The following is a 57671-nucleotide window of genomic DNA, read 5'->3' as shown; positions in this document are numbered from 1 at the left end:
CAATACTATCTAAACTTCTATCTGTTCTCATCGCTCAAGCTCTCCATCTGTGCAATATCTATCTTATTAATACTAACAAAATTATACCACCCATTTGGAAGTTGGTAAAATGTAGTGTTAGATATAGCAAATATAGATTTTAGCGGTGCTTCAAAGAGTAATTTAAAGTGATCTTTAGTAGGCGTTATACCCTTGATTTTCAAAGAGCCATCTTCTAAATATATGCTAGTTAAAGTAACACCATCTGGCACAAGATTAAATAAATTCATCAAACTCTGATTTAAAATCAAATTTTTATTATAAATATCTAAAGTCATATCTCTTTTTATCAAAGTGGTTTTAGTTTTATCCTCTATGTTTTTAATAGCTTGAAATGTCTCATTATACTTCTCTTGTAACTCTATAGAGTTAGAGTTTATAAGATAAATTTTCACACTAAGTAGCATAGCCCCAATAATAAATAAAAGCGTAAGAATAAGCATAGCCCAAAGCCAAATTTTGGTAAAAATAGATAGTAACGGCTTGATTTTTGGCTGTATAAAACTATAACTCATCGCAAATCTCTTTTATCATTATATTATTTAATATCTTATCAATATCGTATTTTACGACCTTACACTCTATCATCAAGTCATTTTCAGCCATCACTAAAAACTCATTATCCAAGCTAAGCCCATCAAATATCACTACCTCTTTGATAAAATCCCCACCATAAATTTCATTATGATAATACTCATTAATTGCAAGTTTGATATTACTAATAAGCGTAATCTCCTCGCCAATATCCCTTACACTATCTTCTAATTTCTTATCAATTCCACCTATATTCTCTTGGCGAATATCCTCAAAATCACTCTTATCTAAATCTCCATCATCAAAAGAATCAAATGAGCCAATATCGCCTAAATTATCAAGTTGGCTTAATCTATCTTCCTCCTCTTCGATTACATTATCTAAATCCGCACTCTCCTCTTTGGTTACAGCTTTATCATAATAGTCAAAAGTATCAATCTCTTTTCTATTATCAAAATAGGCACCAAATTTCATCTTATCCCCATCAAATATCATAATAGTATTGCTATCTTCCATATTTAATAGATATAGAATTTTACCATCACTTGGGGATTCTTTTATCAAAGAGTGTAAAATGGCAAATGGAGAATAAATTAAATCTGGCTTTACAGATAAAGAATTTTCAAAAAGCTCCAACTCATTATCTGGCACTACAATACTCCAGCCATCTAGCTTAACCTTATCAACCAAATTATACTCTATATTAAACTTCTCAAATTCACTAGCCCCTACCGCTGGTAAAGCCCACTGCTTAGGGCTATTTAGCATAGCGGCTAAATAGATGGTGTGATACTGCCTAGCTCTTTTTTTAAGATAATCTGTAAATTTAGAATCAACCACTCCATTATTTATATCAAATACAGCCTCGCCGCTATTTATAATCTTATCACCTTTAATAGCACGAGAAAAAAGATGGCATTTATTATCTTTTATGATAACACTAATGTATAAAGTAGTTAAAAATCCACGAATCCAAGAGATTAAACCAGACATATCAAACCTTAAATTTTAAAAATTTTAGCCAAATTAGCTTTAAATTTAGATTATACCATCCACCTCATCAAATTTTCTTGCTATCAAAGCTTTAGCCTCTTGCATATCTAATCCTTCAAGGTTAAATTCCCTACTTACATAATAGGTTATTTTGCTAAAAGGCTTTGGCAAAATCATCTTATCCCAGCTATTAAACTGCCAAAATCTAGTAGCTGTATAGCTTAAAATAACTATATTTGCCCCAGTTTTTTGTGATATTGTAACTGAACCATCGCTAATACTATGCCTTGGACCCCTTGGACCATCTGGAGTTATGGCTACATCTACTCCATTATCTATTGATTTTATAGCAGATAAAAATGCCTTTAAAGCACCCTTTGATGAACTTCCTCTAATAGAGCCAATGCCAAAATGAGAGATAATATCAGATATTATTTGACCATCTTTGTGATCTGATATTATCACATTTGCTTTTCTACCTTGCCAACACTTGCTAAATATAAATGGCATAAATGCAAGTTTTTCGTGCCAAAAAAGAATAATAACTGGCTTATTTGACAAGGTATTGTTAATAAATTCTTTCTTGCAAGTTAGATATATAAGCCTCATTAAAAAAACTAATAAATTCTCTATGATTTTAATAATAAATTTAGACTTAAACAATCTGCCCATTTAATACCATTCGTCTTGGCTGAGTGATCTGAACTTTAGCAAATTTGCCTAGTAGCTCCTCGCTACCTTTAATTTGGACTAAAAAGTTATTATCCGTGCGACCTGCTATCATTCCATCAGCTCTAAGCTCTTCAAAATATACCTCATAAATATCGCCCATCTTAGTAGCTACAATCTCATCTAAAATTTCATTATGTCTATTTTGTAATCTAGTAAGCCTAGCGCTAGCTATAGCATCATCAATCTGATTTGGCATAGAAGCAGCCGCAGTTAGTGGGCGAGCTGAATATTTAAATGAAAAAACTTGCTCAAATCTCACTTTCTCTAGCACATCCATCGTATCTTCAAAGTCAGCATCACTCTCTCCAGGAAATCCTACTATAATATCAGTAGATATACTAAGATTAGGACATAGGGATCTAAGCTTGTTTGCCCTATCTAAAAACCACTCTTTAGTATATCCACGCTTCATAGCTTTTAAAATCGCACTACTTCCGCTTTGTAAAGGCATATGTATGGATTTACAAATTTTAGAATTTGAGCTAAATTCATTTAAAAATTTATCATCCATATGGAGTGGATGTGGGCTAGTAAAGCGAATTCTCTCCACCCCATCAATCTGGCTTATCATATTTAAAAGATCGCTAAAATCTATCTTTTCGCCATTAGAATTGCTAAATCTTTTGCCATAGTTATTGACATTTTGCCCAAGCAAAAATATCTCTTTAGCTCCATTATTAGCAGCTTTTTTAATCTCATTTAAAATTATATCTTTTGGGATACTAATCTCATCGCCCCTAGTGTGTGGGACAATGCAGTAGGTGCATTTCTTGTCGCACCCTATCATGATATTTACAAAGCTCTTATATGGACTGGTGCGAAACTCGCCAAATGCATACTGGCTCTCATCATGATTTATATCCACACTTACAAATTTAGGCGTTTTAACCGCGGTTTTAATCTTTGATACATTTCTAGCCCCAAGAACAAAATCCACATATGGAGCACGCTTAAATACATCTGATCCTAAATGACTAGCCGTACATCCACATACCCCAATTTTAGCCCCTGGCTTTTTGACCTTCTCAAATCCACCAACCTCGCTAAAAAGCTTATGGACTGGCTTTTCACGCACTGAGCAAGTATTTATAAGTATCAAATCCGCTTCATCAATTTTACTAGTAGCCTCATACTCATCACTAAGTTCAGCTATGATATGCTCGCTATCGCGGACATTCATAGCACATCCTAAAGTCTCTATAAAGAGCTTTTTTTTGTTAAATTCAGCACTCAAAGTATATGCACCTCATACATATAATCATTCTCATCTAAGCCATATTTAACGGTGCGATGATATACGCTCAAACCCTTATTTTCGAAATATTCAACTAAAGCAATAAGTTGCTTATGTGAGTTATCACGATCAAAGTAAAATATCTTTCCACCATCTTTTAATGCAGCGCTTTCGATCTTTTCTAAGCTAATTGTTTTTGGTTTTGCGTCCAATTCAGCCCTAGCTAGTTTTAACTCCATAATCTATCCTTTTTGAGTGATTTTAACCGATGAGTATATCAAATTTGCTATAAAATTTCGTTTAAATTACTAAATATAAATAAATTTAAAGATTATAAAAGCTAATATAAGATAAAATACCAACCTTGCAATTCAAATCCTAATATTATTTAATAAATAATCACAAGAAGGCAATTTTATGGAGAAAATATCAGATATAATCGAGTCAATCGCTCATGAGAAAAATTTAAGCATCGAAGATGTGAAAGCTAGAATTTTAAAGGCTTTCGAATCAGCTGCTAAGAAGCTATATGGCACCCAGTGTGAGTATGAAGCAACGATAAATCCAACTACTAAAAATATAGTTTTATACCAAAAAATTTTAGTTGTAGAAGATGATGATAAGCGTTTAGATGATGAGCATTTTATAAGTCTTACTAAGGCTTATGAGCTTGATAAGAGCCTTGAGATAGGAGATAGCTTAAATTATGAGATAAATATTGAGGATTTAGGTCGCAGTGCGGCTGGGGTATTGGGGCGTGAGATAGAGTATCACATTCAACGCCTTATAGAGGAGAAAATTTTTGAAAAATACAATGCCAAGGTCGGCTCACTTGTCTTTGGGTCTGTTACAAGGGTTGATAATGATGAAAATACCTTTATAGAGATTGATGAGATTAGGGCTGTGATGAGTATGAAAAATCGCATTAAAGATGAGAAATTTAAAGTAGGCGATGTGGTAAAATGCGTTATAAAAAGCGTAAAATTGGACAAAAAAGATGGCATTAAAGTCGAGCTATCTCGCACCTCACCTAAATTTCTTGAAGCACTATTAAAAGCTGAAGTCCCTGAGATAAAAGATGGCGGAGTAATCATTCAAAATAGTGCTAGAATTCCAGGCAAAAAAGCTAAAATCGCCCTATACTCAACCACTCCAAATATCGATGCAGTCGGTGCCACAGTAGGGGTAAAGGGCGTAAGGATTAATGCTGTTAGCAATGAGTTAAATGGCGAAAATATCGATGCAATTGAGTATAGCAATGAGCCAGCCATCTTCGTAGCTCGTGCATTAGCTCCAGCCATAGTAAGCTCTGTGAAAATAGATGGAGAAAAGGCCATTGTCTCTTTAGTGCCAGATCAAAAATCAAAAGCAATTGGTGCTAGCGGTATAAATATTAGACTAGCAAGCATGCTAACAAAATATGAGATTGAATTACAAGAGCTAAGTACTACAAGCCAATCAAATCAGATAAATAACGAAGAGGGATTAAAAAATCTAAAAGCCCTATTTGGAGATCTTTGATGAAGTTACAAGCCTTGAAATAAGGCTTGTAAAAATCTTAAAATTTAACTAAATTTCACTCCATACCAAACTCTAAAGCTAGAAATTTTCCTGTATGCGATCTGCTTTTTTTATAACCTTTAGCTAGTTCTACTGGGCTACCTTTGGCGACTACTTTTCCACCACCTGCTCCACCTTCTGGCCCCATATCTATGATATAATCGCAATTTTTAATCACATCTAAATTATGCTCTATTACCACGACTGAATTTCCTAGCTCCACCAGATGGTGCAATACGCCAGTTAGCCTATCTACATCGCTAAAATGCAATCCAGTTGTAGGCTCATCTAAGATATAAAGCGTAGAGCCCGTATCTGTGCGACTAAGCTCTTTGGCTAGTTTAATGCGTTGAGCTTCTCCACCACTTAGCGTAGTAGCTGGCTGCCCTAGCGTAAGATAGCCAAGACCAACTGAGCAAATAGTTTTAAGCTTAGAGTGAATTTTAGGCACCTTAGCAAAAAATTCCAAAGCATCATCAGCGCTCATCGATAATACTTCAGATATATTCTTGCCTTTATATCTTACCTCTAGAGTTTGAGAATTATAGCGAGTTCCCTTACACGCATCACAAACCACGCTAATATCAGGCAAAAAGTGCATTTCAACCTTTATCTCCCCTTCTCCGCTACACTTTTCGCATCTACCGCCTTTGACATTAAAGCTAAAGCGTCCGATTTTATACCCTCTTATTTGAGCCTCTTTAGTTGCGGCAAATAGAGCTCTTATCTCATCCATTACCCCTGTATAAGTAGCTGGATTTGAGCGTGGGGTTCTACCTATTGGGCTTTGATCTAGGTATATAACCTTATCTAACTGCTCTAATCCTTCTATCTTTGCCCCTTTTAGTGTTTGGAATTTTCTAGCTCTATTTAGCTCTATTTCAGCTGCTGGAAGTAGCGCTTTAAGCACTAATGAGCTTTTACCACTTCCACTTACACCAGTAACGCCTACAAGATTGCTAAGTGGGAATTTAACGCTTAAATTTGAGATATTATTTATTGTTATACCGCTTAAATTTAGCCATTTTTTTTGCTTTCTGCCTTGATAGTAGTTAATTTCTTTTTTACCATTTAGATATTGAGCTGTTTGGGTTTTGGAATTTAATAGCTCCTTATATGTGCCTTTAAATACCACTTCACCGCCATAAACCCCAGCCCCAGGACCAATATCTACTATATAATCAGCTGCTTCAATGGTCTTTTTATCATGCTCTACGACAATTACGGTATTGCCCTTTTCTTGTAAATTTCTTAAAGTTTTAATAAGCTTTAGAGTATCTCTTTCATGTAATCCAATGCTTGGCTCATCTAGCACATACATTACCCCGCTTAATCCGCTCCCTATCTGACTAGCAATCCTTATGCGTTGAGCTTCCCCGCCGCTAATAGTCCTAGCGTCCCTACCAAGGCTAATATATCCAAGCCCTACATCATATAAGAAAAATAATCTCTCATTAATCTCTTTTAAAATCGGCGTTGCGATTAAGGTTTGTTGGCTATTTAAATATGCAAATTTATCTTTATCGCTAAAGAATTTAGTAGCATCTTCTATACTCATATTAATAATATCACCAATTGATTTAGAGGCTACTCTAACTGCTAAGCTATCACTACACAATCTATCGCCCCCGCAACTCTCACAAACCTTCTCAATCATATACTCGCCAAAATCTTTATCATCTTTTAAAATTTCATATGCGACTTTTAAAACCCCTTCAAAATGCTTATTAATCCTATGTCGCTTCCATAAAAACTCAATCCCCTTAGCATTGCCATATAGTATAAGCCTTTTAGAATCATCATCAAGCTGTGAGTATGGAGTTTTGATATTAATACCATTTTGTTCGCAAAATGCGATTAAAAATTTATAATAATAACTCTTATTAAAGCCATACATAACCTTTATAGCTCCATCTTCAATGCTTAAGCTATCATCAATTATCTTATTTAAATCCAAGCTAAAGCGAATTCCAAGTCCATCGCAGCTAGGACAAGCACCCTTAGGGGAGTTAAAACTAAAGCTAAGTGGTTCAAGAGCATTAAAGCTAATTTTACAATTAAAACAAGCATTATGTTCGCTAAAGTGTATATGTGAATTATCTAAGCCTAGCTCATCAGCGTTAGATATCTCAATTTCAAGTTCGCCAAAACTCTCATAAAGTCCCTTTTGGACATCATCTGCGATTCTAGAGGCATTATCACTATTTACTATAACTCTATCGATTACGGCTTTTATAGTGTGTTTTTTGGTTTTTGATAGCTCTATTTCTTCATCTAAACGCACCATCACGCCATCTATCATCGCTCTTATAAAGCCCTTATTTGCTAGGCTCTCTAATGTATCAGCAAAGCTACCTTTTTTCTCTCTTACAATTGGGGATAAAATCGTGATTTTAGCACCTTGTGGGAGTTTTAAAATTTGCTCTATTATATCATTTGCACTCATTTTAGATACCACTTGATTACATTTTGGGCAATGCTGGATACCAATCCTAGCATATAATAGTCGCAAATAATCATAAATTTCAGTTATTGTCCCAACTGTAGAGCGTGGATTTTTGCTAGTGCTTTTTTGGTCAATTGCGATAGCTGGAGTAAGCCCATCGATATGATCTACATCAGGCTTTGCAACTCTATCAAGAAATTGCCTAGCATAGCTTGAGAGTGATTCTATATATCTTCTTTGCCCTTCGGCATATAAAGTATCAAAAGCCAAAGTACTCTTGCCACTACCGCTAAGACCTGTAAATACAACTAATTTATTTTTTGGAATATCTAAATTAATATTTTTTAGATTATGCTCTTTAGCACCTCGAATTTTAATAATCTCACTCATATCTAATCCATACTTTTAATAAAATCTTGGATTATATCTAAAATTTAATAATGAGATATAAGATTAATTGTAAAATCCAAATTTAACCCTATTTTCAACCCTAAGGCATGATGGCCAAAGAGCATAAAATCTAACCCCTTTATACTCTAATTCAACCTTATAAAATAACCCCATAAAGCTCTTATCGATCACATCTGCTTCAAACTCTCCACCCATATAAATTTCAGAATAGGCAAATATATTATTGCGAGATTTAATCCAATCAAAGAATTTATCCCCACTTGGTAAATTTGAATTAATATGATTTAGATTGCCTAGCATTTGAATGCTTTTTGGATTTTTTACGCTATAAAATAGCTCCTTAGGAGCCCCAATATCTAATATCTCGCCCCCATCAAACAGAGCAATTTTATCACTTAAATAATAGGCATCATCAATATCATGAGTTACCAAAATAGCTGATAAACCCTCCTTTAAAATCATATCTTTTAACTCCGCTCTTAAGCTTTCTTTTAATCCTTGATCTAAATTTGAAAATGGCTCATCTAAAAGCAAGAGTTTCGCACCAGCTGCAATAGCCCTAGCAAAAGCCACCCTTTGAGCCTGTCCGCCTGAGATTTGATCTGGCTTTTTATCCTTTAGCTCCTCTATGCCAAATTTAACCAAAAGCTCTTTTATCCTTAAATTCATCTCATTTTTATTTAATTTATTTAGAGCAAAAGCTATATTATCATATACACTAAGATGAGGAAAAAGAGCATAATTTTGAAACATAAATCCAATATTTAAATCGCAACTAAGCTCATCATATTGACTACTTTCTAAACCAGCGATACAACGCAAAAGTGTGCTTTTACCACTACCACTACTACCTAAAATAGATAGAATTTCATTATCTTTAAGCGTTAAATCAATCCCTTTTAAAATCTCATTTTGACCAAATTTTTTACGCAAATTTTTAATCTTTAGCATTTTTTGCCTTTATAAATATATGGGTAAAAATCAATACAAATAGCGATAATATCACAATCATCAAAGATGGCAACGCACTATCATAAATTCTCTCATCAGTAGCATACCAAAACGCCTTTACGCTTAAGGTCTCAAAGCTAAATGGCGATAGCATTCTAGTAAGCGGCAACTCCTTTATAGTATCTATAAAAACTACTAAAAATGAAAGCAAGAAAAACTGCTTTAAAAGTGGCATATATAGCTTAATCATCAATATAAAATAGCTTGGTCTTAGCATATATCCAACCTCATCAATTGATGAGTGAATTTTAGCAAATCCCCCATCAATTGAGTATATAGCAGTAGCTAAAAATCTAACTACATAAGCAAATATCAATACGCTAAATGATACCCCCAAAATAGCCACACCAAATATATTACCGATAAACGCCGCTGCTATCATCAAGCTCACCCCAATAGCAGCCCCAGGAATAGCATATCCAATAGAGCTAGCCTTAAGTATCCAAAAGCTAAATTTACTATCCTTACTAACCCTAGCTACAAAGCATAAAACAAATGCCAAAATAGTTGTGATAACCCCAGTAACCCCAGCTAAAATAAGCGAATTTAAACTAAGCATATAAAACTCAATCTCAAAAAGCTTATAATCCCTTAAGCCCCAATATCCAAGCCATAAAAGTGGCAATATAAAGCCAACAAATAAGATTATAAGGCAATAAAGCGTAGCCATTGTAGATTTAAATTTACTCAAATCCCTTTTTTTGATAAAATCGCTAATATCTTGATTGAAGCTAAATTTACTCTTTTGACGCTCCCTATACTCTACATACATAAGTCCAAAAACACAAAACATCAAAATCGCAGATAACGCACTTGATGAGTATGGATCTCCAAGGTCATACCAAGTCTTAAAAATTCCAGCACTAAAAGTATCAACACCAAGATACGCACTAGCTCCATAGTCGCTTAAAACCTCCATTAAAACTAGCATAAGCCCAGCAATAATACTTGGCATAGCTATCTTAATGCTAACTTTAAAAAATATACTAAATTCGCTATAGCCGTGAATTTTACCAACCTCATAAATCGCCATAGATTCGCTCTTAAAGGCTGATTTGGCTAATAAATATACATATGGGTATAAAGATATGCTAAGCACAAAAATAACGCCATAAATATTAAAAATATCAATCCTAAAGCCAAAAATGCTTTGAAATTCTCCACCATAATCCATAATTCCTACATAAACAAAAGCTAAAATATAAGCTGGAATAGCAAGTGGCAATATAAGTAAATTTTCTAAAATTTTAGATAGATAAAAGTTATAATTACTAACCAAATAAGCCGTAGAAACACCCAAAATATAGCAAATCACAAGCACAAAAAATGCTACTATAAATGTATCTTTGACAAATCTTAAAAATAGAAAATCAAAAAAGTGATTTAAATTTTTAGAGACCTCTTCAAGCCTTGCTAGATCACTACCAGCAAAGGCTTGATATAGATATGTGCCAAATTCAATAAAAATACTAATAACAGGGATAATCACCAAAAAAGCTAGTAAAATCCCTAGGAATTTTATAGCTTTTGTGCGTTTTCTCATCTAAATCCTACTTCATCATATATAAGCACAGCGTCTTTGACATTATCAGCAATCTTCGATACGGCTATACTATCTTCTTTAAATTTGCCAAAATCCTTTACAATATCCGAAGGCTCTACATCTAGGCGAACTGGAAATTCATAATTGATATTTGTAAGCATTGTTTGCACCTCTTTGCTAAGCATAAACTCCATAAATTTCTTAGCTGCGTCTTGGTTTTTGCTAGATGCAGTCATAGCTATACCGCTTACATTTATATGAGCTCCACGACCATCTTGATTTGGGAATATCACTCCAATTGAGTTGCCTACCTCTACATCTTTTGGATTTTTAGAAGTTCTAAGAAGTCCTATATAATATGTATTCATAACAGCATACGGAGCCACTCCAGCTATCATCTGTCTTGCTTGATCTCTATCGCCACCTTTTGGAGCCATAGCTAGATTATCTAGCACCCCTTTTGCCCATTTTTTAGCCTCATCTTTGCCATCATTTGCAATTATTGAGGCTAGAAGTGTTTTAGAGTATGGTGCAGTCGCACTTCTCATTAATACCTTGCCCTTTAGCTCTGGCTTAGCTAAATCTTCATAATTTTTAACTAAATTTAAATCAACATTAGCATTTTTATTATAAGCTATAATCCTAGCCCTTTTAGTAATGGCAAACCACATATCATCTTTATCTCTTAAATTTGCTGGAATTATATCTTTTAAAACCTTAGAATTCACAGGGGCTAATACATTTGCATTTTTAGCTTCAGTTAAATTTGATACATCAGCAGTGATAAATATATCAGCTGGAGAGTTTTTGCCCTCTAGTTGAAGTCTTTTTATAAGCTCTGGAGCTTTTGCTGTTGTGTGGTTTATTTTGATACCAGTTTGAGCTTCGAATTTTTTATATATCTCAAAATCTGCATCATAGTGTCTAGCTGAATATATATTAAGCTCAGCACCTATCAAAGCCGATGCACTAAGCAGTGCAGTGATGATAACCTTTCTCATATTTTCTCCTAAATTTTATAATTTTGATTGCGAAATAATAGCGACATAAAGTAAATGATAAATAAATGATAATGGTTATTAATTTCTATTAATCTACTAAATTTACCATTTTTAAATAGATAAATTTAAATAAATTTAAAAAGAGAATTTTAAATTTAAATTATAATAATATGTTACATATTTACACATATTTATAAAAAATTTTACCAAATTTAAAATAAATTTTGTCAAATTCAAAAAATTACTGATATAATGTAATCTTAAATAATTCTACAATAAAGGTTAATAAATGGCAAATCCAAATATTCCTGTTGATAAACAGACAAATGCTGTTCAAATCATCGGTCTTTTTGGCGGTATTTTGGCAGCTATGCTTGTTTATTACATTATGCCAAGCAATGCTGGTGAGATAGCCACCGCAGCTGCAAATGGTAAAACTCTAAATGTTAATGCTCTTCCCATAGTAGCTGCTGTTGCGGTTCTTATGGGTATATGGTGGATGACTGAAGCAATAGCCCTACCAGCTACGGCTTTACTTCCTATGGTTTTATTCCCTATTCTTGGCGTGGATACATTTAAAAATGCCGCTACTCCATACGCTAGTGATACTATATATCTATTTATGGGTGGCTTCGTTCTAGCCCTTGCTATGCAAAAATGGAATCTCCACACTCGCATAGCCCTTGGGATTGTCCTTCTTGTAGGCACTAGTCCTAGAAGGCTTGTAGCTGGATTTATGATAGCTACTGGCTTTATGTCTATGTGGGTTAGCAATACCGCAACTGCGGTTATGATGCTACCAGTTGGCCTATCTGTGCTTCATCTAGTTAGCAAATTAACTGGCAAAGATAATGAGCTAAAGCAAGTCGATACAAATCATATGGATGAAATCAGCCGTCAAGGCACTCAAGGCGGATTTGCAAGTGCCGTTATCCATAAAGGCAAAGATGTAGTAAGCGAAATCAAAGATAAAACCAAAGCCTACACCTCAAATTTCGGCATCGCTCTAATGCTTGGTATCGCATATGCTGCTTCTGTAGGCTCTCTTGGGACTATCATTGGGACCCCGCCAAATGCACTTTTAGTAGCTCATATGAAAAATGAATTTGGTATTGAGATTGGATTTGGTGAGTGGATGTTAATGGGCGTTCCGCTATCGATTGTTATGCTAATTGCTTGTTGGGCACTTTTAGTTTATGTGCTATTTAAGCCTGAAATTAGTGAAATTCCAGGTGGCAAAGAGGTTATTCATAATGAGTATAAAAAGCTAGGTTCAATGAGTAGAGCTGAGTGGCTAGTGGGTGGCGTGTTTGTTTTAGCGGCACTTTGTTGGATATTCCTTGGATTTATCTTTAAACACTATGGAATCAAGGTCGCTAGCTTAGATTCAGTTATTGCGATGAGCGTTGCTGTGTTGTTATTTATAATTCCAGCAAATTCAAATGGCGAAAGACTAATTGATTGGGATACGGCTAAAAAACTCCCATGGGATATTCTAATCTTATTTGGTGGCGGTCTTGCACTTTCAGCTCAATTTAGCAAAACTGGCTTATCACTATGGATAGGACACCAAGTATCAGCACTTGGATTTATGCCAATTATACTTATTATATTGATTGTAACTGCTCTAGTAATATTCCTAACAGAGATCACATCAAATACAGCTACCGCAGCCGCATTCTTACCAGTTATAGCTGGGGTGGCAATTGGCTTAGGATATGAGGGTCAAAATATAATGATATTTACAATTCCTGTAGCTCTTGCGGCAACTTGTGCGTTTATGCTACCAGTTGCCACTCCGCCAAATGCTATTGCTTATGGCTCTGGATATGTAAAAATCAATAATATGATTAAAGCTGGTTTATGGCTAAATATCATTGGTATATTCTTAATCACGCTAACAGTCATATTCCTTACAACTGCAGTATTTAAAATAAGCTTATAAAACCTTAGCTAGGCAATTTCGCCTAGCTAATCCATTCGCAACTTACTATTTTAAAAATTAATAAATTTAGAAATTTAATAAAATTATTTTAATTTTAATATTAAATAAAAAGATAATATGGTATAATTAAACATTATATAAATAATATCAATTATAAGAAATAATATATAAAGAGATTTAGATATGAAGTTTTTGCTTTGTATTTTTTCATTTGTTTTGATGGTTTTTGCTAAGTGCCAACCAATGCTAAATTCAAATATAAATATAAATATTGCAGATTTTAGCCAAGATAAAATCTCATATAGCGATGGTAAAAACCTATATCTAATGGATAAAAATTATAAAATCACATCCACTATAGAGGCAAAATCAGATAAAATCAATATAATTAAATTTCATAATTCAAATCTCATAGCTGGATTAGATAGCGGATATGCTATACAAATCAACCCAAAAGGCGATAAGCAAATTTTATTAGATCCAGTAAAGACAAAAATCATAGATGGCATAACTTCTATAAATATCATAAAAGATAAGATAATATTTACTCTTAGCACCAAATATATAGTAATATACGATACGATAAATAGCATATATAAAAAATCAAATTTAAATCTAAATTCCAAAATCACAAATACACATATAATCAATAATATACTCTACATAACCACCTTTAATAGAAATCTTTATGAATTAAATCTAGATAACTTTAAATTAAATAAAATTTCACAAATGCCAAATATCCCAACTGCCATTAGCAGCATAGATGATGAGATAATAATTGGATTAATCGATGGCAAAATAATATACAAAAATCAAATTTATCAAATTTCAAACAACCAAATAAGCAAAATAAAAATATACAAAAATACTATTTATATTAGCGATTGGAGTTCAAATCTATATATTTATGATTTAAATCTAAATTTAAAAAATAGCATAAAAGTTGGCAATGATGCAATTTTGGATATGTTTATTGATAAAAATAGCCAAATAATTTTATGGAATTCTGCTATTTTTTCTTGTAATTTTGGTATTGAGTAATTGATACAAATTTTATAAAAGGAGAGTTTTATGTATAGTTTTATCAAAAAGCCACTACTCTTTAGTGCTGGCTTATGCTTAAGCCTATCTAGCCTTTTTGGTGCTAGCGAGCTTGAAACTATCATGAAAGAGCGTAACTTAAGCGAAAAAGATGTCTTAGCTGCGGCTAAAACCTATCAACCAAGCGGTCGTAAAGATGAGTATATCGTCTTTAGTTCTGGCGGTCAAAGCGGTCAAGTAATCGTCTATGGCGTTCCATCGATGAGAATTTACAAATACATAGGTGTATTTACTCCCGAGCCGTGGCAAGGCTATGGCTATGATAGTGAGAGTAAGGCGATATTAAAAAGCGGTGCTATAAGGGGTAAGGAGATAAGCTGGGGCGATACTCACCACCCAAATTTCACCGAAAAAAATGGCGAATATGTGGGGGATTATCTATTTATCAATGATAAAGCCAATCCAAGAACGGCTGTAATCAACCTTAGCGACTTTGAAACTACTCAAATTGTAGTAAATCCAATTATGAAAAGCGAACACGGCGGTAGCTTTGTAACCCCAAATACCGAGTATATCATCGAAGCTAGTCAATACGCAGCTCCGCTAGATAATAACTACCACCCAATTGAAGAGTATGAATCTGTCTATAGAGGGGCAATTACATTTTGGAAATTTGATTATCCAAAAGGCAAAATAGATGAGAAAGCCTCATTCTCATTAGAACTCCCTCCATATATGCAAGATCTAAGTGATGCTGGTAAAGGCGAGTCTATGGGTTGGGCATTTACAAATAGCTTTAACTCAGAGATGTATACTGGTGGGATAGAAAAGGGTCTTCCACCATTTGAAGCTGGTATGAGTAGAAATGATACTGATTATTTGCATATGTATAACTGGCAAATTTTAGAAAAATTAGCAAAAGATCCTAAAAACTACAAGATAATCAATAACCACAAAGTTATCCCTATTAGCGTAGCTGTGGCTAATAACGCTCTATTTTTGATCCCTGAGCCAAAATCCCCACACGGCGTAGACGTTAGCCCAGATGGTAGATATATCCTAGTAGGTGGTAAGCTAGATACCCACGCTAGTGTCTATGACTTTAAAAAGATAAAAGCATTAATAGATAAAAAGGAATTTGCAAGTAAAGATCCATTTGGAATTCCAATCCTAGATATGCAAAAATCCCTTCACGGACAAGTAGAGTTAGGTCTTGGGCCACTTCACAACGCTTTTGATGCTAAAGATGGAGTGGTTTATACCTCGCTATATGTAGATAGTCAAATCGTAAAATGGGATTACAAAAATTTAAAAACCCTAGATAGAGTAAATGTCCATTATAATATAGGCCACCTTGATACTATGGAGGGTAAATCAGCTAAACCTATTGGCAAATATGCCCTAGCACTTGATAAACTCTCAATTGATAGATTTAATCCTGTTGGCCCACTTCATCCACAAAATCATCAGCTTATAGATATAACTGGGGCAAAAATGGAGCTTATCTATGATATGCCTATACCTTTAGGTGAGCCTCACGATGTTGTCTCAATCAGTGCTAGTAAGTTAAAACCAGCCATGACATACAAAATGGGAACCAACTCAAGAACAGGCCAGCAATCAGTGGGTATGACTCTAGCTGGTCAAGAGAGGGTTGAGAGAAATGGCAAAAATGTAACCGTATATGCAACTTTAGTAAGAAGCCACATAAATCCAGAGCATATAGAGGTAAATAAAGATGATAATGTAACTATCTATCTAACCAACCTTGAAAGAGCCCAAGATGAGACTCACGGCTTTGCTATAGATCTATACAATGTCCATGCCTCAATTGAGCCTGGCAAGACTGCTAGTGTAAATTTCATAGCTGATATGGAGGGTGTATTCCCTTATTATTGTACTGAGTTTTGCTCTGCTTTACACCTTGAGATGATGGGGTATCTATATGTCAAAGATCCAAAGAAAAAGTATGAAGCCATCAAACAAGCTAAATTAAAAGAGCTTAGCCCAGCCCAGCTACAAGCTGAGTATAATAAGGTTATTGCTACAAACAAGGCTACAGATGATGTTATCCAAAGTGTTGTTAAATTTCTAAAAGAGAAACACTTTGAGAAGTATCCAAAAGTCAAACAACTTGTCAAAGATGCCCTAGATCAATATGGCAAAATCCCTGAAGTTAAAGCAAAAGCCGATGAAGCCTACAAAAAAGGCGATATAAATGGTGCTATCCTTTGGGAGTATCAAGTATGGCAATATATGGTTAAAACTGCCGATGTTGGCTTAAGAGCTAAAAATAATCTGACAAAAGCACTAGCTACGCCTATGACTGCCGTGCAAGCTCGCGGGGAAGAGGCGTATCTAAAAGGCGGATGTAATGGCTGCCATGTAATCGGTCAAGTAAGCTCAGGTCCAGATCTAACTGGAGTTTTACTAAGACATGAAAATGCCGAAAAATGGGTATTTGAATTCATTAAAGATCCAGCTAGTAAATATGAAGAGGATTATGTAAAAGCTATGATTAACTTCTTTAATCTAAGAATGCCAAATCAACATATGAGCGATCAAGAGATCAAAGATATTATAGAGTATCTAAAATGGATTGATGAGAACGCTGGGTTGTATTAAAATAAATGGGGCGGAGATTTCCGCCTCGCTGATTAAATTTAATATCCGCCCAAATGGACTGATATTAAATTTAATTAAAGGATAAAGATGAAAAAATACCAACTCTACACTTTACTGGCTTTGATTTTAATGACTATAGGATTTACTATTCCTGTTATTGCATATCATGGGGTAGCTAATAAGATTAAAAATAACGCACAAATCCCAAGCTATGTATATCCAATATACAATCTTTATACAAAAATTCAATACAAAAATCATCTAATGGCACCAGAAGTTAGAGATAATCTAGCTAAAATGATTGAGACAAGGGCTGAAATCGGAGTGCCAAGTCTGCCTGTTTGGTATGTCTCACTTGAGGCTCCAAACTACCCTAAAGAGGCCTTTCCAGATGGAATTCCAGTATATTTTCATGTAGATGGCTATAGTGGTGATGTCCATGAGATGAATACCATAAATCACTATATCGGAATGTATCCTATGGAGTATGGCGGCAATGTAGAAAGAGCCATCGCACCATACTATTTGCTTATTGCTACAATCTTTATGCTTTTATATCTTTATTATAACGGCAAGGGAAATTCACTTTTATTAATCCCTACGATTATAGCGCCTATTTTATTTATGAGTGCATTTGTAGGGTGGCTATACTGGTATGGACACAATATGCAAGAGTGGGGTGCATTTAAAATAAAGCCATTTATGCCAACAGCTCTAGGCGATGGTAAAGTGGCTCAATTTACCACCCATTCATATCCAGCCATAGGCTTTTGGGTGATGATTGCTATGAGTATTTTATCTATTTTGGCGATATTTTCTAAAAATAAACACCTTAAGGAAAATGCGTGAGAAAACTCTGCTTAATTGCCCTAATATCTAGCTATATTTTTGCCAATGAGCTTCAAAATGCTATAGATAGCGCAAATAGCGGTGATATAATAGAGCTTGGTAGTGGAATTTACAGTGGCAATATCACTATAAATAAGCCAATAACCATTGATGGCAAAGATAGAAGTGCCATTATAAAAGGCAATGGCACAGGCGATGTGATAAAGATAAATAGCTCTGGCGTAAGGCTTTTAAATTTAACCATCGAAAATAGCGGAAACTCTCATAATACCATTGATTCAGCCATAAGCTGCGATGGAGCAAGTAGAGTTGAAATCATCAATAACACTATTCAAAACTCACTTTTTGGGGTAAATTTCAAGCAATGTAATGACTCTAAGATAGTTAATAATTTTATCACTTCAAAGCCTGTTGATTTAGGTCTTAGGGGAGATGGAATTCGCCTATGGTATAGCCATGATAATATAGTAGAAAACAACCATCTACACAAGAGCCGAGATATGGTAGTATGGTACTCTAGTAATAACCAAATTCGCAAAAACTATGGAGAATATGGTAGATACTCACTTCACTTTATGTATGCTGGTAAAAATTTGGTCGAAGATAATATTTTTAAATACAACTCCGTTGGTATATTTTTTATGTTCTCTTCTGGGACAACTGCTAGGAGAAATCAAATTCTAAGCTCTACTGGAGCTTTTGGGGTAGGTATTGGTATGAAAGATACAAGTGATTTTATCATTGAAAATAACACTCTAGCCTACAACGCTAGGGGATTATACCTTGACCAATCCCCATTTCAGCCAGGCACCACAAATATATATGAAAATAATAAGATATTATATAACACAATTGGAGTTCAATTTCACGCTACCTTACACAAAAGCATATTTAATCGCAATAATTTCATAGGAAATATGGAAGTAGCCATTAATGATACCCCTGGGTCAAAAATAGATATAAATGATTGGAGCCAAAATTATTTTGATGACTATGCTGGATTTGATAGAGATAAAGATGGAATTGGCGATATAGAGTATAAGAATTTTACCTATCTTGACTCACTATGGCAATACTATCCAAATTTAAGACTATTTTATGGAAGTGCAATTATGAGTATATTAAATTTCATCTCTAAACTCGCCCCATTTTCTGAGCCACAACTCTTAATAACAGACCCAAACCCAAAAATGGAGCCATATCATGAATAGGAGAGAATTTAGCATTTTTAGCCTTATTACGCTTGGGGGTGCCATTGGTGGTGGGATAGTGATAAATAAATTTTATGAGCCAAAGCTCCATCTTAGACCGCCAGGAAGTGCTAAAAATTTCGAGTCTTTATGTATCAAATGCGGTCAATGCGTCCAAGTCTGCCCATATCATAGTATAAATTTACTTGGCTTTGATGATGGGATAAATCTAGCCACAGCCTACATAGACCCAAGCAAAAGAGGGTGCTATCTATGCGATTTCTTCCCTTGCGTTCTAGCCTGTCCTAGCGGGGCATTAGATCACAATATAAATTCAATCAAAGATGTCAAAATGGGAGTTGCCATCATCAAAGATATGCAAAAATGCTACGCAACCCTAGATAAAAGCGTAAGCAAAAGCGATGTTAGCACCTTGCTAGAGCGTAAAACCTACAATCAAAGAGAGAATGAAGCTAAAAAAATTATAGAAGATAATATCTCTAAAACCTGCCATCTATGCATCAGCTCATGCCCAGTTCAAGGTGCTATAAGCCTTGTAAAAATCAGCGATAAACCAGCTATAAAAATAGAGCCAAATTGCGTTGGATGTGGCGTTTGCCAAGAAGTCTGCTTTGCTAATGTAATAGAAATTTTACCAAATAAAAGCTATAAGGATATATATGGAGATTAAAATGCAAAAATCAATTATACTACTACTTAGTGCTATGATATTTTTAGGGTGTCAAAACGAGCAAAATCCTAAAAATCAACCACAAGAGCAAAGTACAACCTCAATCACAATCAAAAAAGGAGATAAAACTGCTCAAAACAGAGCTGATAATTGGGTAGTCTATGATATAGATGGGGCTAAAAATATCAAATTTGGAGTTGGTGAATCAAACCAAACTACCAAATCAATTGGTGCCATTGCTCTTACTAGAGCCCCGCTGCAAAGCATTAATAAAGCTCTATTAAAAGGGCAATTGAGTAAGAATTTTATCACCAAATGCTCAGCTTGTCATGATGATTATGCTAATGGAATTATCGGGCCATCTTTGCTAGATAAATCAAACGAGCAAATATATAATATGATAATTGCTTATCGCACCAAAACCAAGACAAATATCCTAATGAGCGACCTTGTAAAAGCCATGAGCGATAAAGAGATAAAGGATATTGCTAATGAGATTAGTGAATTTAATAAACAATTTAGGAGTCAAAAATGAATTTAGGCAAAATTTTAGCCCTATTATTAAGCTGTTTAATTGTAATTTTAATGCTTTTTATGGCTTTTAGCTCTGATAATTTACAAACACAAGAGATGGTAGCAACCACCTCAAAGCAAACGCAAAATATTTTTAGCTCAAAAAGTGAATTTCAAACAAACGATGAGTTAAATAAGATTAAAGAGCTCAAACAAAGCGTATCAATCAGCAGTGATGGCGTAAGCAAAATATACTTACAAAGCTGTGCTCCATGCCACGCTAAAGATGGCTCTGGAATTATCGCCCCATCAATAATCGGAAAGAGCAAGGCTGAAATTTTAGCTAGATTAAATGAGTATAAATCTGGAAATATACCAAATAGCTTGATGAAAGGACTTTTAGATAATGTCAGCGATGAAAATTTAACAATTTTAGCTGAAGAAATATCTAAATTTAAATAGCATTATGGATAAATATAAAAGCCGTCAAACCATCGCTAATGCTGGTTTTTTCTCTACCTTTATAACCATTACAAAAAGTGGTAAAAAGCGTCCTAGTATAAGATTTTATAGATATTGCTCTATGGTGCTAATCCATCTTTTATTTGTGCTATCATTTATAGCAGATATTCAGATAATTGAAGGCGATATTACTGGGTCTAGAATGGTAGGATTTCATCTAGCTGATCCATTTATCACCGCTCAAATCACGCTTAGTAGGGGCGAACTGCCGATAAATTTACTCATTGGTGCTTTTACAATTTTGGCATTTTATATATTTTTTGCTGGGCGTGCCTTTTGCTCTTGGGTCTGCCCGTATAACTTTTTTAGCGAATTTGCTGAGAGATTAAATGCTAAATTAATTAGCAAAAAGATAATTAAAAAAAGAGAATTTGATACAAAAATCAGATATATATTTTTGCTATTTTTTGCTATTTTAAGCCTTGTTAGTGGGTATTTGATATTTGAAATTTTCAATGTTGTAGGTATAGTATCAAGATTTATAATCTATGGCTATAGTGCTGCTATATGGTGGGTGATTTTAGTATTTTTGGCCGAAGTATTCTTTAGTAGGAGATTTTGGTGTAGATATATCTGCCCTATTGGAACTCTATACTCATTGCTATCTAGATTTAGAGCTATAAAAGTCAGCTGGGATAAAAATAGATGCGATCACTGTGCTGTATGCATGGATGTCTGTATCACTCCAAAAGTTCTAGAGATCACAAAAGCTAAAAATATAGATAAGCCAAATGATAAATTTAGCATAGTAAGTGGAGATTGCACCATGTGCGGTAGGTGCATTGATGTATGCCATCAAGATGCTTTAAGCTATGATAATATGCTAAAAAAACTTTTATAAGGATTTAATATTGATAAAAATAGAAAATATTACTAAAAAATTTGGCTCTCAAATCATATTAAATAATATAAATTTAAATATCCAAGATAGCCAAAAACTCCTAATAATGGGGCAAAATGGAGCTGGTAAATCTACCTTGATGAAGGTAATTTTAGGCGAAATAATCTGTGATAATGGCTCTATATCCATAGATGGCATTGACCCAATCAAAGATAGAAAAAACGCCCTAAAATATCTAAGCTTCGTCCCACAAACCCCGCCACCACTTAGACTTAGCGTAAGCGATTTGTGCCACTACTGCGTTAGCTCAACAAAAGCTAACTTAAATGATATAATATCATATTTAAAAGAGCTAGATTTAGAGTATAAAAAAGAGTATAAAAAGCCATTTTATAAGCTATCAGGCGGTATGAAACAAAAGGTATTAATAGCTCTAGCACTAGCAAGAGAGTCAAAAACTATAATGTTTGATGAGCCAACTGCTAATCTCGACCCTAAGGCTAGAGAAAAATTTATGGATATTTTAAATTCCAAATTTCAATCCCACACGCTAATTTTCATCTCTCACAGAGTAAGCGAGGTTAAGGGTATAGTAAATCGCATTGTAGAGATGGATTTAGGCAATATAATTAAAGATAATAAGGCAAATAATGAGTAATTTAATCTTAATAGCAAAAATTGATATAAAAGAGACCTTCGCTTCAAAATGGTTTTTATTTTATTTAATTACGTTTGCTGGGCTTATTGCGATATTTTTTGTTACAGGTGTTGTAGATAGTAGAGTTGCTGGATTTAGCGGTCTTACTAGAATGCTATTGCTATTTATACAAATTTGTATAATAATTTTACCAATATTCATTCTCATCACAACCGTGCGAAGTATAAATTCCAATAGAGAAGTTGGAGCATTAGAGTATCTGCTTAGCTTTCCAATTTCGCTTAAAGAATACTATTTTGGCAAGGCTTTGGGTAGGGCTTTTACTATATTTTTACCCATACTCTTAGCTCTTATATTATCACTTTTTATAGCGATATTTAAGGATACTGCCATACCTTGGGGGCTATTTTTTTACTATACTTTACTGCTTTTAGTATTATCTTTTGTATTTTTATCATTTGGATTTTTAATCTCAAGTATTATTAAAAATAGTGAGCTTGGGCTTGGATTTTCATTCTTATTTTGGCTATTTTTATTGGCATTTTTAGACCTAGCATTAATAGGCATAATGATGCAAAGCTTAGTAAATGAAAACATCATCTACGCCATATCACTAGCTAACCCCATACAGATATTTAGGATAGCGGCCATTAGCTTATTTGATCCAAATTTAGCCGTGATTGGGCCTGCTGCTTATTTTATTTTAGATGGTTTTGGTAGGGTTAATTTTTTGATATATTCAGCGGTGTATCCAACTTTACTTGGTATAATATGCCTAGTAGCTGGGTATATATCATTTTCTAGGAGAGATTTAGTATGAGAAGGCTAATATTTTTAGCTCTTTGTGTGTGCGTTGGCTTTAGCCAAAATCTAAAAAATAGCCAATTTTTTAAAGATGTAAATTCAACCTGCCCTATTAAATTTATAGATGTCTTTAAATATCCTGATTGGATAGCAGCAGTTGAATACAAAAATGGCAAAAAAGTGCTTTTTAGCTCGGCTAAACAGATGTTTTACTATATTTATACTAGTAAGCCAAAGGAGGTAGTCCCCCTTAAAAAGCTATATGTTACTGATTACAAAACCAAGGAGCTAATAGAGGCAACTGATGCGTTTTATGTATTTGGTAGTCGTATAGTAAGCTTTAGCGGTGATGACCTTATACCATTTAGAAGTTATGATGATGCTAAGGAATTTGCTGATAAAACTTCAGCTAGTAGGATTTTTGAATTTAGCAAAATTAATAAAAAATTGATTGATTACTTAAATTAAGGTCTAAAAATGAAAAAAATTTTATATATTTTAATTGCAATTATCGCTGGTGGCTTACTTGCTTTTTTAATGAATCTTCCAAGTGATAATACACAAAAAATATCAGACCAATCAAATATAACTTGTGATTTAAACACTCAAAACTGCTCCATAGAGCATAATGGAGATCAAATTAGCTTCTCATTTTATCCAAGACCACTTGAGGCTATGGTGCCACTTACGCTAAAAGTAGATGGATTAAAGCATAATTATAAAAATTTAAATGCTCGAATTTATGGGCTAAATATGGATATGGGAACGATAAAGGCAAATTTAGAAAATAGAGGTAGTCTCTACATAGGCTCAGTGGTGCTAAGCTCATGCGTAGTTGAAGTTATGAATTATAGATTGGAGTTATATGATGGGGATAAGCAACTTGGAATTTATATAGATTTTAATCTTAAAATCTGATTTTAACCTAATAGACCAAATAGCCATTTGGCTATTTGACTAAATTAATCAACCTTAAAAAATGTATCCAAATGTATATTTTCAAAAGCCGCTTGCAAACTCACAAATAGCTTTGGATTTTGCTTTTCAAGGGATGCTAAAAGCTCTTTAGTCTCAGCTCTAGCGTGTGGCATTTTGACATCAAATCTCATAGCCGGACAAGCCTCATCGCCAATTACTTTAAGCTCATTTCTAATAGCATTATCACGCAATTGACGCTCACGCACATTAATAAGCGGTCTTATAACCACTAAGCCATTTTTAGCCGTGTATTTTGGCGCTAAGGTTCTTAATGCTCCATTATATGTAAAATTCATAAAAAAGCTCTCAACCGCATCATCTAAATGATGACCAATAGCAAGCTTATTAAACCCATTAGCCAAAGCATAAGTATATAGATACCCACGCCTCATACGACTAAAAAAGCTACAAAAGCTTGAGTTTTTACGAATTTTATCCTTGCTAATTTCAAATATAGAGCTATCAATCACACTATGCTTAATCCCATGATCCTCGCAATGCCTAGTAAGATAGTCGTAATTCTCACCCATTCCATAGCTAAGGGTTACTGCTTGGAATTCAAATTTATCTGGTGTAACATTTTGAAAATGCTTAAGAATGTGAGCTAAGCTTAAACTATCTTTACCGCCGCTTAAACCTAGCAAAATTCTATCGCCCTTTTCAAACATTTTATACTTAGCATTAGTTTGACCGACTTGTCTAATTAGCTTTTTGCTTAATTCTATCATATATTTTTTACCATTTCTAAGACAAATTTAGCAGATTTATCAGCAGCTTCTATTAGAAATTTATCAAAGTCAATCTCCGCTTTGCCACCAGCTTCATCGCTAATAGCTCTAAGCATGCAAAATCCAACTCCAAGAGCAGCACAAACCTGAGCTACGCTAGCTCCTTCCATCTCTACTGCGTCAGCTTGAAAGGTTGATTTTATCCACTCTTTTTTATCATCATTACAGATAAATTGGTCCCCAGTAGCCACCACCCCACTAAGCAAATTCACACCCAAAGAGTCAGCTACCTTTTTAGCGACATCATTTAGCATATCATCGCTATTTTCAAAGATATTAATCCCAGGCACATACCCATGCGGATGACCAAAAGCCGTTATATCCAAATCATGCTGAGCGGTGCTAGTGGTATAGAGCATATCCCCTATTTTTAAATTCTCATTTAAAGCCCCAGCCACACCGGTAAATATCAGCTTCTCACAGCCAAATTTCTCTATCAAAATAGCAGCAGTTAAGGCCGCATTTACTTTGCCAATTTTAGAGTAGGCTATCACGAGATCATGACCAAAATAATTAACTTTATAAAATAGATTTTTAGCATAATCAATCTTATCATATTCGCCAACTGCTCCTAGCAAAAGCTCGATCTCCTCGCTCATCGCCCCAAGTATAGCAATCTTCATCTTAAAGCCTCTAAAGTTTCCTTAAGTGAGCTTAAATTTGTAATACTATATGTTGGTTTATCACAGATTTTTTTATTCATTCCCTTTAGCACACTCGCACCAAATTCAATAAAACAATCAACGCTATTAGCATAATTTTCAACGCTATTTTGATATAGCACTGGACTAACTAATTGTAGCTTTAATAGCTCTAAAGCCTCTTTTTTAGTAGAGTAGATCTTAGCAGTTACATTTGAAACCACCGGCGAAAACTCATCACTCAATAGACCCTCTAGCTCATTAGCAAGCTTAATGCTAGCATTTTGAAGAAGTGGGCAATGGCTTGCTACGCTCATATCAAGTAGCATAGCTCTCTTAGCCCCAGCAGATTTAAACTCACCCGCACTCAACTCAAGATCACTTCTAATACCAGCTACCACGATTTGACCATCGCAATTATAGTTTGCTGGCCAAATTTGTCTATTGCTATTTTTACAAATCTCTTCTACTTTTTCATTGCTAAGACCTAGCACGACCATCATTCCAGCACCAATGCCTAAACAATCTTGCGTCATAAATTTACCACGCAAATTTACCAATTTAATAACTTCAAGTGGCTTAATAGCACCACTTACGCTAAGAGCGCTAAACTCACCCAAAGAGTGACCAAAGCTAATTTGTGCTTGTAAATCCAAGCTATGTTTAAGTGCTTCAAAGCACATTAGCGAATTTAGCACGATAGCTGGTTGAGTAAATTCAGACTGACCTAGCTTATCATTTGCTTCAAATAACAAGGATTTAAAATCAATATCACAATACTCGCTAGCACTATCTAATAGCTCTTTAGCAGCCTTAAACTCGCCATATATCTCTTGCCCCATACCAACGCTTTGTGAGCCTTGACCTGGAAAAATAAACCCAACTCTCATATCAAACTCTTAGTGGTGTTTGCCGCAGCAGCCGCCACCATTTTCATTGTGGTGAGCACCATTACAACACTCATCGCTATCATCGTGATGATGGCTACCACAGCCACCACCATGACTACCGCAACCACCATGGCTATGGTGATGTCCATGTCCATGATCATGACCACCGCAACCACACACATGAGGCATAGCTACAACGCCTGTTAGCTCCTCATCAGCATCAGCGTCCCTATTTTCTGTAATTTGAACATTAAATTCCAAATCCCTACCAGCATATGGGTGGTTAAAATCCACAGTAACATCATTTTCGCCAATGGCTTTGACGCTTACTCTAACAGTGCTGCCATCTTCACCCTCGCCAAAAAGCTCCATACCGACTTTTAAATCAATACCAGCAAACTGCTCTTTAGGCAAGGTTTGAAGAGCGTTTTCATCATACTCGCCCACACCCTCACTAGCTAGGATTTTAATAGTAGCCTTCTGGCCTACGCTTAAATTTATAACTCCGCTTTCTAAAGCTTCTAAAACTTGGTTTTTACCACTTACAAAAGCGATCTCTTGACCGCCGATATTTGACTCTAAAATCTCGCCACTACTAGCATCTTTAAGCTCGTAAAACATCTTTATAACTTTTGACATAACTCTCTCCTAAATTTATTTTCTATCAGGTGCCGTCTTAGCTTCTTGGCTATCTGGGTATGCTTGTTTTAGTGCTTTATAAAATTTATTAGCACTTTTGGTATCCCCTATCTTATCAAAACTAATAGCCGTATGATATAAAAGCTTTGGCATATAATTGCCCTTTTGGCTTATCGCAACACTCTTTTCATAATATGGTATGGCAGATTTGTAATCTTTATTAAAATATGAAATCTCTCCAAGCATAAAATTTGAATAAGCTGGTTTATAGTTCTTTTTAATCAAATGCTCAAAGCACTCACTAGCCTTTAAATACTCTTTAGATTTATAGGCTTTATCTGCCATAGCAAGCACTTCAGCCCCAGGCATATCATCTAGTTTAAGACTATCTGATCTCTTTTCTTTAGTATCACTCTTTTTATCATTAGACTCTGAATTTGTAGATTTAGCATCTGTGGTTTCAACACTCTTACTACTAATAAGAGAAGTTAGCTCACTAAGTGCTGTTGTGATCTTTTTAATATCTTTATCTTGTTGGGCTTGATTTGCCTTAATCTGTGATTTTAAATTTGCAATATCTTTAGTGCTTGTAGTCTTTTGTAAATTTAGATTATTTTCTAACTCATTTACCCTAGTCTCTATAGCCAAAATTCTCTTATTTATACCATCTAAAAGACTCTTAACGCCCTCAATATTCTCTTGGACTAATGATACATCAGATTGCATAGAGCCGATATTTTGGTCTAGTCTATCTACTTTTTTTTTATTATTTAGCAAGACCTTTTCATTCTCAGTAAGACCATATGGATTCTCTTTATTTATATTACCTGCATCAAATACTGAAACTTCAGCAAACATAGAAGTTGCAGCCACAATGGCTGCAAAATAAAATATTTTTTTCATATATTGATTTTAAATTATGGAAGCAATCTAAATTCATCACGACGATTTTGAGCATCGCAATCTTTTGTTTTGTCAGTACATACAGGTTTGCTCTCGCCATTACTTGTGATTTCGATTCTATCAGCTGCTATACCTTGAGCTATTAGAGCATCTTTTCCAGCTTTTGCTCTTTTTACACCTAGAGCATAGTTATACTCATCGCTACCCCATTCATCGCAGTTGCCTTCTATCATGATTTTAAAATTACCAGCTTGATTAAATATAGAAGCGTTTTGATTAATTCTACTTTGCATATCTGGGCGGATATTAAATTTATCGAAATCAAAATATACATTTTGAACTTGAGCTTGTAGCGAGTTTAATCTCTCAGCATCGCTCATAGCGCCTTGTTGGCCAGCCTTATTTGCATCTGCACTCATATCTACCTCTGGAGATTTTGAGCTACAACCAGCCATAAATAGAGCCGCAGCAACAGTCGAAACTAAAATTAACTTTTTCATTTTATTCCTTTTATTGAAAATTTGGAATATATTATATCATAATTATTTGGAATTTAAGATATAAAATAATGGTTTTTACCAATCAATTGATTGAAGCTTTCCAATTCTTAATGGAAACTGAAAACTACGATTTTCATTAACTCTTATAATCCCAACTGCACTACTAACCCCTAGGCTTTTGATAAAAATAATACTCCCCCCATCGCTAGAAAATCTAGGATATGTATTTACTCCGCCAGCAGTAAGCTGTCTTACATAGTCACTTTTAGTAGAGATTAAATAGAGATTAAATGTTTTTTGAGCATACTCATTAATACTTTCTCGACTAGAATAGACTACATAGTTTTCAAAAGTGCTAATTGAGTTGTTATTCTTGCCATGAAATACCATCTGTTCAACCGCCCCACCATCTATACTAGTAGCAAATATGTTAGGATACCCCAATCTATCACTTACAAATACCACTTTTGTATCATTATCTACAAAATTACCATTGACATCAATTCCGCTAAATGTGGTAATTCTTTTTAAATTTTTGCTTATAATATCATATAGATATATGTCACTTTGGTCATTTGGAGCCATGGTTAGAAGGAGTTTAGTGCCATCTTGGCTAACATCGCTTGCTACTATCATTCCGCCACTTTGAAGAATTTTGCTCTTGTTGTTGCTTTTTAGATCAAATTTATATAAGGTTGGGACTGATTTGATATATGAAGTGTAGTAGAATGCACTTTGGTCTTTATTAGCCCATTTAGGAAATATATTTAATCCGCCGCTTACTACGACTTTTTGATATGTAAGCGTGTAATCAGCAACCACAATATTACTCTTTCCAGGGGCTGTGTATTGAGAGAATATTATGGATTTATCCATCCAATCTATAGGTGGTAAATTTAAATTTCTAGCCATATCAACCATACTCTTATGTGCTAAAAATACAAATTTATCAGCACTTTGGGTATATTCACTGCTAAAATGTTCCTTATTTGTCTTTGCATTAAGGACTTTAAGCTTTAAATTTACCCTATCTCCTAGCTGCGTCAAAGCATATCTATATATAAAATCAGCTCTCTCATCAGCACTTATTATCGCACTATCATCAAATTTGCTAGTATAATACCTATCAGATACCTCAAATGCCGATCCAACCTTTAAATCACCAACAACAAGCTTAAAAAATTTATCTTGCATTGCTCTATTAGCAAAATCAGTTGTAGCATCTTGGACTATAATCTTAGGTAGCACAAGCCCCTTATTTACTACATCTATGGTAGCATCTGCAGCGGATAATCCCAAGCAGATAATTAACAACAAAAATAGCTTTTTCACTCTAACTCCGTTTCTATTTGATCAATTAAATTTACATTTATCACTATGCTGTTTTTACTAGGCGGGATTGGAAATTCCAAATCCTTTAGGCGTTCTAAATACTCTCGCACCTTACTATTAAAAGCACTATTTAGTGAATACTCATCGATACTATAGCTTAATTTTCCAAATTCATCTATAATGATTTTTACTTTTGCTTGATTATTTGTATCGGCTTTGTATGCAATCCATCTGCTTTGGATAATCTCAACTATATCTCCCATATATTTATTATACACCCCTGTCATAGATGATTTTGGAGCTTTAGTATTTATATCTTTTTGTAAAGAAGCGATAATATCAGCTGCGGTTTTTAAATTTGTTTCTAAATCGCTTTTAGCATTACTTTGGATAGCTTGGGTTGTATTTGGTGTAATTTCTATAGGTGCAGCTTGGCTAAAAAGATCGCTGAAATTTAAATTTGGCTTATCTGGCTCTGGGGGTGGGAGATCTTTATTTGTTGTTTTTTGTGCTGTTTGTGTAGGAGATTGCATCTCATCTTCTACTTTTTTCTCATCTATTTTTTTATCTTTTTGCTCTGGCGATACTATATTTTGAGCTAAATTTGTATCAACTACATAAACATCCATAAAAGCATCTAAATCATTTGTATATTTTATACTCTCTTCATATCTACTAAGCTTGAAAAATATAAAAAATATAATAAAAAGATATAAAACTACTGAAAGCCAAAAAGCAGTTGTAGTATTATATGAGATACCAAATTTACTACTCATCAGCCATTTGTCTCTAAAGCAACCTTAGAAAAACCTGCATTTTTCATACTCTTTAAAACAAACATCACATCATCATAAATTAGTCTCTTATCAGCCTTGATATATACTGGAGAATTTTTATCATATTTTTTAGATATTAAGATTAGATTATCGCCTAACTCATTTAAAGACATTTTAGACTGATCTATATATACCTGTCTTTGGTGATCTATTCTAACTGTTAAGCTCTTAATCTCTTGAGATAGTGCTTTAGACTTTGAGCCATCTGGTAAAGTAATTTGCTCTTCATAGATAATAGCTGGAGTTGTAACCATCAAAATAGCTAACAAAACCAGCATAATATCAACCAAAGGGGTTATATTTAGCTCTGGATTTTCATCAAAATTTATCATCTATTTACTACTAAGCAATAAATTTGATTCTCTTTGAATAAGGCTTATTAGCTCATAAGCTTTACGCTTTATTAAGAGATTAAAACTATAAGCAGGAATCGCTACAAAAATTCCACAACCAGTAGCGACAAGAGCTTCAGAAATTGCTGGTGCAATCACAGATAAAGAGGCCGAGCCTCCACCTTGACCAAGTGCTGCAAATGTCTCTAGTATGCTAATAACCGTTCCAAACAAACCAATAAATGGCGAGGTAGATGCTATTATAGATAGAGTTGTTAAGCCGCTAGTAGAATTGGTTTGAGCTAATGAGATAAAAACCTCTAAACGCTCTTTACTTAAATTGTCTTGCGAACACTTGTTTAAAGATGAGTCAGTAGTCTCAAGCCTTTTGCCAAGCAAGATAGCTTCTAAAGCTTGTTTTTCTCTCTTAATCCAGTTATTAAGGCCACTATATCGTGAGAATAAAATTGTAAAACTAATAATAAAATATAGCGACAACCATGAAAGGACAATGATTGTCACTAAACTACTTTTAGATAGATAACTTATAAAAAGCTCTATAGATTCCACTTATCTAACCCTTGCAGAGTTCTCTATCTTAGCCAATGCAGTAGCTAAAATTCCATTACTATCATGCATTTTTCTAACAAGATTTTTAGCATTTTCTATAGATTTGGCAATATCGCTCTCACTATTACCGCTTACATACACAGCACCATCAACCAAAATAGTAATTTTATTCTTATCAATCTTAGCATAACCCCAATCAATAGCAACGGCATCATGACTTCCATCTAAATTCTCAATATCCACTACTCCAATTTGAAGTAGTGAAACTAAAGAAGCATGACCTGGCAAAACACCAAATTCACCATCGCTACCAGGAAGGACTACCATTTTAGCATCATTAGAAAATATTAGCCCTTCTGGGGTGACTATTTCTAAATGTATTATATTCATATAGCTTCCTTTTGGCTTACGCTTTCATTTTTTCAGCTTTAGCGATCGCCTCATCAATATTTCCTACCATATAGAACGCATTTTCTGGTAGGTGGTCATATTTACCCTCTAAAATACCTTTAAACCCTGCAATTGTCTCTTCAAGGCTTACATATTTACCAGGGCTACCTGTGAAAACTTCAGCTACGAAGAATGGTTGAGATAGGTATTTTTCTATCTTTCTAGCTCTATCAACTGTAAGTTTATCTTCTTCGCTAAGCTCATCCATACCAAGAATCGCAATAATATCTTGTAAATCTTTGTATTTTTGAAGCACAGCTTGAACACCACGAGCTATTCTATAATGCTCTTCACCTAGAATTTGCGGATCTAGCATTCTTGAAGTTGAATCTAGTGGATCAACCGCTGGATAGATACCTTTTTCAGCAATGGCACGATTAAGAACTGTTGTGGCATCAAGGTGAGCAAAAACAGTAGCCGGTGCTGGGTCAGTAAGGTCATCAGCTGGCACATATACAGCTTGAACAGATGTGATTGAGCCTTTTTTAGTCGATGTAATTCTCTCTTGAAGTTTTCCCATCTCACTAGCTAGCGTAGGCTGATAACCAACAGCACTAGGAATACGGCCAAGAAGTGCTGACATCTCTGAGCCTGATTGAGAAAATCTAAAGATATTATCAATAAACATAAGAACATCTAGCCCCATCTCATCACGGAAATACTCAGCCATTGTAAGACCAGTAAGTGCTATACGATTTCTTGCCCCTGGTGGCTCATTCATCTGTCCATAGCATAAGGCAACTTTATCTAAAACACCAGATTCTTTCATCTCATTATAAAGGTCATTACCCTCTCTTGTTCTTTCGCCAACACCGGCAAATACAGAGTAACCGCTATGTTTAAACGCTACATTATGGATAAGCTCCATTATAATAACCGTTTTGCCAACACCAGCACCACCAAATAGCCCTACTTTACCACCTTTTGCATATGGGGCTAAAAGATCAACTACTTTAATACCAGTTTCAAAAATTTCACTCTTTGTGCTTTGCTCTTCAAATGGTGGTGGATCTCTATGAATAGACCATTTTTTATCAAAATTTTCTTCAGCACCCTCATCTATTAAGTCGCCTACAACATTAAAAATTCTACCCAAAACCTTTTCGCCAACTGGAACACTAATAGGCGTACCAAGAGCTGTAGCTTCTAAACCGCGAGTAAGACCTTCGCTCATATCCATAGCAATTGTTCTTACTCTATTATCGCCAAGATGTGCAGCAGTCTCTAATACTAATCTATGTCTATTGCCTTCAACAGTAAAATTTACTTCAATAGCTTCGTTAATTTTAGGCAAGTAGTCTGTGAAATCAACATCAACTACAGGACCCATAACTTGGCTAATTACACCTTTCATCATCACTCCTTATAAATTTACTTCATACTCTCAACGCCACTTATAATCTCTATAAGCTCTGTTGTAATGCTTTCTTGTCTTGCCTTATTATAAGCAAGATTTAACTCTCTTACTCTCTCTTTTGCGTTATTTGTGGCATTATCCATAGCTTGCATTCTAGCACTATGTTCAGCAGCCAAAGAGTCTATAAGAGCATAATACATACTATACTCAAAATATTTTCTCATAAGCTCATCAAGTATTCTATCATCATGCTCTGGCTCAAAATCCATCAATGAGTCATTTTGATTATCATCTTGAATTTTTGGAGGTTCAACTGGCACTATGGTATTAACCCTAATCTCTTGAGAGATCATATTTTTATAACCATTATGAACTAATACAACCTTATCAGTTACACCAGATGTAAAATCATTAATAGCTGCTCTTATCACCTCTTGAGCTTTTTCATATGTAGGTGCTGAGCTAACACCGCGATAACTTTCTAAAATTTCAATACCTTGAAAATTGAAAAATTCAATACCTTTTTTACCCACAGCCCTTAAGCGAACTTTGATTTTTTTAGCCTTATACTCATCTATCATATTTCTTATTGTTTTGATAGTTGCGATATTAAAACCACCACAAAGACCCTTATCAGCAGTAACAAAAATTATATCAACTTTCTCTAGCTTGGCCTCTGTGTCAAAAAATTTATTTCCTTCACCAACGATCTTAAATTTATTAATTTCGTAAGCAATCTCGCTTAAGACCTCATTGATCTTTAGAGCATAAACACGCGAATGGCGAGCTGCCTCTTCTGCTTTTTTGAGTTTAGCAGTAGAGACTAGCTTCATCGCCTTTGTAGTCTTTTGCGTATTTTGAACGCTCTTAATCTTTCTTTTAATATCCTTTAAATTTGACATATTTTAGCCTTATTCAGCGCTAAATATTGCTTTAAATTCATTTAATGCTTTATCTAGTGCTTCTTCAATATCTTTATCAAGTGCTTTTTTGTTACGAATTTGCTCAAAAATATCTGGGTATTTAGCCTCAATATACGGATAGAGCTCAGCTTCAAATTTAGTAACTGCCGATACTGGAATATCATCTAAATATCCATTACTACCTGCAAATATAATAACAACTTGATTTTCAACTGGAAGTGGGCTATATGGTGGTTGTTTTAACACTTCAACCATTCTTTGACCTCTTTCAAGTTGCTTTCTACTGCTCTCATCAAGATCACTTGCAAATTGAGCAAATGCTTGAAGTTCCCTATATTGAGCTAGATCAAGTCTTAGCGTTCCAGAGACTTTTTTGATAGCTTTTATCTGTGCTGCACCGCCAACACGGGATACAGATAGACCAACATTGATAGCTGGGCGGATACCTGAGTTAAATAGATCGCTCTCAAGGAAAATTTGACCATCTGTAATGGAGATAACATTTGTTGGGATATAAGCCGAAACATCGCCTGCTTGAGTTTCGATAATAGGTAAAGCTGTTAAGCTTCCTGCTCCTAGCTTATCACTTAGCTTACTTGCTCTTTCAAGTAGTCTTGAGTGTAGATAAAATACATCTCCTGGATAAGCCTCACGACCTGGTGGGCGGCGAAGGATAAGCGACATCTCACGATAAGCCACAGCGTGTTTGCTTAAATCATCATAGATGATAAGAGCGTGGCGAGAGTTATCACGGAAATACTCTCCCATTGTTACACCTGCATATGGAGCTAGATATTGTAAGGCTGCTGCATCGCTTGCACTTGCATTTACAACAATTGTATAATCCATAGCACCATACTCTTCAAGCTTTTTGACAACTTGTGCTACGGTTGATTGCTTTTGACCGATAGCTACATAAATACATATAACATCTTGACCTTTTTGATTAATGATTGTATCAGTAGCGACTGTAGTTTTACCAGTTTGGCGGTCTCCAATAATAAGCTCCCTTTGACCTCTACCAATTGGCACAAGACCATCAATAGCTTTAATACCTGTTTGTAGCGGCTCATGGACAGATTTTCTAGCCATAATTCCTTTGGCTTTTTCTTCGATAAATCTACTTTCTGTAGCATCGATAGCACCTTTGCCATCTATTGGTTCGCCAAGAGCATTTACAACACGACCAATTAACGCATCACCAACTGGCACTCTAAGAAGTCTAGCAAGTCTCTTTACGCTACTTCCTTCTTTAATATCATTACAACTACCTAAGACAACAACCCCTACACTGCTCTCTTCTAGGTTTAATGCCATACCTTTTTGACCATTTTCAAATTCAACCATCTCGCCAGCCATGACATTCTTAAGACCATAAACATTTGCCACGCCATCTGCGACTGATATAACTTTGCCAGTCTCTTCAATATTAACGCTAAGATCAAAGTTTTCTATGCGTTCTTTGATGATACTGCTAATCTCATCAGCTTTTAACTTAACACTCACGCTTTTACTCCTTATTAAATTGCTTTTAATATATATTCGCTCATTTGAGCCCTTAATCTATCAATTGAAAAACTAACTTCAACACCTAAATCATCAAGCTCAATTTTAATACCATTAAAATCATTTTTAATAGTCTCAAATTCAACCTTCACATCAAACTTATTAGAAAATTTACTCTCTAACTCACTTTTTTGTGCTGGAGTTATATCTATATTTCCAGATATTAAGCCTTTAAATTTAGAATCTCTTATAGCCTTTTGATACTCAAATTCTTTTGAAATTTCTGGTATTAAATGCAATCTATGTTTTTGACTTAAAAGCATTAGAAATCTACCCAATTTGCTATTTGAATTATCATCTATTAAAGATAGTAGAAAATCAGATTTAGACTTTGCATCAATCATAGGAGAGTCTATTATAAAGTTAAATTTAGATATAGAAAATGCAGATGCTAATTTTCTAAATTCCTCACTTGCTTTATCAAATTCATTAGCATCTAAAGTAAGAATCAATGCTTTTACATATTTTTTAGCTACTACTTCTCTCATTAACTCACCTTCTTAATAATAAGATTAACAAGCTCGTTTTGATCAATTTTTATAGCTTCACTTGCAAATAGCTCATCTAAAACTTCGCTCACTACTGCTCTAACAAGCTTTCTCTCTTCAAATTCTTTTTGCTCTTCATAACTCTTTTCTAAAATATGGATCTCATTTTGAGTATCTTTTTCTATCTTAGCAAGCATAATCTCTATCTCTTTTTTGATAGCTTCAGAAAGCTCGCTTGCCATAACTTTAGCATTTTCTACCCTTTTAGCGGCTTCTTCTCTTTTAGCATTTGATGCTTTTAGCTTCTCTTGAATAGCATTTAATCTATTTGCAATAGAGTTAATCCTAGCATTATACGCAGCTTTTATAGGTTTAGCTATCAAGTAATATAGAATAGAAAAGAATATAACAAAGTTAATTACTCTAGGGACAATATCATATTCTCCACTTCCGCTACTAGCACCAAAGGCAAATATCGGAGCTATTAATAATAGAATAAATTTAATATTCATATAAAACTCCTATATTTTTGATAAAGAACCAGCAAGGGCACTTTTTAACTCTGGTATTTTGGTAGTTAAATTTGATTTTAACTCAGCCTTTCTATCAATCAATCCTGCTATAAAGCTATTATAATCAGCTTCTAAGCTCTCTTTTTTGATAGCGATTTTTGTAGCAGCTTTCTCTTTAGCTTCGCTTAAAGCAGCATGCTTTTTGGCTTGTGCTTCTGCCCTAGCGTCATTTAGTATCTTATCTATCTGAGCTTCATAATTTCCAACATCGCTAGCATTTTTACTAACGCTCTCTTCATCATTTTTGATAGATCTATTTCTATCATCAATGAAACCAAGCAATGGCTTGTAGAGAATAGAATTTAGCACAAAGATAAGCCCTAAAAAGATTACTAAAGTAATCAGCAACAACGGCGGATCTATCTGTAGCATCACTTCTCCTTACGTAATTTCATTAAAACTAGTCCGATATTTTACAATATTAAAAAATAAATTCTACTGAATTTTTTGAATTATTTTTATCATATTATCTATTTTTTTACTATCATTTAAATTTAATATCAATTTTTGACCATTTATCTTACATTTTATACCGAAATTTTCTATTAAATCTTTGAGTAAATTTAAATTTTCTACATCTTTTAAATCGCTTTTTATCTTTTTGTTTTGGGTGGTTGTTTTTAGTCGTTTTACTAAATTTTCAGTATCTCTTACGCTTAATTTTTGTCCCATGATAGTATCAGCAACTAGCTTTTGATTATCGCTATTAAGGCCTACCATTATCTTAGCGTGACCTTGAGTGATTTTGCCATCATCTATCAATTTTTTTGTATATTCATCAAGCCCTAAAAGTCTAAGAGTATTTGTAATGTGCGTTCGGCTCTTTTTAACTATAGTTGAAAGTGCCTCTTGAGTAATTTTATAATCATTAATTAGCTCTTGATATGAGTTGGCTAACTCTATTGGGCTTAGATTTTCTCTTTGGATATTCTCAATTAGTGCTAATTCTCTTAAATTTTTATCTGCAATACTAGCTACAATTGCCTTAATCTTGCTAAGTCCAAGTAACTTGCTAGCCCTTAGGCGTCTCTCCCCAGCAATTAGCGTAAAATCATCACCCTTTCTAATAACAATTATAGGCTGTATTAATCCATGTCTTTCAATGCTTTGGCTAAGCTCTTTTAAGGCTTCATCGCTAAAGTTTTTTCTAGGCTGAAATGGATTTGGCTTGATTTTATCAATATCAATCTCAGCTACTAACTCTTTATTTAACTCCTTATTATACGCCTGTTCTACATCACCTAAAATAGAATCTAGTCCCCTACCAAGTGCCATAATCTACCCCATTATAGAGTGAGCTAAATTTTGATAAGCTTGTGAGCCACTTGATTTAATATCATACAAAATCACTGGCTTACCAAAGCTTGGGCTCTCGGCTAATTTGACATTTCTAGGGATAATGACAAACCCATCTTCGCAATTTTCAGCCTTAAATAATTTATTTCTAAAGTGCTTTTTAAGATCAGCCACAGTCTCCTTAGAGAGATTATTTTGCGCGCTATACATTGTAGGCAAAAATCCTTTTATTGTTAGCTTTGGATTTATCGTCTCTTTTATTACTTTTACGGTGTTAAAAATTTGAGCTAAGCCCTCCATAGCGTAGAATTCACACTGAATTGGGATAATAACGCTATCACTTGCAGTAAGTGCATTAATAGTCAAAATCCCAAGAGTTGGCGGGCTATCAATTATTATATAATCATAGCTATCACGGATTGCGGCAAGCTTATTTTTTAATATGGTTTTATAATCTCTATTTTGTTCGCTAAATTCTTGCTCAATCCCTACTAAACCAATATTTGATGGGGCTATGTCAAGCATTTTTAGCTCTGTTTTTAATATTATATCATTGATATTTTTTCTACCTGTTAATACATGGTAGATATTAAACTCATAATCACTTCTTTTAAATCCCAAGCCAGTTGTCGCATTGGCTTGTGGGTCAATATCAAGTAGCAAAACTCTCTTTTCGGCTACAGCCAAAGAAGCCGCCAAATTCACAGCAGTAGTAGTTTTACCTACTCCGCCTTTTTGATTAGCAATGGTTATAATCTCACTCATCTTGCTGAATATACCTTTTTATCATTTATTATTATTGAGCCATCACTTTGTAGCTTGGCCTCACTTAAGCTTACTTGCTTATCATCTAAATGTATGTAAAAACTCTTTGATAACTCAAATTCTACCAAATATTTGCTAAAAATTTGCTTCCATTTTGGCTTGGCACTTAAAAATTTAAAGTATAAATCTATTATATCATCTCTATCAAGTGCTATATCTAGGCAATCTGCGTAGTGTGGAGAGTATTTTAAATTTAAACCTATACCGCATATATAGATACTATTAATCTTAGTAGTGATGATACCTGCTATTTTGCGACTACCAAGGTAAATATCATTTGGCCATTTTAGCCAAAGCTTTGAGCCTCTATCCCTTAGGGCTAAAACTAAAATAAAAGCAAAATATATACTAGCTGATGCAGGCTCTAGATCATCTACAAGCTCACTCTCATCTATAGCAAAACTTAGATATAAATTGCCCTTTGGACTCTCCCAGCTATTTGCCCTACTGCCTATACCTTGGCTTTGTCTATCTGCTACAATAGCATATGGTGGAGATATTTTAAGCGATTTTATCCCATCAATTAAATAAGTTTGAGTAGATTCACACTCACAAAGATACTCTATCTCCAAGACCAATCCTTTTACCATTTAAATAGCTTCTTGCATCCACTGGCTTCTTACTAGCAGCTTGTAAAGTCTTGATAAATATGCTACCGCCATTTACCCCAAGCACAAATCCATCATCATTTAAGCTTAAAATTTCGCCAACTTCACCACTTAAGCTAGAAATTTCCATATCTAAAATCTTAACTCCATCTTTAGTAAAAATTCCTGGCCAACCATAATATGCTAAAAATTTTGCCCAAATCTCACTAGCAGTTTCAACCTCTAAATTTACTAATCCATCATCTTTTTTGATCTTTTTACACTTCGAGCTAAGGGCATTAAACTGGCTAATTGGCTTGATATTATCATACTCATTTAATACTTTAATAGTTAAATTTGCTGCCATATCGCTTAATTTTTCAAACAATTCATATGAGTTCATCTGCCCTATATCAAGAATACTATAGGCCAAAATATCCCCACTATCAAGCCCTATATCCATCTTCATAGCCGTTACGCCACTTAGGCTTTGCCTGTTTAAAATTGCTGATTGTATAGGCGAGGCACCACGATAATCTGGAAGTAAAGAAGCGTGAAGGTTTATACAAGGAGAAATATCTAAAATTTCTTTTGGCAAAATCTGCCCATAAGCTGCTACAACTATAAAATCTGGCTTTAGCGACTCAATATGCTCTTTTACCCCATCATCTCTAAGCGAATTTGGCTGATAAACTACGCTATCAAGCCCTAAATTTATAGCCAATTTTTTCACATCTGGCGGAGTTAAGCTCCCACTTCTACCAACTGGCTTATCTGGTTGAGTATAGATAGCAAGGATATTAAATCTAGCTTTATAAATTTCATTTAAAATTCTACTAGCATAACTTGGGGTTCCCATAAAAACGATATTTTTCATATTTTTGCCTTAAAAATTGTCCCACCAATTTGATTTGAATTTAAAAGAAATTCCCTAGCCACGCTAAGATCAAATCCACTAGCTAAAAACATATCTTTTCCATTTTTCATCAAAAAATCAGCCGCTAAAAGCTTTGTGGTTATCCCACCGGTGCCGTGCTTTGAGCCTGTTTGAGAAATTTTGATTAGCTCTGATTCATCTATATTATTTACAACTTGGCGAATTGTCGCACTCTTATCTATGCTTGGATCGGCTGTATAATATCCATCTATATCGCTTAATATCACCAATAAATCAGCGTCAAAATAATACGCCACCGCACTTGAGAGCCTATCATTATCGCCATAAACTATCTCGCTAATCCCTGTGGAGTCATTCTCATTTATAATTGGTAAAATTTTATTTTCAAGCAAGCCATTGATGACATTTTTGGCGTGATTTGTAATCTTTCTAGAGTCAAAATCCCCAGCAGTAAGCAAAATTTGAGCCGCCATTTTACCATATTTTGATAGCGATTTAGAGTAAATTTCCATTAGGTATGGCTGCCCTAAACTAGACAAAATTTGCTTATTTACAACACTTGTTCTTGGTAGATTAAATTTAGCTTGACCAGCACTAATTGCACCGCTACTAACTAGTATTACCTCAAATTTATCACTCAAATCACTTAGAAACTGGCAAAGATTATCTATCCTATTTTGATTGATTGAGCCCTCATCGCTTAAGACATGGGAGCCTACTTTTATAACCACTCTTTTCATCAATTATTGCCTTAAATTCAAAAATAAATTTCGTGATTATACTATTTTTGGCTTAAAAATTTGGTTAGAGAATAAAAGCAGTAAATACCGCTTTTATACCAAAATATCATATTTTATAATTCTTTACAAAATAAACAATACAAAAATTTACTAAAACAAATTTATCACTACTATTTTTTAGAATAAAATTAACTAAATTTCAAATTAAGCATCTCTAAAAGCCTAAATTTAAGCTCTTTTATATTCTCATTACTCACACTTGAAATTGGCATTACAAAATATGGAAGAGAAATATCGATTTTATAGCCATCTTGCTTAGCCATAAAGCCAAACTCACTCATAAAATCTTGAATTTTCTCATCAATATCGTAGGCCACATCAGCCCTTGTCAAGGCTATGGCGTAGCTTTTTTTAGCTAGAAGTGGTGAGAATTTCTCTATTTCAGCTCTTAGGGTTTCAAACTGCTCTTTGAGTGAGCGATAATTTGCTAAATCTATCATATAAAGCAAAATTTTTGTTCTTTCAATATGCTTTAAAAATTGTATCCCAAGCCCTCTACCATCGCTAGCACCCTCTATAATCCCTGGTATATCAGCCATCACAAATCCATTAAATTCATCAACTTCTACAAGACCTAGCTTTGGAGTAAGGGTGGTAAATTCATAATTTGCTACTTGCGGTTTTGCATTTGATATGGTTGAGATTAGCGTAGATTTGCCTACATTTGGAAATCCTACTAAACCAACATCGGCTATTAGCTTTAGCTCTAAGCGGATATTTCTCATCTGACCTGCAAGTCCTGGCTGAGCCTTTGTCGGAGCTTGATTTACGCTTGTTTTAAAATGAACATTTCCAAGTCCGCCCTTTCCACCTACCAAAAATAGCTCTTTTTGACCTTGCGTTGTTAAATCTAGCAACATCTCGCCACTATCATTATCATAGACAATAGTCCCAGGTGGAACGATTAATTCAAGGCTTTGCCCCTTTTTACCACTCATATTTCTAGGAAGTCCAGGCTGACCGTTTTGAGCTTTTAAAGCCCTTTTGCCCTTATAATTAGCTAGTGTGTGGGTATTATTATCAACTATGAAATATACATCTCCACCATTTCCGCCATCGCCACCATCTGGCCCACCTAATAAAACATGCTTTTCACGGCGAAAACTAGCACATCCAGCACCACCTTTGCCACTACTTACGCTAAAATTTACGCTATCTATAAACATTTGAATATCCCTTTATTTCAAGGTTAATAAGAAGAAAATTAAAAAGAAAAGCCCCAAATTTGGGGCTTAAATTATGCGGCTGGATAGACAGAAACTTTTTTTCTATCTTTATCTTTTCTTTCAAATTTTACAAAGCCATCAACTAATGCAAATATAGTGTGATCTTTACCCATACCTACATTATTGCCTGGATGAGTAGCAGTGCCTCTTTGGCGAATGATGATATTTCCAGCTCTTACGAACTCGCCACCAAATTTTTTAACACCTAAACGACGACCGATACTATCACGGTTATTTTGGGTTGAGCCTTGACCTTTTTTGTGTGCCATACTTTACTCCTTAGGCTTTGATACTTGTAACTTTTACGCGAGTATATTCTCTTCTAAAACCGCGTTTTAATTTTGAGTCTTTTCTTCTGCGTTTTTTATAGATAACAACTTTTTTATCTTTACCTTCGCATACTACTTCTAAAACAACTTTTGCACCACTTACAAACGGCGCACCTACCTTTAAATTGCCATCATTAACTGCTAAAACCTCAGTGATTTCAACAATTGACTTTGCTTCAGCTTCAAAATGATCTAAATTTAGGAAGTCGCCTTCACTAACTTTATACTGTTTTGAGCCGTGTTTGATAATTGCATACATCAAACTATCCTTTATATTTTGGTAAGACCAATAAGCATTCTTAGGCTAAATTTGCTAAAGAAATTTATGGGGCTTATTTGGTTGTAAGGCGTGATTATACTTTAAACTATATAAATTCAAGCTGAAAAATAATTTTAAAATCAAAACCTACTCATTGGTTAATCAAGAAATATTAACTTTATCTAATTTTTTAAATTTTCTATGTTTTACCAATACTAAAATTCCAAATATGCCAAACAAAACCCCTATAACGCTTAATACTCCTTGATATTTTACATAAGCTAATTCATCGTATTTTTCCACACTAAAATCATCATTCACAGTCACACTAAACTCACTCTTATGTTCGCCATGATCACTAAAAGCAGTAAGTTCTATACGATAAATCCCAGATTTTGGTGGTAAAAATGCAAATTTGCCATAAGAATCAGTTTGACCATGAAGTAAGGCTATAGCCGAATCACCTTCATAAATATCTATTTTACCATACGCAACTGGAGTATTTTGAGTAAAATTTGCTGATATTATGATGGCTTTACCATCATTAACAGTATAACTAACACCGTGGGCAAAGCCAAAAATAACACATAGAAATATTAATAATATAAATTTCATTATTTTAACTCAAAGGATATAGAACTTTGTAAAAGCAAGGTATTTGCATTTGGATCATTTAACTCTTGTTCGCTATCTATAGCTGCAATTACATTTAGTCCTTTTTCTTTTATCTCGATTTGAGCTATGCCAAATTTATTCGTAACACTCTTGCTCTTCTCTTTGCCAACTTCAAAACCAATACCCTCTATAGGCTCTCCATTTTTTAATACAAGCACAGGAAGATAATCTCCAATTTTTAATTTAAATGGATTGCTTAAAGCTATAACTTCTAATTTTAACCCAATTGGGGATACTAAATTTTGATTCCATGAAAAATATGTTTTACCTAATTTAACACTCCTAGAAGTTGAAAATACTACGCCTTTTACTGAGTTTTTTCCACCATCTATAAAGTCTCCGCCTTTATCACTTTCCACCCAGTATCCAGCATCAAATGCACTTGCTATTATAGCTGGCTTTGCAGCGGTAAGTACTTCTGGAGTTTTATTTTCTCCAAAATGATAATTAATACCAGTTTTAATCTCTTTTAAGCTCTCATCATATGCTTTAGCATCTATTAGCTGATTTGATTTATATGGAGAGAAATCTCCGTGAGCCCAAAATTTTACTTCAAATTTATTTGTGCCTACATTTTGAGTAACAACCTGATGAGCACAAAGTGTTGTAGCAACGCTCATAACTGTAGCCAAAAATAGTTTTTTATACATGGTAAATTCTCCTAAAATATTAAAGTGATTTTGATTATATCTATAATAAACTTAATTGTTTATATATTAAAAAATTAATTAAATTACAAAATTTTAATAATAAGAGGTAAATTTATATGATTCGCTCCAAAATATGGAGCGAATGAATTATTTATAGCTCTGGTTTTGGAGTAGCTTCTGTGCTTGCTGGGAATTGTGGATAGATAACTTTTGGTTTTTCGCCTGTTAGAGCATTTAAGAAAGTAATAATGCTTTTTGCTTCAGCATCGCTAATTTCTATACCCAATTGGACGCTTCCCATCTCTTTTACAGCCTCTTCAAGCTTCCAAATAGCACCATTGTGGAAGTATGGAGCAGTCTCTGTTACATTTCTTAAAGTAGGAGTTTTAACCATACCATTTGCATCACCTTTAAAGTCGCCAACATTAGCAAATTTATATTTACCAGCTACTTCAAATGCTTGCATAGAGCCACCTAGATTTACGCCAGTATGACAAGTAACACAGCCTTTATCAATGAAAGTTTGTAAGCCTTGTTTTTCAGCTTTATTTAGAGCTTTTAAGTTGCCATTCATAAATTTATCAAATTTAGATGGAGTAAGAAGGGTTCTTTCAAAACTTGCAATCGCATCAGCTATATTATCAAATGTTATACCATCTTTGTATATTTTTTTAAATTCAGCTTGATATTCAGGAAGTGAGCTAATTCTCTCTACGGCTAATTTAGCTGGAGTTGCCATCTCTGGTTCAGCCTCGATAGGACCTTTGGCTTGATCTACTAAAGTCATAGCACGACCATCCCAAAATTGAGTTGTATTTAGCACAGAGTTATAAACTGTTGGGCTATTTAGATGATGCGGATTTATCGTCCATTTGTGGCCTACAGCAGCAGCAATACCATCAGTTCCACCTAGACCTAGGTTGTGGCATGTATTACAGCTGATTATACCGCTTTTTGATAGGCGTGGTTCAAAATATAGCTTTTTACCAAGTTCAGCTTTTGCTTCGCTAAATTTATTTGGCTTTACACCTATCTCTTTTAGCAACTCATCAACTTGTGCTTGTGTAGTTGGAAGCGCTCTTAAACCAGCATCCTTAGCAGCTTTTAAAAGATCAGCATCGCTAGCTGCAAATACAGATGTAGCAACTAATACAGAACCTAAAAGTAATGTACCTTTCATAAAAAACTCCTTACAAAATTTAGTTTGCGATGGGTAATATAGTAATTGAAAGTAAATAAAAAATAAATTTTTTAACTTGATAAAATCACTCATTTACAATTATTTTTATTAAATATAAAATTTACTTATTTTATTTAAGATAATTTTAATCTTTTTTAAATGATAGAATGGGGTTTAAAAGCTATTTAAACGAAAATATGATTAATATAAATAGTTAAATTTATAATAAAATTTTATATAAAAATTCCAAAAAAATTTTAAATAAGTGTTACAAAAAGTAATAAAATTTCACATTATGAAGAGTTAATTCTTAAAAAATTATGCTAAAAATTGTTGATTTTTATTTAAAATTTAACCATATAATTATTATCAATTTTATATAAGGATATATCACAATGAAAAAGATAGCCATAACATCGGTTTTAAGCTCTAGTTTGCTATTTGGTGCTTTAAGCGAGTCTGAAATTTTAGAGATTGTCAAAGGCGGCAATAGCAATTTAAAATACTCTATTGAATCACGCAAAAATCTACCAAATACAAATTACGAAGAGATCAAAATTAAAATGAGCGATGGAAAAAATAGCGTTTATACGGCACTTTATAGCGATGGAGAATATATTTTTCCTGATATTATAGATGTCAAAAATAGGTTTAGTTATCTGGCAAATTTTGAAAACGAACAAAATAAAATCGCTCTAAAAGAGGCTAGTAAATCTCTTGGAAAAGTGATAAAATCACTGCCAAAAGATAGCATTATCACTCTTGGAAATGATAAAGATAAAGAAGTTAAATATCTATTTACCGATCCTGATTGTCCATATTGTCGTCAAGATTTAGAATTAATAGAAAATAAACTTAAAAACTCAAATTTAAAAGTTATTCTAGCACCGGTAGCATCGCATGGGATACCAGCTATTAAAAAATCAATCGCTATCTTAGATGAAGTTAAAGATGCTAAAGATGACGCAAGCAAGATCGCAATATTAAGAAAATACTTCTTGCCTGATGCAAAAGAGCCACAAAATATCAGCGATAAAAGGGTGAGCCAATTTAAATCTCAAGTAGATAAAATTTATGCTACTGGTGCTGTGCGTGGCGTGCCTACGCTAATAGATGAAAAAGATTTAGGGCTATAAATCAAAAATTTATATAAAAGAAAGAAAATGAAAAATCTAGCCATAATTACCGCACGAGGCGGCTCAAAGCGAATTCCACGCAAGAATATTAAGGAATTTATGGGTAAGCCAATGATAGCTTATGCCATAGATGCTTGTATAAAAGCAAATATCTTCGATGAGATTATGGTCTCAACAGATGATGATGAGATAGCAAGTATAGCCAAAAATCTTGGTGCTAAAGTGCCATTTATGAGATCGATTAAAAACTCAGATGATTACGCCACTACAAATGATGTCTTAATAGAGGTGGTTGATAAGTATAGAAGTCTTGGCAAAAATCCAAGCGTGATATGCTGCGTCTATCCTTGTGTGCCATTTTTAAATGGGGATATTTTGCGTGATGCGTATGATAAGTTTATATCTAGCGGTGCTGATGGGCTTACTCCAGTGGTTAAATTTAGCTTTCCTATCCAAAGGGCATTTAAAATTGTAGATGGCTTTTTACGCTATAATGAGCCACAAAATGCTTTAAAAAGAAGTCAGGATTTAGAGCCTATGTATCACGATGCGGGTATGTTTTATTTCCATAAAACTTCAAATATTAATAGCGATAATATCATGCCATACATAATAGATGAATCCCTAGCTCAAGATATTGATACAATGGAGGATTGGAATATGGCACAAATCAAATTTAAGGTTAAAAATGAGTTATAAAATCGGCTTAAAACTTTGGAGTTTAAATGAGAATTATATATCACCAGCCAAAGAGCTATTTGAGCGTGGAGTATATGATTATATCGAGCTTTACGCTGTGCCAAATAGCCTTGATATGATAGCAAAGTGGAAGAGCCTAGCTAGGAATTGTGGGGTTAAATTTGCCATTCACGCTCCGCATTTTAGTAGTGGGCTTGATTTTTCTAATCCTAATAAGCTTAATTATAATTTAAATTTATGCGAAGAGGTCAAGATATATAGTAATGAGCTTGAAGCCCTATATACGATATTTCATCCAGGTATTGGTGGAGAGCTTTTAGAGAGTATAAGGCAGATGAAAATGATAAAAGATCTCAAATTTGCTATAGAAAATAAACCATATATCGTGCCAATGGAGGGTGGAACTGCCTTTTGCGTTGGGGCGGATTTTGATAGTATTAAGCGTATTTTAGATGAAGTTGGGTGTGATTTTTGTCTTGATGCGGGACATGCGCTTTGTAGTGCGAATTTTCAAGGGTTAAATCCATATGATTATATCGCTAAATTAAACGAGCTAAAGCCTAGAATTTATCATATTAGCGATAATGATGTGAAGTCTAAATTTGATGCTCATTTACATTTTGGAGATGGAAATATCGAGCTTGATAGGGTTTTATCTCTTTTGGTTGGTGGGGAGTTTTTAGCCATTGAGACAATCAAAGATAGTAAAGAGAATTTAGATGATTTCATCAAAGATTCAAACTATTTAAAAAATATTATTGCGAATTTTAATGACAAGGCGTTATAGCAATGATACAAAGTAGTATAATTACGATAAATACAATTCTTAAATATATAATATCTCCTTTTATGGAGAAATTATACAAAAGTTTGAATTTGATTTAAAATATCTATTCAAACCATAATGTCGCTCCATCTTTTAAAGTCCATACTCATATGTGTTGCTCTGCTTGTAAAAGGCTCATAAGATTTTAAATACTCCTTGGTTAATTTCATATTATCAAAATTTATTAAAATAATCCGCTCTTTATAATTTTTATTATATTAAAAGTTGCTAGAGATGCGATTAAATAGTGATTTGGTAGCTATTAAGCAATGATATTAAATTTAGAAGTAGTAAATATTTGATAATAATTATTAAATAATTAAAGAAAATTTTTAATATTTTTTATATATCTTATCGCTTAAATCTCCTATTTTTATAATATTAATTTAAAGTTATTTTGAGTATAATTATCAAAAAAATTGGAGATTTAAATGGAATTTTTAAAAGAGTATATAGATCATATAATATTTGCCACGCTTGGGATTATGGCTTTTGTGGCGTGTTGGTGTGTTATTGAGAGAGTTTTGTTTTTGCACAAAGTGCATATAGATGACTATGCAAATCAAACCCAGCTAGATAACGCCCTAAGCTACAATCTTACAACTCTATATATAATCTACTCCAACGCCCCATATGTAGGGCTTTTAGGCACTGTAATTGGAATTATGATTAGCTTTTATGATATGAGTATTTCAGCTACAATTGATGTTAAAAGCGTGGTTTTGGGCTTATCATTAGCACTTAAAGCAACGGCTCTTGGACTATTGGTCGCAATTCCTAGCTTGATAGCTTATAACTACCTTTTACGAGCTGTAAATTTAATATCTAGCAAATATGAAAATAGGATAGAATCTTGATAAAACTACCTAAAAACGAAGGGTTAAATATAATCCCATTTATTGATATTATGCTAGTTGTCTTAGCGATGGTTTTAAGTATCTCAACATTTATCGCAAGTGGCAAAATCAAGGTAGATTTACCAAGTGCAAGCTCAGCCAAACCGCTTGAATCTAAAGATAAAATAACCATTATTATAGATCAAAATGATATATTTTATCTTAATGATAATCAAATTAGCATTGATGAGCTAAATAGCAAAATATCTATAACTCCAAAAGATACTATAGTGGAGCTAAAAAGCGATAAAGAGGCTAAATTTGATAGTTTTGTCAAAATTCTAGATATATTAAAGATAAATAATCACGAAAATTTCTCAATTATCACGGAGAAAATACAATGACTTCTATTTTACAATCTAGCAAAACTCAATCATTTTGCCTTACAACTATGCTATTTATCCCCTTTATTTGGTTTGGATTAAATTTCATAAAGCCCATTACCCCATCTATTAACATAGATAAAAGCATATCCCTAAACCAAATAATCCAAATAGCTGCTAAACCAGCACCCATACCGCAGCCACTAGATAAACTAGAGCCAATCACGCCACCAGCAGAGCCAATCATCAAAAAACCAAGACATAAACCAAAACCAAAAGATAAAATAAAACCAATACCTAAGCTAGAACCAACTAAAATATCAAAGCCACTAGATAAGCCTACAGAGGTAGCGGCTACTTCTAAGCCTGAAAAAATGCAGAGCTTTAATATCTCAAATGCGACAAAAGATCCTATATTAGCAGCGATAAAATCAGCAATTGATAAAGAGCATAGATACCCTAGAATGGCTAAAAAATTAAGGCAACAAGGAGAGGTTTTAGTTAAGTTTATATGGACTAAAGATATGGAGCTAAAAGGGGTTAAAATCATAAAGCCATCACCGCATAAGATACTAAATGAAGCGGCATTAGCGACCATCATGGCCGCATCAAAAAATTTCCCTAAAAATGACAAAACTATAGAAATTCAAATTCCCCTAGTCTATAAAATATCATAAATCCACCTAAATTTCAATCCAAAATAGCCAAATATCATCTAAATTTGGTATTATTTTGGCTTATATATTTATAATTTTGGATTTTTTGGGTAAAATCTATAAAATTAAATTTGGAGTTGATATGAATCCATTTGTCATAGCCGAAATGTCAGCAAACCACTGCGGTGATAAGAATTTAGCCTTTAAAATCATAAAAGCCGCTAAAGATGCAGGTGCCGATGCTATCAAAGTTCAAACCTACACAGCCGATACCATCACGATTAATTCTAAGAATGAGATTTTCATGACTAGAGATGATGAGCTTTGGGCTGGGCAGAGCCTGTATGAGCTATATCAAAAGGCTTATACGCCATGGCAGTGGCAAGCCGAGCTTAAGGCTTATGCTGATGAGATTGGGATTGAGTTTTTTAGCACTCCATTTGATTTTAGTGCTGTTGATTTTTTAGAAAGTATCAATGTAAGTAGGTATAAAATAGCCTCATTTGAAGCGATGGATTATCCGCTTATTCGCTACGCAGCAAAGCATAAAAAGCCTATGATTATCTCAACTGGGGTATCTGAAATTGAAGAAATTTATGAGGCAATTGAAGCTTGTAAAAGTGTCGGAAACAATGATATAACCATTCTTAAATGCACTTCTGATTATCCAGCTAAGATAGAGGATATGAATATTGCCACCATAGCTGATATGGTAGCTAGATTTAGCCCACTTGGCGTTAAAGTCGGTCTAAGTGATCACTCAATGAGCCTAGAGGTGCCAATTTGCGCTGTTGCCCTTGGGGCTAGTGTGATAGAGAAGCACTTCACACTTGATAGAGCCTTAGGCGGTGAAGATAGCGGATTTTCTCTTAATTATGATGAGTTTAGCGCCATGGCAAAAGCAGTCAAAAATGCCTATAAGGCTCTAGGCAAGGTAGATTATAGCTTTGATGAGAAAAATCGCAAATATGCTAGATCGCTTTTTGTAACAAAAGATATTAAAAAAGGGGAAATTTTAACCCCACAAAATATACGCTCCATTCGCCCAGCTCAAGGCTTACACCCTAAATATTATGATGAAGTAATAGGCAAAAGAGCCACAAAAGATCTTAAATTTGCCAAGCCTTTAGAATTTAGCGATTTTGAGTAAAACTATGCAAAAAGTATATATAATAGCTGAAGCAGGGGTAAATCACAATGGCAGTTTAGATATCGCTAAAGCCTTGATAGATGAGGCTTACAGGGCTGGAGCAGATGCGGTGAAATTTCAAACTTTTAAGGCTGAGAATTTAGCTAGTAAAACGGCTTTAAAAGCTAGTTATCAAAAGCAAACTACAAATGCCAACCAAAGTCAATATGATATGCTAAAAGCCCTTGAGCTAAGCTATGATGACCATGTTGAGCTAATCTCACACGCTAAAAGCCTTGGGATTGACTTTTTATCTACGGCTTTTGATATAGACTCAGCTAATATACTCTATGAGCTTGGGATTAAGAGTTTTAAAATTCCAAGTGGGGAGATTACAAATTTACCCCTACTTCGCACCATAGCTAAATTTCAAAAACCGATAATTCTCTCAACTGGTATGGCGACAATGAGCGAAATAAGCGATGCTTTAAGCATTCTTACGCAATATACAAAGCTAGAAAATATCACGATTTTACACGCTAATACGCAGTATCCAACCCCATTTTGTGATGTGAATTTAAAAGCGATGAATAGCATTGGGGCGGAATTTGGGGTTAAATTTGGCTATAGCGATCACACTTTGGGGATTTATGTGCCTATTGGGGCTGTTGCCCTTGGTGCTAGTGTGATAGAGAAGCACTTCACGCTTGATAAAACTCAAAATGGCCCAGATCACAAAGCTAGTTTAGAGCCAAATGAGCTAAAAATGATGGTAGATGGGATTAGAGCTATGGAGGTCTCTTTAGGCGATGGTATCAAGCGTCCAAGCCCAAGCGAGATTGAAAATATCAATATCGTTAGAAAATCCATAGTAGCAAAGCGTGATATTATTAAGGGGGAAATTTTAAATGAGCAAAATATCACCACCAAAAGAAGCCTTCTAATTGGCATAAGTCCGATGAAATGGGATAAAGTCATAGGGCAAATAGCTAAAAAAGATTATAAAAAAGATGAGATAATATGAGAAAAATTTGTGTAATTACAGGCTCTAGGGCTGAGTATGGGCTATTATATTGGCTTATTAGTGAGCTTAGCATTAGTGATAGTCTAAGACTTCAGCTAGTAGTTACAGGTAGCCATCTAAGAAGCGAATATGGCAATACATATTTAGAAATTCAAAATGAGTTTAATATCGATAAAAAAGTAGATATATTAAATTTCTCCAATGACGCTCTTGGCGTGTGTAAATCAATGGGTGAAGCTATTAGCAAAATTGGCAAAGCCTTAAGTGATCTTAGCCCTGATATTGTGGTTGTTTTAGGTGATAGATATGAGATATTTTGTGCTGCGGCGGCTGCTTTGGTGCTTGGAATTCCTATAGCTCATATTCATGGTGGTGAGCTAAGTGTTGGAGCGATAGATGAGGCGTTTAGACATAGCATTACTAAGATGGCAAATATCCATTTTACCGCAGCCAAAGAGTATGCTAAAAGGGTGGCTCAGCTAGGAGAGGATCCTAAATTTATATTTAATGTCGGTGGAATGGGGATTGAAAATATCAAAAGATTAAAGCTTTTAAGCAAAAGAAAATTTCAAGACTCAATCAAATTTAAATTAAATAAGAAAAATATCTTAGTTACATACCATCCACTCACTACAAAAAAAGATAGTCAAGATGACTTTAAAGAGATTTTAAAAGCCCTAAGTGAGCTAAAGGATACAAATATCATCTTTACTAAAGCCAATAGCGATGCTGGTGGAATGGCTATAAATAAAATGATAGATGAGTATGTCAAATCCCACCCAAACTCCATCGCCTTTGCCTCTTTGGGTAGCTTAAGGTATTTAAGTGCTTTAAAATATGTAGATATAATCTTAGGCAATAGCTCAAGCGGTCTTTTAGAAGCCCCAAGTTTAGGCGTGGCAACTATAAATGTAGGCTCTAGGCAAGATGGTAGATTAAAGGCTTTAAGCGTGATCGATACTAAGCCTATAAAATCTCAAATTTTAAAAGCGATAAAACTAGCCTACACTTCAAAATTTCAAAAAATAGTCCAAAAAAAGCAAAATCCATATGGCAACTCCAAACCTAGCAAAGCGATAATAAAAGTGCTAAAAAATATAAATTTAAAAGATATAAGAGTGAAAAAATTCAAGGATATAATATGAAAAATTGGGGGGGGGTATTGCCCTATGAGCAAAAAGGGTATATTATGGATATAAACTCTATAAAACTAAGCCCAAATAGCACGATCAAAGAGGCATTAAAGATAATAAACAATGGTGCTTTACAAATGGCTTTGGTCGTAGATGAAAATGGAGCGCTCCTAGGCACGATAAGCGATGGAGATATCAGGCGTGGACTACTAAATTCAATGGAGCTTACTAGTAGCATTGAGAGCCTATACTACCGCACGCCGATCATCTCAAATTCCCCCATAATCCCAGCTTCTATCCTAACAAAAGCAAAAGCCAAAAATATCCGCTACATACCAATTATAGATCAAAATGGCATAGCAATAGCGATCAAAAATATCTATGAATCAAACAAAACAAAGTCAAATCAAGTGGTATTGATGGCGGGCGGGCTTGGTATGAGACTTCGCCCACTTACTAGCAAAATCCCAAAGCCAATGCTCCATGTAGGGCCAAAGCCCATTTTACAAACCATAATCGAAAGCTTTACTTCTTATGGATACCTAAATTTTACAATATGTGTTAATTACCGCTCAGAGATTATCAAAGAGTATTTTGGTAATGGCGATAAATTTGGGATAAATATCCGCTATATTCACGAGAGTAAGCGACTAGGCACGGCTGGGGCGTTAAGCCTCATTGATGGGTTAGAAGATGAGTTTTTTGTGATGAATGCTGACTTGCTAACTAATGCTGATTTTAGCAAACTTCACGACTATCACAATGCCCATAAATCCATGGCTACAATGTGCGTAAGAGAGTATGAGATGCAAGTGCCTTATGGGGTTGTAAATTTAGATGATAACACCATCAAATCAATCACAGAAAAGCCAAAATCCAAATTTCACATAGCAGCTGGAATCTATATGCTAAATCCGCAAATTCTAAATTTAATAGACAAAAATAGCTATCTTGATATGCCTGATCTCTTTAACCAATTAGCCGCCAAAGGCTACAAGCCAAAGGCCTATCCAATTAGCGAAAAGTGGCTAGATATCGGTAGAATCGAAGAGTATAACACCGCAAATGAAATTTACAATGAGTTTTTCTCATGAGAGCACTCATCATCTCCATGGGCTCAATCGGCCGTAGGCACTATGAAGTCTTAAATCAAATGGGCTTCAAAGCTGACGCCGTATCATCGCAAAATTTAGAAAATATTAAAATTTATAAAGATCTAAATCAAGTGGATTTAAACTCTTATGACTACTTCATCATCGCTTCTGCGACGCATTTACACTATGAGCATTTAAGCTACATTGATTCAAAAGTGCGTGGCAAAATCATACTTTGCGAGAAACCATTATTTGATAAATTCCAAAATTTTAACCCAAATAATCAAATTTTAATCGGTTATAATCTTAGATTTCACCCTTTAATATTAAAACTTAAAGATATGTTAAAAAATCAAAAAATTCTATCTATCGAAGCTCGTTGCGGCCAATACCTGCCAACTTGGCGTAAAATGGATTACACCAAATCATATAGCGCTGATAAAGAGCGTGGTGGTGGGGTTTTATTAGATCTTAGTCATGAGATTGACTATATAAGTTTTTTATCTGATACAAGCCTAAAACTCATCAAAGCTATCCAAGCCAAAATATCAAATTTAAATATCACAAGCGATGATATATCGATGATTTTAGCCTACTGCGATAGAGCCTTGGTCAATATCTCTTTAAATTATCTAAGCAAAACTCCATATCGCCAAATTTTAATTGAGACAGATGATAATACTTTTGAACTAAATCTTATAACAAACCAGCTTAAAATCAGTGATAAATTTAATTCAACTACCACAATAAATGAGCCAAATTTAGATAGAAATTCGCTATTTACCTCTATGCACGCCGATGCTTTGGGCGAGCAAAAATATATATGTAAATTGAGTGAAGCCCTAAATACAATGAGATTAATAGATCAAATTCAAAAGGAAAATATATGAGTAAAATACTATGTACCATCTGTGCTAGAGGTGGTAGCAAAGGGGTTAAAAACAAAAATATCCGCCAAATTGCTGGTCTTCCGCTAATTGCTCACACGATAAATCAAGCTAAGGAGTGTGGGCTGTTTGAGCATATTGTAATTAGCACCGATAACGATGAGATAGCTAGTGTGGCTATAAAATATGGTGGCGAAGTCTTTTTCAAGCGAGAATCAAGCCTAGCTAGCGATAGCGCCGGCAAGATCCCTGCTATCCGTGATGCTCTCATTAGATCCCAAGAGCATTATGGGTGCGAATTTACTTATATAATAGACCTTGATGCCACTTCGCCACTTCGATTAGCTAGTGATATCAATAGAGCTTTTAAGCAGTTTATAGATGATGATAATGATATCCTAATCACAGCCGCACCTAGTCGCCGTAGCCCATACTTTAACCTAATAGAGAGGCAAATTGATGGCGCAATAAATTTAAGCAAACCGCTCCCAAATGCGATTTTACGCAGACAAGACGCACCACAAACCTATGATATGAACGCATCAATTTATATATGGAAATCTCAAATTCTATTAACAACCGATACTCTATTTATACCAAAAACTGGCCTATATATAATGCCACAAAATCGCAGCATTGATATAGATGATGAGCTAGATTTTATGATTGTAGAGCAAATTTTAAGGAGTCAAAATGCTTAAAGATAAAGTAGTAGTAATAATAGGTGGCTCAGGACTAATCGGCAAGGCCTTTGTAAGCGCCACTATCCAAAATCACGCCACAACAATCAACGCCGATATATCCAAACCAAATTTAGAACAAAAATGCCATTTCATAAGCACAGATATCACAAGCCAAAACTCACTAGATAATCTAATAGAACAAACTAGCCAAAAATATGGCAAAATCGATGCTATAGTCAATGCTGCCTATCCTAGGACAAAGAGCTTTTCAAACCACTTTTTTGATGTGGATTATGAGGATTTTTGTCTAAATACAAATTTGCAGCTTGGTGGGGCGTTTTTGGTGATGCAAAGATTTGCTAAATACTTCAAAACTCAAGGATATGGCAACATAATCACACTCTCATCCATCCAAGGCGTGGTCGCTCCTAAATTCCAAACCTACAAAGGCACGCAAATGAGCTCACCAGTAGCTTATAGCGCTATCAAAGCGGGCGTAATCCACCTAAGTCGCTACCTAGCCAAATACCTAAAAGGGGCTAATATCAGAGTCAATTGTATAAGCCCGGGCGGAATTTTGGATAATCAAAATGAGATATTCTTAAACCAATATAAAGAAGTTTGCCTAAATAAAGGAATGCTAGATCCTAGCGATATTTGCGGGGCTTTGATATTTTTGCTTAGTGATTATAGCGAGTTTATCAATGGGCAAAATATCATAGTTGATGATGGATTTTGCTTATAAAGCTTAAATTAGTTATAATTAAACAAATTTTTAAAGGAGAAAAATGGATAATTCATTATCAGCATACATTACAAAATATGATACGCAGGGCTACGGGCTAGAGTTTCCTGATGGACATGTTATTAGATTTTATGAGAGAATTTTAAATTTCGCTCTTCATAAAACTAGTGGAAATTTACTAGATTTTGGTTGTGGAAATGGAATTCACTCCAAATATTTCGCTAAACGATCAGGGGGGGGTATAAGGCCATTTGGCATAGATATTGTGCCAAGCTTAAAGCAAATTTGGCATAACGACCCGCTAATTTGCCAAGAGGATTTTCACATCATCGAGCCTAATAGCTCATTTTCTCATCTATTTAGTCAAAAAATGGATTTTATATTTGCTAATCAAAGCTTATATTATCTTACTAAAAATGATTTTAATACCACTTTAAAAGAGCTTTATGATCTTTGTAATGATGGGGCTATAATCTTTGCAACTATGATGGCTAGTGAATGCTATGATATGTATCAAAAATCCACCCCACTACCAAATGGCTTAACCCATATCCAAGGCACCCCCACAGGTAGAATGAGCGAGAACTCATATATTAAATTTACTAAGGATATAGAGCAGTTAAAAGATGATTTTAAGCTATTTGAGCCACTTTATTGGGGAGATTACACACCAATTAATCTATACAATTTTGAAGGTAGCTCACGACATTTTATATTTATCGGTAAAAAATAATCCAATAGCCCTAGGCTAATATTCTATATCG

Annotated in this window: 66 protein-coding genes (1 of these 66 running past the window's edge); 28 read left to right on the top strand and 38 right to left on the bottom strand. The window is 34.4% G+C overall.

The window, feature by feature from the left end; all coding sequences use genetic code 11:
* The 6 genes in view from CSUIS19073_RS04870 to CSUIS19073_RS04845 are tightly spaced (at most 46 nt apart) and all read right to left on the bottom strand, a layout consistent with a single transcriptional unit that may run on beyond the window.
* On the bottom strand, positions 1–31 hold the 5' end (the start) of the coding sequence (locus CSUIS19073_RS04870) for a hypothetical protein (protein WP_086237930.1). 497 nt of this gene lie to the left of the window's left edge; 31 of the gene's 528 nt are visible here — the first part of the coding sequence; the start codon lies at positions 29–31; its stop codon lies beyond the left edge, outside the window.
* On the bottom strand, positions 18–554 hold the full coding sequence (locus CSUIS19073_RS04865; RefSeq protein WP_086237929.1) for a hypothetical protein: 537 nt from the start codon (positions 552–554) through the stop codon (positions 18–20). The genes CSUIS19073_RS04870 and CSUIS19073_RS04865 overlap by 14 nt, the downstream gene beginning before the upstream one ends.
* Positions 544–1566, bottom strand: coding sequence for a hypothetical protein (locus CSUIS19073_RS04860; RefSeq protein ID WP_086242561.1), 1023 nt, complete (start codon positions 1564–1566; stop codon positions 544–546). Before CSUIS19073_RS04860 ends, CSUIS19073_RS04865 begins: the two co-directional genes overlap by 11 nt.
* Positions 1567–1611: 45 nt before the next feature.
* Positions 1612–2175 carry a lysophospholipid acyltransferase family protein gene (locus CSUIS19073_RS04855; RefSeq protein WP_236845306.1) on the bottom strand — a complete coding sequence of 188 codons (564 nt, stop codon included), beginning with the start codon at positions 2173–2175 and terminating at the stop codon, positions 1612–1614.
* A gap of 46 nt (positions 2176–2221) precedes the next feature.
* A complete protein-coding gene (gene miaB, locus CSUIS19073_RS04850) occupies positions 2222–3532 on the bottom strand; it encodes a tRNA (N6-isopentenyl adenosine(37)-C2)-methylthiotransferase MiaB (protein WP_086242560.1) in 1311 nt (436 codons plus the stop codon).
* Positions 3529–3771 carry an HP0268 family nuclease gene (locus CSUIS19073_RS04845; RefSeq protein WP_086237925.1) on the bottom strand — a complete coding sequence of 81 codons (243 nt, stop codon included), beginning with the start codon at positions 3769–3771 and terminating at the stop codon, positions 3529–3531. The genes miaB and CSUIS19073_RS04845 overlap by 4 nt, the downstream gene beginning before the upstream one ends.
* A gap of 178 nt (positions 3772–3949) precedes the next feature.
* Here CSUIS19073_RS04845 and nusA point away from each other — a divergent pair, with 178 nt between their 5' ends.
* A complete protein-coding gene (nusA, locus tag CSUIS19073_RS04840; protein WP_086237924.1) occupies positions 3950–5053 on the top strand; it encodes a transcription termination factor NusA in 1104 nt (367 codons plus the stop codon).
* 55 nt (positions 5054–5108) lie between these two features.
* On the opposite strand, the gene uvrA is transcribed toward nusA, so the two are convergent.
* From uvrA to CSUIS19073_RS04820, 4 genes are all read right to left on the bottom strand, one after another.
* A complete protein-coding gene (gene uvrA / locus CSUIS19073_RS04835) occupies positions 5109–7928 on the bottom strand; it encodes an excinuclease ABC subunit UvrA (RefSeq protein ID WP_086237923.1) in 2820 nt (939 codons plus the stop codon).
* A 63-nt stretch (positions 7929–7991) separates the two neighbouring features.
* Positions 7992–8900 (bottom strand): ABC transporter ATP-binding protein, encoded by a 909-nt coding sequence (locus CSUIS19073_RS04830; protein ID WP_086242559.1) that lies wholly within the window; start codon positions 8898–8900, stop codon positions 7992–7994.
* On the bottom strand, positions 8887–10503 hold the full coding sequence (locus CSUIS19073_RS04825) for an ABC transporter permease (protein ID WP_086242558.1): 1617 nt from the start codon (positions 10501–10503) through the stop codon (positions 8887–8889). Before CSUIS19073_RS04825 ends, CSUIS19073_RS04830 begins: the two co-directional genes overlap by 14 nt.
* Positions 10500–11504, bottom strand: a complete 1005-nt coding sequence (locus tag CSUIS19073_RS04820; RefSeq protein ID WP_086237920.1) for a Fe(3+) ABC transporter substrate-binding protein — start codon at positions 11502–11504, stop codon at positions 10500–10502. The genes CSUIS19073_RS04825 and CSUIS19073_RS04820 overlap by 4 nt, the downstream gene beginning before the upstream one ends.
* A gap of 289 nt (positions 11505–11793) precedes the next feature.
* Between CSUIS19073_RS04820 and CSUIS19073_RS04815 the strand changes: the two genes are divergently transcribed.
* The 13 genes from CSUIS19073_RS04815 to CSUIS19073_RS04755 all read left to right on the top strand — a co-directional run bounded on the left by CSUIS19073_RS04815 (position 11794) and on the right by CSUIS19073_RS04755 (position 24104).
* A complete protein-coding gene (locus tag CSUIS19073_RS04815; protein WP_086237919.1) occupies positions 11794–13449 on the top strand; it encodes an SLC13 family permease in 1656 nt (551 codons plus the stop codon).
* Positions 13450–13632: 183 nt separating this feature from the next.
* Entirely contained in the window at positions 13633–14493 is an 861-nt protein-coding gene (locus tag CSUIS19073_RS04810; RefSeq protein ID WP_086237918.1) for a hypothetical protein, read from the top strand.
* A 30-nt stretch (positions 14494–14523) separates the two neighbouring features.
* On the top strand, positions 14524–17118 hold the full coding sequence (gene nosZ / locus CSUIS19073_RS04805; RefSeq protein ID WP_086242557.1) for a Sec-dependent nitrous-oxide reductase: 2595 nt from the start codon (positions 14524–14526) through the stop codon (positions 17116–17118).
* An 87-nt stretch (positions 17119–17205) separates the two neighbouring features.
* Positions 17206–17967: a cytochrome C gene (locus CSUIS19073_RS04800; RefSeq protein WP_086237916.1), complete on the top strand. Its 762-nt coding sequence runs from the start codon at positions 17206–17208 to the stop codon at positions 17965–17967.
* Positions 17964–19178: a nitrous oxide reductase family maturation protein NosD gene (locus CSUIS19073_RS04795; protein ID WP_086242556.1), complete on the top strand. Its 1215-nt coding sequence runs from the start codon at positions 17964–17966 to the stop codon at positions 19176–19178. Before CSUIS19073_RS04800 ends, CSUIS19073_RS04795 begins: the two co-directional genes overlap by 4 nt.
* A complete protein-coding gene (locus CSUIS19073_RS04790) occupies positions 19171–19848 on the top strand; it encodes a 4Fe-4S dicluster domain-containing protein (RefSeq protein ID WP_086242555.1) in 678 nt (225 codons plus the stop codon). Before CSUIS19073_RS04795 ends, CSUIS19073_RS04790 begins: the two co-directional genes overlap by 8 nt.
* Complete coding sequence (locus CSUIS19073_RS04785; RefSeq protein ID WP_236845305.1) at positions 19838–20383, top strand: c-type cytochrome; 546 nt, start codon at positions 19838–19840, stop codon at positions 20381–20383. Before CSUIS19073_RS04790 ends, CSUIS19073_RS04785 begins: the two co-directional genes overlap by 11 nt.
* Entirely contained in the window at positions 20380–20823 is a 444-nt protein-coding gene (locus CSUIS19073_RS04780; protein ID WP_086237913.1) for a c-type cytochrome, read from the top strand. The genes CSUIS19073_RS04785 and CSUIS19073_RS04780 overlap by 4 nt, the downstream gene beginning before the upstream one ends.
* 4 nt (positions 20824–20827) lie before the next feature.
* Complete coding sequence (locus tag CSUIS19073_RS04775; protein WP_086237912.1) at positions 20828–21724, top strand: NapH/MauN family ferredoxin-type protein; 897 nt, start codon at positions 20828–20830, stop codon at positions 21722–21724.
* A 10-nt stretch (positions 21725–21734) separates the two neighbouring features.
* Positions 21735–22382, top strand: a complete 648-nt coding sequence (locus CSUIS19073_RS04770; RefSeq protein ID WP_086237911.1) for an ATP-binding cassette domain-containing protein — start codon at positions 21735–21737, stop codon at positions 22380–22382.
* Positions 22375–23202 carry an ABC transporter permease subunit gene (locus tag CSUIS19073_RS04765; protein WP_086237910.1) on the top strand — a complete coding sequence of 276 codons (828 nt, stop codon included), beginning with the start codon at positions 22375–22377 and terminating at the stop codon, positions 23200–23202. Before CSUIS19073_RS04770 ends, CSUIS19073_RS04765 begins: the two co-directional genes overlap by 8 nt.
* A complete protein-coding gene (locus tag CSUIS19073_RS04760; RefSeq protein ID WP_086237909.1) occupies positions 23199–23654 on the top strand; it encodes a nitrous oxide reductase accessory protein NosL in 456 nt (151 codons plus the stop codon). The genes CSUIS19073_RS04765 and CSUIS19073_RS04760 overlap by 4 nt, the downstream gene beginning before the upstream one ends.
* A gap of 9 nt (positions 23655–23663) precedes the next feature.
* Complete coding sequence (locus tag CSUIS19073_RS04755) at positions 23664–24104, top strand: hypothetical protein (RefSeq protein ID WP_086237908.1); 441 nt, start codon at positions 23664–23666, stop codon at positions 24102–24104.
* 44 nt (positions 24105–24148) lie between these two features.
* Here CSUIS19073_RS04755 and CSUIS19073_RS04750 read toward each other — a convergent pair whose 3' ends face one another.
* The 28 genes from CSUIS19073_RS04750 to CSUIS19073_RS04615 all read right to left on the bottom strand — a co-directional run bounded on the left by CSUIS19073_RS04750 (position 24149) and on the right by CSUIS19073_RS04615 (position 45676).
* Positions 24149–24892, bottom strand: a complete 744-nt coding sequence (locus tag CSUIS19073_RS04750; RefSeq protein ID WP_086237907.1) for a tRNA 2-thiocytidine biosynthesis TtcA family protein — start codon at positions 24890–24892, stop codon at positions 24149–24151.
* On the bottom strand, positions 24889–25575 hold the full coding sequence (locus CSUIS19073_RS04745; protein ID WP_086242554.1) for a 5'-methylthioadenosine/adenosylhomocysteine nucleosidase: 687 nt from the start codon (positions 25573–25575) through the stop codon (positions 24889–24891). Before CSUIS19073_RS04745 ends, CSUIS19073_RS04750 begins: the two co-directional genes overlap by 4 nt.
* Positions 25572–26483, bottom strand: a complete 912-nt coding sequence (gene fabD, locus CSUIS19073_RS04740; protein WP_086242553.1) for an ACP S-malonyltransferase — start codon at positions 26481–26483, stop codon at positions 25572–25574. The genes CSUIS19073_RS04745 and fabD overlap by 4 nt, the downstream gene beginning before the upstream one ends.
* A 9-nt stretch (positions 26484–26492) precedes the next feature.
* A complete protein-coding gene (locus CSUIS19073_RS04735; protein WP_086242552.1) occupies positions 26493–27122 on the bottom strand; it encodes an FKBP-type peptidyl-prolyl cis-trans isomerase in 630 nt (209 codons plus the stop codon).
* A gap of 15 nt (positions 27123–27137) precedes the next feature.
* Positions 27138–28025, bottom strand: a complete 888-nt coding sequence (locus CSUIS19073_RS04730; protein ID WP_086237903.1) for a tetratricopeptide repeat protein — start codon at positions 28023–28025, stop codon at positions 27138–27140.
* Positions 28026–28039: 14 nt separating this feature from the next.
* Positions 28040–28525, bottom strand: a complete 486-nt coding sequence (locus CSUIS19073_RS04725) for an OmpA family protein (protein ID WP_086242551.1) — start codon at positions 28523–28525, stop codon at positions 28040–28042.
* Positions 28526–28600: 75 nt separating this feature from the next.
* On the bottom strand, positions 28601–29857 hold the full coding sequence (gene tolB / locus CSUIS19073_RS04720; RefSeq protein WP_086242550.1) for a Tol-Pal system protein TolB: 1257 nt from the start codon (positions 29855–29857) through the stop codon (positions 28601–28603).
* Positions 29854–30633 carry a TonB C-terminal domain-containing protein gene (locus CSUIS19073_RS04715; RefSeq protein WP_086242549.1) on the bottom strand — a complete coding sequence of 260 codons (780 nt, stop codon included), beginning with the start codon at positions 30631–30633 and terminating at the stop codon, positions 29854–29856. Before CSUIS19073_RS04715 ends, tolB begins: the two co-directional genes overlap by 4 nt.
* The gene (locus CSUIS19073_RS04710) at positions 30633–31025 is read right to left on the bottom strand and encodes a biopolymer transporter ExbD (RefSeq protein ID WP_086237899.1); all 393 of its coding nucleotides are present in this window, start codon (positions 31023–31025) and stop codon (positions 30633–30635) included. The genes CSUIS19073_RS04715 and CSUIS19073_RS04710 overlap by 1 nt, the downstream gene beginning before the upstream one ends.
* Positions 31026–31595 carry a MotA/TolQ/ExbB proton channel family protein gene (locus CSUIS19073_RS04705; RefSeq protein WP_086237898.1) on the bottom strand — a complete coding sequence of 190 codons (570 nt, stop codon included), beginning with the start codon at positions 31593–31595 and terminating at the stop codon, positions 31026–31028. It abuts the gene before it with no gap.
* On the bottom strand, positions 31596–31985 hold the full coding sequence (gene atpC / locus CSUIS19073_RS04700) for an ATP synthase F1 subunit epsilon (protein ID WP_086242548.1): 390 nt from the start codon (positions 31983–31985) through the stop codon (positions 31596–31598).
* Between the two features lie 16 nt (positions 31986–32001).
* Positions 32002–33399, bottom strand: coding sequence for a F0F1 ATP synthase subunit beta (gene atpD / locus CSUIS19073_RS04695; protein ID WP_086237896.1), 1398 nt, complete (start codon positions 33397–33399; stop codon positions 32002–32004).
* 17 nt (positions 33400–33416) lie between these two features.
* A complete protein-coding gene (gene atpG / locus CSUIS19073_RS04690; protein ID WP_086237895.1) occupies positions 33417–34304 on the bottom strand; it encodes an ATP synthase F1 subunit gamma in 888 nt (295 codons plus the stop codon).
* A gap of 9 nt (positions 34305–34313) precedes the next feature.
* Positions 34314–35831 carry a F0F1 ATP synthase subunit alpha gene (gene atpA / locus CSUIS19073_RS04685; protein WP_086237894.1) on the bottom strand — a complete coding sequence of 506 codons (1518 nt, stop codon included), beginning with the start codon at positions 35829–35831 and terminating at the stop codon, positions 34314–34316.
* Positions 35832–35845: 14 nt separating this feature from the next.
* Positions 35846–36379: a F0F1 ATP synthase subunit delta gene (locus CSUIS19073_RS04680; protein WP_086237893.1), complete on the bottom strand. Its 534-nt coding sequence runs from the start codon at positions 36377–36379 to the stop codon at positions 35846–35848.
* Positions 36379–36891 carry a F0F1 ATP synthase subunit B gene (locus CSUIS19073_RS04675; RefSeq protein ID WP_086237892.1) on the bottom strand — a complete coding sequence of 171 codons (513 nt, stop codon included), beginning with the start codon at positions 36889–36891 and terminating at the stop codon, positions 36379–36381. Before CSUIS19073_RS04675 ends, CSUIS19073_RS04680 begins: the two co-directional genes overlap by 1 nt.
* A gap of 9 nt (positions 36892–36900) precedes the next feature.
* Entirely contained in the window at positions 36901–37323 is a 423-nt protein-coding gene (locus tag CSUIS19073_RS04670; RefSeq protein WP_086237891.1) for a FoF1 ATP synthase subunit B', read from the bottom strand.
* Between the two features lie 63 nt (positions 37324–37386).
* Complete coding sequence (locus CSUIS19073_RS04665; protein ID WP_086237890.1) at positions 37387–38226, bottom strand: ParB/RepB/Spo0J family partition protein; 840 nt, start codon at positions 38224–38226, stop codon at positions 37387–37389.
* A 3-nt stretch (positions 38227–38229) separates the two neighbouring features.
* The gene (locus tag CSUIS19073_RS04660) at positions 38230–39012 is read right to left on the bottom strand and encodes a ParA family protein (RefSeq protein ID WP_086237889.1); all 783 of its coding nucleotides are present in this window, start codon (positions 39010–39012) and stop codon (positions 38230–38232) included.
* Positions 39009–39662 carry a biotin--[acetyl-CoA-carboxylase] ligase gene (locus tag CSUIS19073_RS04655; protein ID WP_236845304.1) on the bottom strand — a complete coding sequence of 218 codons (654 nt, stop codon included), beginning with the start codon at positions 39660–39662 and terminating at the stop codon, positions 39009–39011. Before CSUIS19073_RS04655 ends, CSUIS19073_RS04660 begins: the two co-directional genes overlap by 4 nt.
* A complete protein-coding gene (fmt, locus tag CSUIS19073_RS04650; protein ID WP_086237887.1) occupies positions 39622–40536 on the bottom strand; it encodes a methionyl-tRNA formyltransferase in 915 nt (304 codons plus the stop codon). Before fmt ends, CSUIS19073_RS04655 begins: the two co-directional genes overlap by 41 nt.
* Positions 40533–41297: a glutamate 5-kinase gene (gene proB, locus CSUIS19073_RS04645; RefSeq protein ID WP_086242547.1), complete on the bottom strand. Its 765-nt coding sequence runs from the start codon at positions 41295–41297 to the stop codon at positions 40533–40535. The genes fmt and proB overlap by 4 nt, the downstream gene beginning before the upstream one ends.
* Before the next feature lie 188 nt (positions 41298–41485).
* Entirely contained in the window at positions 41486–42523 is a 1038-nt protein-coding gene (gene obgE, locus CSUIS19073_RS04640) for a GTPase ObgE (RefSeq protein ID WP_086242546.1), read from the bottom strand.
* 71 nt (positions 42524–42594) lie between these two features.
* Positions 42595–42852 carry a 50S ribosomal protein L27 gene (gene rpmA, locus CSUIS19073_RS04635; protein WP_038455086.1) on the bottom strand — a complete coding sequence of 86 codons (258 nt, stop codon included), beginning with the start codon at positions 42850–42852 and terminating at the stop codon, positions 42595–42597.
* A gap of 10 nt (positions 42853–42862) precedes the next feature.
* Positions 42863–43171: a 50S ribosomal protein L21 gene (rplU, locus tag CSUIS19073_RS04630; RefSeq protein ID WP_086237883.1), complete on the bottom strand. Its 309-nt coding sequence runs from the start codon at positions 43169–43171 to the stop codon at positions 42863–42865.
* Between the two features lie 162 nt (positions 43172–43333).
* The gene (locus CSUIS19073_RS04625) at positions 43334–43786 is read right to left on the bottom strand and encodes a hypothetical protein (RefSeq protein ID WP_086237882.1); all 453 of its coding nucleotides are present in this window, start codon (positions 43784–43786) and stop codon (positions 43334–43336) included.
* Positions 43786–44496: a DUF4198 domain-containing protein gene (locus CSUIS19073_RS04620; RefSeq protein ID WP_086237881.1), complete on the bottom strand. Its 711-nt coding sequence runs from the start codon at positions 44494–44496 to the stop codon at positions 43786–43788. The genes CSUIS19073_RS04625 and CSUIS19073_RS04620 overlap by 1 nt, the downstream gene beginning before the upstream one ends.
* 151 nt (positions 44497–44647) lie before the next feature.
* Positions 44648–45676, bottom strand: coding sequence for a cytochrome-c peroxidase (locus tag CSUIS19073_RS04615; protein WP_086237880.1), 1029 nt, complete (start codon positions 45674–45676; stop codon positions 44648–44650).
* 395 nt (positions 45677–46071) lie between these two features.
* Here CSUIS19073_RS04615 and CSUIS19073_RS04610 point away from each other — a divergent pair, with 395 nt between their 5' ends.
* The 14 genes from CSUIS19073_RS04610 (at position 46072) to CSUIS19073_RS04545 (ending at position 57640) form a co-directional block, all read left to right on the top strand.
* The gene (locus tag CSUIS19073_RS04610) at positions 46072–46812 is read left to right on the top strand and encodes a thiol peroxidase (protein ID WP_086237879.1); all 741 of its coding nucleotides are present in this window, start codon (positions 46072–46074) and stop codon (positions 46810–46812) included.
* A gap of 27 nt (positions 46813–46839) precedes the next feature.
* On the top strand, positions 46840–47511 hold the full coding sequence (gene pseF / locus CSUIS19073_RS04605; protein ID WP_086237878.1) for a pseudaminic acid cytidylyltransferase: 672 nt from the start codon (positions 46840–46842) through the stop codon (positions 47509–47511).
* Positions 47501–48298, top strand: coding sequence for a sugar phosphate isomerase/epimerase family protein (locus tag CSUIS19073_RS04600; RefSeq protein WP_086242545.1), 798 nt, complete (start codon positions 47501–47503; stop codon positions 48296–48298). Before pseF ends, CSUIS19073_RS04600 begins: the two co-directional genes overlap by 11 nt.
* Before the next feature lie 470 nt (positions 48299–48768).
* On the top strand, positions 48769–49194 hold the full coding sequence (gene exbB, locus CSUIS19073_RS04595) for a TonB-system energizer ExbB (RefSeq protein ID WP_086242544.1): 426 nt from the start codon (positions 48769–48771) through the stop codon (positions 49192–49194).
* The gene (gene exbD / locus CSUIS19073_RS04590; RefSeq protein WP_086237875.1) at positions 49191–49577 is read left to right on the top strand and encodes a TonB system transport protein ExbD; all 387 of its coding nucleotides are present in this window, start codon (positions 49191–49193) and stop codon (positions 49575–49577) included. Before exbB ends, exbD begins: the two co-directional genes overlap by 4 nt.
* On the top strand, positions 49574–50233 hold the full coding sequence (locus tag CSUIS19073_RS04585) for an energy transducer TonB (RefSeq protein WP_086237874.1): 660 nt from the start codon (positions 49574–49576) through the stop codon (positions 50231–50233). Before exbD ends, CSUIS19073_RS04585 begins: the two co-directional genes overlap by 4 nt.
* A gap of 121 nt (positions 50234–50354) precedes the next feature.
* On the top strand, positions 50355–51362 hold the full coding sequence (pseI, locus tag CSUIS19073_RS04580; protein WP_086237948.1) for a pseudaminic acid synthase: 1008 nt from the start codon (positions 50355–50357) through the stop codon (positions 51360–51362).
* Between the two features lie 4 nt (positions 51363–51366).
* The gene (gene neuB, locus CSUIS19073_RS04575; RefSeq protein WP_086237947.1) at positions 51367–52365 is read left to right on the top strand and encodes an N-acetylneuraminate synthase; all 999 of its coding nucleotides are present in this window, start codon (positions 51367–51369) and stop codon (positions 52363–52365) included.
* Positions 52362–53510 (top strand): UDP-N-acetylglucosamine 2-epimerase, encoded by a 1149-nt coding sequence (gene neuC / locus CSUIS19073_RS04570; protein WP_086237873.1) that lies wholly within the window; start codon positions 52362–52364, stop codon positions 53508–53510. Before neuB ends, neuC begins: the two co-directional genes overlap by 4 nt.
* Complete coding sequence (locus CSUIS19073_RS04565) at positions 53507–54592, top strand: nucleotidyltransferase family protein (RefSeq protein WP_236845303.1); 1086 nt, start codon at positions 53507–53509, stop codon at positions 54590–54592. The genes neuC and CSUIS19073_RS04565 overlap by 4 nt, the downstream gene beginning before the upstream one ends.
* On the top strand, positions 54589–55482 hold the full coding sequence (locus CSUIS19073_RS04560) for a Gfo/Idh/MocA family protein (protein ID WP_086242543.1): 894 nt from the start codon (positions 54589–54591) through the stop codon (positions 55480–55482). The genes CSUIS19073_RS04565 and CSUIS19073_RS04560 overlap by 4 nt, the downstream gene beginning before the upstream one ends.
* Positions 55479–56180, top strand: coding sequence for an acylneuraminate cytidylyltransferase family protein (locus tag CSUIS19073_RS04555; RefSeq protein ID WP_086242542.1), 702 nt, complete (start codon positions 55479–55481; stop codon positions 56178–56180). Before CSUIS19073_RS04560 ends, CSUIS19073_RS04555 begins: the two co-directional genes overlap by 4 nt.
* Positions 56173–56907 (top strand): oxidoreductase, encoded by a 735-nt coding sequence (locus CSUIS19073_RS04550; RefSeq protein ID WP_086242541.1) that lies wholly within the window; start codon positions 56173–56175, stop codon positions 56905–56907. Before CSUIS19073_RS04555 ends, CSUIS19073_RS04550 begins: the two co-directional genes overlap by 8 nt.
* A 43-nt stretch (positions 56908–56950) precedes the next feature.
* Positions 56951–57640 carry a class I SAM-dependent methyltransferase gene (locus CSUIS19073_RS04545; protein ID WP_086242540.1) on the top strand — a complete coding sequence of 230 codons (690 nt, stop codon included), beginning with the start codon at positions 56951–56953 and terminating at the stop codon, positions 57638–57640.
* Positions 57641–57671 lie beyond the last annotated feature (31 nt).

Origin of the sequence: Campylobacter sp. RM19073 (genome assembly GCF_024723495.1) — a bacterium.
In the GTDB taxonomy this organism is placed as follows: domain Bacteria; phylum Campylobacterota; class Campylobacteria; order Campylobacterales; family Campylobacteraceae; genus Campylobacter; species Campylobacter porcelli.
The sequence above is the reverse complement of the archived record's forward strand: the minus strand, read 5'-3'. Positions and strand labels throughout refer to the sequence as shown.

Coding starts and splice junctions, on each gene's coding strand:
- CSUIS19073_RS04760 (WP_086237909.1), top strand. CDS start 23,199: ATGAGAAGGCTAATATTTTTAGCTCTTTGTGTGTGCGTTGGCTTTAGC.
- CSUIS19073_RS04775 (WP_086237912.1), top strand. CDS start 20,828: ATGGATAAATATAAAAGCCGTCAAACCATCGCTAATGCTGGTTTTTTC.
- CSUIS19073_RS04585 (WP_086237874.1), top strand. CDS start 49,574: ATGACTTCTATTTTACAATCTAGCAAAACTCAATCATTTTGCCTTACA.
- neuC (WP_086237873.1), top strand. CDS start 52,362: ATGAGAAAAATTTGTGTAATTACAGGCTCTAGGGCTGAGTATGGGCTA.
- CSUIS19073_RS04600 (WP_086242545.1), top strand. CDS start 47,501: ATGAGTTATAAAATCGGCTTAAAACTTTGGAGTTTAAATGAGAATTAT.
- fmt (WP_086237887.1), bottom strand. CDS start 40,536: ATGAAAAATATCGTTTTTATGGGAACCCCAAGTTATGCTAGTAGAATT.
- CSUIS19073_RS04735 (WP_086242552.1), bottom strand. CDS start 27,122: ATGTCAAAAGTTATAAAGATGTTTTACGAGCTTAAAGATGCTAGTAGT.
- neuB (WP_086237947.1), top strand. CDS start 51,367: ATGCAAAAAGTATATATAATAGCTGAAGCAGGGGTAAATCACAATGGC.
- CSUIS19073_RS04730 (WP_086237903.1), bottom strand. CDS start 28,025: ATGAAAAAAATATTTTATTTTGCAGCCATTGTGGCTGCAACTTCTATG.
- CSUIS19073_RS04830 (WP_086242559.1), bottom strand. CDS start 8,900: ATGCTAAAGATTAAAAATTTGCGTAAAAAATTTGGTCAAAATGAGATT.
- CSUIS19073_RS04790 (WP_086242555.1), top strand. CDS start 19,171: ATGAATAGGAGAGAATTTAGCATTTTTAGCCTTATTACGCTTGGGGGT.
- CSUIS19073_RS04800 (WP_086237916.1), top strand. CDS start 17,206: ATGAAAAAATACCAACTCTACACTTTACTGGCTTTGATTTTAATGACT.
- CSUIS19073_RS04745 (WP_086242554.1), bottom strand. CDS start 25,575: ATGAAGATTGCTATACTTGGGGCGATGAGCGAGGAGATCGAGCTTTTG.
- CSUIS19073_RS04820 (WP_086237920.1), bottom strand. CDS start 11,504: ATGAGAAAGGTTATCATCACTGCACTGCTTAGTGCATCGGCTTTGATA.
- CSUIS19073_RS04555 (WP_086242542.1), top strand. CDS start 55,479: ATGAGTAAAATACTATGTACCATCTGTGCTAGAGGTGGTAGCAAAGGG.
- CSUIS19073_RS04715 (WP_086242549.1), bottom strand. CDS start 30,633: ATGAGTAGTAAATTTGGTATCTCATATAATACTACAACTGCTTTTTGG.
- CSUIS19073_RS04660 (WP_086237889.1), bottom strand. CDS start 39,012: ATGAGTGAGATTATAACCATTGCTAATCAAAAAGGCGGAGTAGGTAAA.
- atpD (WP_086237896.1), bottom strand. CDS start 33,399: ATGAAAGGTGTAATTAGCCAAGTTATGGGTCCTGTAGTTGATGTTGAT.
- nusA (WP_086237924.1), top strand. CDS start 3,950: ATGGAGAAAATATCAGATATAATCGAGTCAATCGCTCATGAGAAAAAT.
- CSUIS19073_RS04815 (WP_086237919.1), top strand. CDS start 11,794: ATGGCAAATCCAAATATTCCTGTTGATAAACAGACAAATGCTGTTCAA.
- obgE (WP_086242546.1), bottom strand. CDS start 42,523: ATGTTTATAGATAGCGTAAATTTTAGCGTAAGTAGTGGCAAAGGTGGT.
- atpC (WP_086242548.1), bottom strand. CDS start 31,985: ATGAATATAATACATTTAGAAATAGTCACCCCAGAAGGGCTAATATTT.
- atpG (WP_086237895.1), bottom strand. CDS start 34,304: ATGTCAAATTTAAAGGATATTAAAAGAAAGATTAAGAGCGTTCAAAAT.
- CSUIS19073_RS04665 (WP_086237890.1), bottom strand. CDS start 38,226: ATGGCACTTGGTAGGGGACTAGATTCTATTTTAGGTGATGTAGAACAG.
- CSUIS19073_RS04755 (WP_086237908.1), top strand. CDS start 23,664: ATGAAAAAAATTTTATATATTTTAATTGCAATTATCGCTGGTGGCTTA.
- CSUIS19073_RS04710 (WP_086237899.1), bottom strand. CDS start 31,025: ATGATAAATTTTGATGAAAATCCAGAGCTAAATATAACCCCTTTGGTT.
- nosZ (WP_086242557.1), top strand. CDS start 14,524: ATGTATAGTTTTATCAAAAAGCCACTACTCTTTAGTGCTGGCTTATGC.
- CSUIS19073_RS04750 (WP_086237907.1), bottom strand. CDS start 24,892: ATGATAGAATTAAGCAAAAAGCTAATTAGACAAGTCGGTCAAACTAAT.
- CSUIS19073_RS04565 (WP_236845303.1), top strand. CDS start 53,507: ATGAAAAATTGGGGGGGGGTATTGCCCTATGAGCAAAAAGGGTATATT.
- CSUIS19073_RS04780 (WP_086237913.1), top strand. CDS start 20,380: ATGAATTTAGGCAAAATTTTAGCCCTATTATTAAGCTGTTTAATTGTA.
- CSUIS19073_RS04810 (WP_086237918.1), top strand. CDS start 13,633: ATGAAGTTTTTGCTTTGTATTTTTTCATTTGTTTTGATGGTTTTTGCT.
- proB (WP_086242547.1), bottom strand. CDS start 41,297: ATGAAAAGAGTGGTTATAAAAGTAGGCTCCCATGTCTTAAGCGATGAG.
- pseF (WP_086237878.1), top strand. CDS start 46,840: ATGAAAAATCTAGCCATAATTACCGCACGAGGCGGCTCAAAGCGAATT.
- CSUIS19073_RS04680 (WP_086237893.1), bottom strand. CDS start 36,379: ATGAGAGAAGTAGTAGCTAAAAAATATGTAAAAGCATTGATTCTTACT.
- pseI (WP_086237948.1), top strand. CDS start 50,355: ATGAATCCATTTGTCATAGCCGAAATGTCAGCAAACCACTGCGGTGAT.
- CSUIS19073_RS04620 (WP_086237881.1), bottom strand. CDS start 44,496: ATGTATAAAAAACTATTTTTGGCTACAGTTATGAGCGTTGCTACAACA.
- CSUIS19073_RS04615 (WP_086237880.1), bottom strand. CDS start 45,676: ATGAAAGGTACATTACTTTTAGGTTCTGTATTAGTTGCTACATCTGTA.
- CSUIS19073_RS04545 (WP_086242540.1), top strand. CDS start 56,951: ATGGATAATTCATTATCAGCATACATTACAAAATATGATACGCAGGGC.
- CSUIS19073_RS04550 (WP_086242541.1), top strand. CDS start 56,173: ATGCTTAAAGATAAAGTAGTAGTAATAATAGGTGGCTCAGGACTAATC.
- CSUIS19073_RS04845 (WP_086237925.1), bottom strand. CDS start 3,771: ATGGAGTTAAAACTAGCTAGGGCTGAATTGGACGCAAAACCAAAAACA.
- CSUIS19073_RS04625 (WP_086237882.1), bottom strand. CDS start 43,786: ATGAAATTTATATTATTAATATTTCTATGTGTTATTTTTGGCTTTGCC.
- CSUIS19073_RS04855 (WP_236845306.1), bottom strand. CDS start 2,175: ATGAGGCTTATATATCTAACTTGCAAGAAAGAATTTATTAACAATACC.
- CSUIS19073_RS04865 (WP_086237929.1), bottom strand. CDS start 554: ATGAGTTATAGTTTTATACAGCCAAAAATCAAGCCGTTACTATCTATT.
- CSUIS19073_RS04560 (WP_086242543.1), top strand. CDS start 54,589: ATGAGAGCACTCATCATCTCCATGGGCTCAATCGGCCGTAGGCACTAT.
- CSUIS19073_RS04860 (WP_086242561.1), bottom strand. CDS start 1,566: ATGTCTGGTTTAATCTCTTGGATTCGTGGATTTTTAACTACTTTATAC.
- CSUIS19073_RS04670 (WP_086237891.1), bottom strand. CDS start 37,323: ATGCTACAGATAGATCCGCCGTTGTTGCTGATTACTTTAGTAATCTTT.
- CSUIS19073_RS04655 (WP_236845304.1), bottom strand. CDS start 39,662: ATGGTAAAAGGATTGGTCTTGGAGATAGAGTATCTTTGTGAGTGTGAA.
- rpmA (WP_038455086.1), bottom strand. CDS start 42,852: ATGGCACACAAAAAAGGTCAAGGCTCAACCCAAAATAACCGTGATAGT.
- rplU (WP_086237883.1), bottom strand. CDS start 43,171: ATGTATGCAATTATCAAACACGGCTCAAAACAGTATAAAGTTAGTGAA.
- CSUIS19073_RS04675 (WP_086237892.1), bottom strand. CDS start 36,891: ATGAATATTAAATTTATTCTATTATTAATAGCTCCGATATTTGCCTTT.
- CSUIS19073_RS04725 (WP_086242551.1), bottom strand. CDS start 28,525: ATGAAAAAGTTAATTTTAGTTTCGACTGTTGCTGCGGCTCTATTTATG.
- uvrA (WP_086237923.1), bottom strand. CDS start 7,928: ATGAGTGAGATTATTAAAATTCGAGGTGCTAAAGAGCATAATCTAAAA.
- CSUIS19073_RS04610 (WP_086237879.1), top strand. CDS start 46,072: ATGAAAAAGATAGCCATAACATCGGTTTTAAGCTCTAGTTTGCTATTT.
- fabD (WP_086242553.1), bottom strand. CDS start 26,483: ATGAGAGTTGGGTTTATTTTTCCAGGTCAAGGCTCACAAAGCGTTGGT.
- CSUIS19073_RS04765 (WP_086237910.1), top strand. CDS start 22,375: ATGAGTAATTTAATCTTAATAGCAAAAATTGATATAAAAGAGACCTTC.
- exbB (WP_086242544.1), top strand. CDS start 48,769: ATGGAATTTTTAAAAGAGTATATAGATCATATAATATTTGCCACGCTT.
- CSUIS19073_RS04785 (WP_236845305.1), top strand. CDS start 19,838: ATGGAGATTAAAATGCAAAAATCAATTATACTACTACTTAGTGCTATG.
- CSUIS19073_RS04825 (WP_086242558.1), bottom strand. CDS start 10,503: ATGAGAAAACGCACAAAAGCTATAAAATTCCTAGGGATTTTACTAGCT.